Source organism: Streptomyces sp. KL116D (assembly GCF_030766975.1).
GTDB lineage: Bacteria > Actinomycetota > Actinomycetes > Streptomycetales > Streptomycetaceae > Streptomyces > Streptomyces longispororuber_A.
The window spans coordinates 386,205-443,875 of the sequence record NZ_JASERH010000084.1; the positions used below are offsets into that span (position 1 = coordinate 386,205).

Sequence of the window (57,671 nt, forward strand, 5' to 3'; positions counted from 1 at the left end):
CCGGGAGTGCGATCTGCTCGGTGGCAATCCGGTGCGCGTCGAGCTGGTCGGCGACGACTTCCTGCAGATCGACACGCTCCCGGGACACGATCTCGGCTCCGATCTGCACATCCGGTTCACCTTCTCGCGCAGCCTCGGTCTGCACTTCCTGAACGTCCGCGCCTGGCAGAACAGCCCGGAGGAGTACCGGGAACACCGGCTGCGCAGTGAGGCGGGGCGACTGTTCGCCTGGCCGTTGTGGGCGGTGCTCGCGGAGACGCTCACGGTGGCTGCCTATGGGGCGTGAGCGACTTTTCGCAGGGGGCGGAGACGCATGTCATGTGAGCCGGGCCCGGCCGACGAGATGACATGGATGGCTCAGGGGGCGGACGGCTCGATCTCCCCCGCGAAGACGATGATCTGGTCGATGAGGCTTCGTCGCAGATGGACGACGTCCGTACCCGTCAGGCGTGGCCCTCCGTCAGGCGTGGTGAAGACCCACTGGTACCGGGCCCATTCGTCAGGCATGTCCACAGCTGAGCAGCGCACCATCGTGCCGGTTCCCGCCGGGTGGCGCCGGATGTCCAGCACGAACCGCTCGACCGCGGCGATTCCCTCGCTGCGACCCAACGGTCCCCAGAAGACCACGTCTGACGTGAGGGCCTGGGAGAGTAGGGAAGTCACATAGTTGTCGTCCGAGGCGTTGAACGCGGAGATGAACGTGTCGATCGCGGAGCGTGCGGCGTCTTCCTGCATACCCCAGTAATACCAGCCGTTTCGCGTGCGCTGCTCTCAGCAGCCACCTTCCAACATGACTGCGACGCCTATGGGGTTGGGAGAAGGCTGAGACCGCGTTCGGGACCTGACGTGCTTCGTTGCGGATTTTGCGGAGCCCGTCGATGTACGACAGGTATGCGGCCCGCCCGTCAGTTCGGGATGGCGCCTTCGACGAGGGCGACGGTGGCTCGCGGATCGTCGGTCTCCACGACGAGGCGGCGGAACGGGGCGCCGTCGGTGAGTTCGACGACGACGGCGTTGGCCGGCTTGCGGACGGCCCAGAAGATCATGTCGCCGTGCCGGCGGAATCGTCCGGCTGTGATGACACCGGGCATGTTGGTGCCACCGACCTTGGCTCCTTTGTGCTCGTGCGCGATGCCGGGGTCGTGGGTGGCGCCGCGGACCTGGGTGAGTGGCACTTCCACCCGGCTCTTGAGTGCCCACAGCCGGTCGAGACCCGTCAGCTGGACCGTCAGCATGCCTCGTGTGCGGTCGACATCAACGTTTGCCATGTCAGTCCTCCTGTGAAGTGGTCGGGCGGGCGCGCAGGCGCAGGCGGTTACCGAGTACGGTGGAGGCCTCGTGCGGCGGGTCGGCGGCGTGGGCGCTGCGCAGGGCGTCCTCCAGGGCGGTGAACGCCTCTGCCACCAGGTCCGCGACGTCGGGGTCCTTCGGTGCGCGTTCGACTGCGGCAAGGAGAAGGAACCCGGCGGCCGGACCGTTGTCGAACGCGGCGACCGCCGCTGAGCGCGCCTGTTCGGCATCGGGGAGAGAACCGATCGCGGCCGTGCTGGGCAGGATCTCGTGGTCCAGGTGGGCGCGGAGCGCTCTCAAGTACAGGCTTCGCTTGGAACCGAAGACGTTGTAGAGGCTGCCTCGGTGCATACCCGTGGCGACGGTCAGGTCGTCGATGGAGGTTCCCTCGTACCCGCTGGCAGCAAAGAGAACGGCCGCGGCCCTCACCGCCTTGTCCGTGTCGAATGATCGAGGTCGTCCCATGTCTTGACCGTACCTAGTTTAGGAACGAGTAGTCAAGAACGACCGTTCTTAAACTGTGGAACCCACGCGACGCGCCTGGCGATCGCGGTCTGTCTGTCTGTCTGCCTGCCTGCCCGCCTGTCTGTCCATCTGTCCGTCTGCCTGTCTACCCGCCTGGCCGCACGCACCACGGCAACCGCCTCCGAGCCGGGGCGCGCAACTCCTGTGATCTCCTCGAGTGCAGGAGCGTCCGCTCGTCGAGTGGTTGCTCATGCGCAACTCGAGTGAACCCTCACCCCTGCCTTGAGGGTCTGAACAGGCCCGGCCCGGTGCCATGGCAGGGCCGGGTCCATGCCAGGAGTCCGTGCTCGCCGGCCCGCTGGAAGGGAGTCACCGGCACGAGGGGCGGAGGAAGATCAGCGGCGTTCCTGCCGGATGCCCTTGCCTGCCTGATCCGTGAGGACCGCGCTCGCGATCACCTCGAAGAGGTGATCGGCGCGCGGTGCGAACGAGGGTTGGTCGCCGAGCCATGCGAGGGCTGCGATCAGGGCGAACAACTCTGTGCCATCGATGTCGGTTTGCGCCGCGCCCTCGGCCTGGGCGCGAGTGAGGAGCCGCGTGCCTGCCGCGCGCATGGTGACGCATGAGGCGTGGAGTGCGGATTCGGTGTCCTCGATGGCGGCAGCCATCAGCTCGGTGACACCCCGGTACTCACGTGCGACCGCGACGCATTCGCGCAGCCACGTGACGAGAGCGTCCTTGGGCGAGCTCGCTCCTTCCAGCTCGGACGCCTGTTGGGCCAGGTCGTCGAAGCTCGAGCGGAGCAAGGCGTCGAGCAACGCCTCTCGCGTCGGGAAGTGGCGGTACAGCGTGGGGAGTCCGACCTCGGCCCTGCGGGCGATGTCGCGCAGGGATGCGTCGGCGCCCTGCTCGGTGACGACGACGCGTGCGACGGCGAGCAGGTGGTCGTGATTCTTCCGGGCGTCGGCTCTCATATGCCTTCCTTTGACAAGCGTAGCGGTGCTACGTATATTCGTAGCGCTGCTACGGAAAGCCTATCCCATCTGCGGGAACGAGGAAGAGACGATGTCGGCCAACACGATGAAGGCCATCAGGCTGCATGAGTTCGGTGGTCCTGAGGTGCTGCGTTACGAAGACGTGCCGGTTCCGGAACTGAAGCCGGGCCACGTGCTCGTCCGGGTTCACGCGGTCGGCCTCAATCCCCCCGACTGGTACCTGCGTGACGGGATGCCCGGCATACCTCCGGAGCTGAGGCCGCCCGTCAGCTTCCCTGTCATTCCGGGGTCGGACGTGTCCGGCGTCGTCGTGGGCGTCGCCGCGGACGTGGACCGCTTCTCCGTCGGCGACGAAGTCTTCGGCATGCTCCGCTTCCCCAGCTTCGACGGCCGCGCATACGCCGAGTACGTGGCCGCGCCCGCCTCCGACCTCGCCCGCAAGCCGGCCGGCGTCGACCACGTGCACGCCGCAGGGGCGGCCATGTCAGGACTCACCGCGTGGCAGCACCTGGTCGAGCTCGGGCACGATCACCCGAACCCGCTTCAAGAGGCGCAGCACCGCCCGGTGCCGCTCGACGCGGGGATGACGGTGCTCGTGAACGGCGCCGCCGGCGGCGTGGGACACCTGGGGCTGCAGATCGCCAAGTGGAAGGGCGCACGTGTCATCGCGGTCGCCTCGGGCGCGCACGAGCAGTTCCTGCGCGACCTCGGCGCGGACGAGTTCGTCGACTACACCAGGACTCCTCCCGAGGAAGCCGTTCGTGACGTCGACCTGGTCTTCGACACTGTCGGCGGTCCCGGCAGCAGCCGCTTCCTGCGCACACTCAAGCGTGGTGGGGCGTTGTGCTACGTGTTCGTCGCCGCCTACGACTCCGCGGAGGTCGCGCGGCTGGGTGTCACGACCTCGGGCACTCAGGTGCGCTCGAACGGCCCTCAGCTCGAAGAGTTCGGAGACCTGCTCGGCAAGGGTGTGCTCCGCGTCGCCATCGACAGCACGTTCCCGCTCGCGGACGCCCGGAAGGCACACGAACGCGCTGCTCGCGGACACATCGAAGGCAAGATCGTCCTCACGGCGGTGTGAAGGCGAGCCGTTCGACGAGCCGTTCGCCGACTTCGCGACGAGAACGAATCGCTCACACCGACAGAAGGACCTACTTCTGATGACAACTCTCAAGGACGCCATCGACGACCTGTTCAACAACCGGCAGCTGCCGGCGGACGAGGCGGTCGACCGGCATTTCGCTCCTGCCTTCCGGCAGCGTGTGAACGGAACGTGGGACGACCGCTCGGGGTTCCTCGCGCGCGTGGTCCAGCTCCGGGAAACCGTCGAGCACCTCACGGTCACCGTTCTGGACGAGCTCACCGATGGCAACAGCTACGCCGAGCGGCACATCGTCGAGCTGGTTCAACGTGACGGGGAACGGGCCGGCCAGGAGGTGTACGTGTTCGCGGAGCGAGACCCCGACGGTCGCTTCGTCCGGATCGAGGAGACCGCTCTGGCCCTCGGCAGCGGTCAGGTCGGCCAAGGCCCCACTCACGTCCAGTAGGGGCGTCCATCCCGCTCCCCGACGTGACCGAAGAACTCTTCGACGAGTCGGTCGACGTCAACTTCAAGGGCCAGTACTTCACGTTGCAGAAGGCGCTGCCCCTGCTCGTCGACGGCGGCGCGATCGTCCTGACGGTCGGAATGGTCGGGGCTGACCGAGGAGTTCCCGGTGCCACCTTGGCCGCGGCGACGCGCGGGGCGCTGCTGGCGCTGTTGCCGACGCTCGCGCTTGAGGTGGCTCCGCGACGGATCCGTGTGAACGCCGTGAGCCCTGGATCGACCGCGACCCCGCTGTACGACAAGCTCGGCGTTCCGGCGGAGGCACGAGAGGCCATGGGCGCGGGCATCCCGTTCCAGCGGTTCGCGACCAGCGAGGAGGTGGCCGAGGCCGTCGCCTTCCTCGCATCGGACGCTGCGGGCTACGTCACCGGCCAGGAGATCGCGGTCGCCGGCGGGCTCGGACTCAGTCTCGGCATCTGAACCTGCAGGCGCGCAGCGGTGCGGCCGCCATGCCGACCTCCGACCTTCCGGCATGGCGGCCACGCCGCTGCGGCAGACAGGGGCCGGGCACAACCGTTCCGTTGTCCTGGGCACCCGGCCACGCCCCCGCGAGCAGTCGCGTCGGCGCGGTACGACGTCCGACGAGATCGGCCCCTCACCGGGGCGGAGCCTTGCGTGCCATTCCCGTTCCCCATTCCTTCATAGACTCAAAAGCAGAGGCCCCCACGGTCGGGAAGTCGGCAGTACCCGCGAACCGTGGAGATCTTCTAAGCGGATGGCCCCAGAAGGGAGTTGGCCCGCCCTGCCTCCCCATACGCCCTAATCCCGGCGTCGCGGCAGTGCCTGTTCATCAGGTGTCTTTCGGTGCGGGCCGTCCACCGGTCCGTCGTGCGCCGTGTCGGCGGGCTCGGGGTGTGAGAGTGCGGCGAGCAGCTGCAGCTTCTCGTCGCTGTCGCTGTCCTTGTCGGGGTAGTAGACGACGAGGATGACGTCTTCGACGGCGAGTTTGTCGCGGTGCAGGTGGAGTTCACCGACGACAGGGTGATGGACCGTCGTCGTGCCGCCATCGAGACTTCTGACGTCGTGGCGGGCCCACAGAGTACGGAACCGCTGACTGGACAGCGCGAGTTCGCCGACCAGCTCGACGAACCGGGGGTTCTGCGTGTCGTTTCCGATGGTGGTGCGCAGGGCGGCGACGAACTCCGCGGTGGCTTTCGTCCAGTCCTGGTGGAAGGACCGTTCCTCGGGATCGAGGAGGAGGGACCGGAGCCGGTTCTGGCCAGGTCGCAGGCGGGGGGAGAGCGCGACGGCCATGGGGTTGGAGGCCAGCACATCGAACGCGCGCCCTTCGACGAACGCGGGGATCTGGAGGTGGGCGAGCAACTCGTGCACCCGTGCCGGTACGTGCTCGGGGCGCTTGCGGCGCGGCGCCCTGGGGCGTGCCGCCGCGAGGCCGAGGAGATACGTCTGTTCGACGTCGTCGAGGTGCAGGACACGCGCGAGTGATTCGAGGACCTGTGGTGAGGGGTTCTTGTCGCGGCCCCGCTCCAGGCGCAGGTAGTAGTCGGGACTGATCCCGGCGAGCAGTGCGACTTCCTCACGGCGCAGGCCGGGGACGCGCCGGTTGCCGCCGGGCGGGAGTCCTGCCTGGGCTGGGGAGACCAGCTCGCGTCGGGCGCGAAGGTAACTGCCGAGCCGGTTGCCGGATTCCTCATCCTTCATGCCGACACCGTAATGCGGTACGCGTGTCTCAGAGGGGGCCCTGTCAGGACCAGGGAAGACGAGGGCTCTGCCGCATCCGGGCGGATGCCGTCAAGACTGCGACAGCACCGTTTCCACCTTCCAACGAGACGGCGAGCATCACTGTCTGCGCCGCGGGCCTCAACGCCGCCGGCGCCCTGGACCGAACTGAAGGGACAGATCCCGTGGATCTCTCCAACCGCACCGTCTTCATCGTCGGCGGGACCTCCGGCATCGGACGAGAACTGGCCCGGCGGTTCGCCGCGGCAGGTAGCACCGTGGCCGTTGGCGGCCGCAGCCCGGAAGCACTTGCCGAGCTTGCCGGGGAGGGCTTCGGCACGATCAGCGTGGACGTCAGCAGCAGTGCCTCCGTCGCGTCTGCCCGGGACGCCGTGCTCGCCCGACACCCCGAGCTGGACACCGTGGTGACGATGTCGGGCGTCATGCTCCTGGAGGACCTGCGCGACCCTGCGCACTTCGAGGACGCGGCAACGACGATCGGCACCAACCTGCTCGGCACCATCCGCGTCATCGACGCCTTCACCCCGCACCTGATCCGGCAGGGTGCCGGCACCTTCGTCACCGTCACCTCCGGCATCGCCTTCCTGCCGTTCCCGCCCATGCCCAGCTACGCCGCGTCGAAGGCCGCGGTGCATGCCTACTCAGAGGCGCTGCGCGCGCAGCTCGACGGCACTGGTGTCGACGTCGTCGAACTCGTCCCCCCTGCCGTTGCCACGGCAGGACAGGAAGAGGTGAACCCGCACGCGCTGCCGCTCGACGACTTCGCCACCGAGGTCATGGACCTGCTCTCGCAGGACCCCACCCCTCACGAGATCCTCGTGAAGAAGGTCCTCGTGCACCGTTGGGCTGAGCGTGACGGCACCTACGACGACCTCGTCGCCCAGCGCTCAGCAGGTGGCCCTGACCATGCTCCGAGCCGTCGAGCCTGACGGTGGCCTTCCGCCCGATGGCTGCTCTGAGGGCACAGGCGGTGCTCTGGTCGTGGGCGATCCGGCCCTGGCCCGAACGACGTGGCGGGCCGGATGCCCATCTCCAGGAGCTTCGTCCTGCTAGTGGCTGATCTTGTCCAACTCGGCGAGGTCCTCGTCGGAGAGGGAAAGTCCCGCCCTGCGATGTTCTCGCGCAGGTGGCCAACACCTGATCGCAGGTAGCCGGGGATGAGCAGGATGTTCGGCGACCGCCGCAGCAGCCAGGCCAGGATGCAGACCGACATCGATGCGTGGCACCAAGCCGGTCGGCCACGGCGGAGAGCCAGCCATGACCGCAGCGGCGAGCCGCCGAGCGAAGATCGGCACGTACGCGATGCCTAGATCGGCGAGATCGTCAGATCACGCGTTTTCGTCTGTCCCATGGCGAATGGGCGAGGTTGCACATAGCTGCACGCACATCGATCGGCTGCAGACTCGCTAGTGCCTCGGCACCGTGCGCACCGTCGAAAACGTATATCTTACTCCCAGGTAGCCGGATCTAGCCTGCATCGCCGAGATGTTCGACGAGGCCTCGAAGGCTCGGCGAGCGAGCCGGGCCGGCCCTCTGCGCGTACCGCCTTCGAGCCGGAGACTTGCACAGCCTCGAGCGAATCGAGGCCGAGATCCTCGAGGTTCTCGTGGATTCCGCGCGGCGCAACTCCTCGCGCTCCCGGCCGGAGGCCAGCCTCCTGTTGATCGCGTGACCGCACCGACCTTGGTCACGATGTGCAGCGATGCAGAGTAGGGTGCAGCGCCTCACGGATCAGCTGGTCGTGACGCGTGGTCCGTATGCGCCGCGGCGTCGATGCGGGTGATCCCGTGGGCGGCGGCTTCGCGCAGGACGGCGAGTGCGTGCCGTCGCGGTCTGCCGGCGGGCCCATGACGCCGGGGCCTGCCAGCTGCATGGCGCCGTAGCCGAAGCGTGACGGTCAGATCGCCAGGGTCCAGGCGCCGGCCGGTGATGCGAAGCGTGCGCTCGTGGTTTACGCTCATGTCGTCGATGCTCGCCCCGCGGTCCGGTGCTGCTTCCAATACCGATACGGCGCCCTGTCATACCTGGCGGGTATCACCGCGCTACGCTGTGGTCAGCGGGACACCTGGAGCACCCGCGAGCCGAGGTACGTCATGCCGCTGTCGCGGAGTGAACTGCACTTCGGCCGTGCCGCCGAGCGCCTCGGCATGGCCCAGCCACCGCTGTCCCGGGCGATCCAGCAGCTGGAGCGACGCCTCGGGGTCTCTGTTGGAACGCAACCGCCGCGGCGTCTCTCTGACCGACGCCGAGGTGCTGTTGCACGCGCCGCGCAGCCTCGACATGCGACCGCGCCGCCGTTCGCCGCTGCACCCGCTCGCGCCGGTGGCGCCGAGACGTCGGGCGGCCCCCGAAAGCGTCTCTGCCTGGCGGTGAAGGCCGGCGCGTCCCACGAACTGCTGCACAAGCTCCTCGACGCCTACGCGGCCGAGCCCGACGCCGTTGACGTCGAGGTATGCCGCCGAGCGGCACTGCGTGATCAAGAAGGAATGCTGCGCGACGGCCGTGCTGACGTGGCGCTCATGCACGCGCCGTTCAACTCCCTCGCCGGGTTCGACAGCGAAGAACTGATGACTGAGGGGCAGATCGCCGTCCTGCTCGCCGGGCACCGCCTCGCTGCGCAGACGCCTTGTCCTGAGCGACGATCATTGTCGACATCGATCTCTCTCGTCTCGCCCGTCTGGTCTCCAGCAGAGAGCACGTCATCTCACCCGGCCCGGGCGAGATCCACGAGCTAGACGCGCTGGCGACGGATCGCCCTCGGACGCACCGTGGCACGTGCTTCCCGGACTCGGCCCGCGCCTGGCTGCTGTGGGCCGAGCTATCACCGCAGTCCCTGACCGACGCACCTCCCGTCGTCACCCATATCGCCTGGCCCGCGCTACAGCCGTCTCCTCTCGCTCTCGCCGGGCTGATCCAGCACTGCGCAGCAACACGGCTTTGACCGCCGTCACCTGCCATCGCGGCGCGCCGACCGCCGTCCCCATCGACGCCACCAGGTGACGCCGCTGTCCGCGGCTGGCCGCATGAGCTCAGTCGGACCCCAACTCGCCCTGCATAGCGGGATACTGGGTCTGTCTGACGATTAAGAGGCTTGAGAGGCTGAGCGGAGCAGTGGAATTCACGCGGAGGTCAGGTCGTCCGGGTCCGGTCGGGGGACGGGGACGCGGCACGCTGCGCTGTCGTGGGTGGGAGCTCGCGGGGCTGCTCGCTGCGCACAGTCCTGGCCGAGCATGCCGACCGGGTGACGGTCGTGGAGCGGGACCGGTTCCACGGATGGTGCAGGACATCGGCCCGGCGTGCCGCAGCCCGGCATCCACATGTCCTGCTGGAGGGCGGGGCAGTTGGCGCTGGAGTCGCTGCTGCCGGGGTTCCTGGCCGAGCTGCGGCGGCTCGGGCGCCGCCAGCGTCGGGATGCCCTCGGACATGGTGCTGTGGCAGGACGGGCAAGTTGGTTCAGACGACCGCCGACGATGTCGCACATCTATACCGGCTCCGGGCGCAGCTGGGAGGAGCTGGTACGGCGGCGCGTCACTTGCCCATCCGGTGATCGACGTGGTGGAGGGACCGACGCTCGCCGGGTTCCTCGGTGACGCCTCGCGCTTGACGCGTGCTGGTGCGGGATCGCTCCGGCGCTTCCCGAGGAAGGAACGGGCCAGTGAGGCGGACCTGCCAGTCGTGGATGCGTCCGGCAGGGGCACGAAGGCCCGCCAGTGGCTGGAGGCGATCGGGGCCGAAGCGCCGCAGCACGAGGTGAGACCATCGACACGGGACTCGCCTACTCCTCCCGTGTCTGCCAGAGGGAAAGAGTGGTGTCCTCGACGCGTGACACCCTGGCGGGCCACTACTGCGTCTCATCAGTCCCGCGCAGACCCACGCCGGTGGAGCGCTGCCGTTGGAGGACGGCACCCATCTGGTGTCATCGTGTCGGGGCTGCGCGATGACGAACCGCCCTACGGACGACGAGCAGTTCTGAGGCGTACGTCAGAGAAGAGCTTGCCGCATCCGCTGCTGCATCAGTGGATGGACGAGGCCGAACCCGCTCCGTCGGCGTTCGGCTATCGGCGTGACGGCGAACATTCGCCGCCGTTACGACCTGCCCGGCCGCCGCCCGGCAGGCTTCGCTTGCCACCGGCGACGCCCTGTGTCATCGTTCAGCGGTCTACGGGCAAGCGATGAGCCGCCGCGGCGATGAGTGCGCCGATCGCCCTGCGCGACGCCCTGGCTAGCCGATCCACGGCGGACTCCCACCACGCGGCGCGTGCAGCAGCGGTCCTCGATGCGTCTCGGCAGGCATGGGACATCTCCGCCGGGGCGGACCGCTTCATGCCGGGCGCGGTGGGGACGGCCGCGGCCGCCGGGTCGGCGGACCGGGTCGCCAACTGGTACCTGCAGCGTGCGATGGAGCGCTACCTCGCCGATCCTCTGGTGGGATCGGCTCTCCGCTCCGTGCTGGACCTCTGCGCGCGCCGTCACCAGCCTGTTCGCTCCATCGGTAGCCCGGGCCGTCCTCTTCCGGCCCCTGACGCCGACGCCCACCGAACCGCCGACGACACCGGAGGAACCCGCAGCCTGAGCCAGGGCGATCCCCGGGCCGACGCCCGAAGAGCATGGCCGCGCGCGACCCTCACCATGCTCAGTGTTGAACTCGCGCTGTTCGGCGCAGGGCTGGGCGGCTCGGATGCTGTCACTGATCCGCTCGATGAGGCCGAGGGCGTGGGCCAGGGCGCGGCGCTCGTCCTCGTCCAGCGTCTCCTCCATCGCGTCGGCGAGTGCACCGACTCGCTGACGGCAGGTCCGCGCGTCGAGCGCCTCCTTCCCCGCCTTCGTCAGGGTGAGAACCTTCCGGCGGGCGTCGCCCGGGTCCGGCCGCGCGGCCAGGAAGCCCGCCTCGGTCAGTTCCCTGACGGTCGTGGCGGTTGTCTGGTGTCGCACGCCGCGCGCGCCGCCAGGTCGGCCGTGGTCATCGGCCCCCGTGTGTCGAGGAGGCCGAGCACCGCGGCCGGGACGGACGCGAGCCGGTCGACGGTACGGGTGCTGCGGACCAGGGTGCCGACAACTTCCCGGAGTTGGGCGGCCAACTGGTGGGGAGGGGGCTGGTGGCTTCGAGGGCGCATCCTTCACGTCTGCCAGCTTAGCAGTGGAGTACAGGGAGCCCTGTATTACAGGGTTCCCTGTAGTGCAGGGTGCACTGTATATATTGTGCAGTGAAACCTGTGCATCAGAGTCTTCACATCAGGGGCCGGGCCGCAGGGGCCCGTGCAGCCATCGATGGGAGTACAGCAGTGCAGCTGGTCAAGCACGCCCACGCATGTGTGTCGTTGGTCAAGGACGGTGGACGGATCGCCATCGACCCCGGGACGTTCACCCCGACGCGAAAGAGGTGGTGGCGGCCGCCGACGCCGTCCTGATCACGCACGACCACTTCGATCACTTCGACGAAGAGCTGATCGCCCACGCCCTGGACGCCCGTCCCGGCCTGCGGGTCTACGGGCCGGCCTCAGTGGTGGGACGTTGGGCGGCCCGGCGCGGCCAGGTCACCGCAGTCACGGCGAGCGACCGCTTCGAAGTCGCTGGTTTCGACATCGTGGTCTCCGGCGAACTGCATGCCCCGATCCACCGTGACATCCCCCGCGTCGCCAACGTCGGCTGTCTCGTCGACGCGCCTCTACCACCCCGGCGACGCCTACGACGTACCTCCGCGCCTGTCGACACGCTGCTGCTGCCCACCAGCGGGCCGTGGACCCAACTCGGCCGAGCGGCCGACTACGTTCATGCGAGGTCGTGCGCCCAGCCGCCTGGTCCAGATCCGACGAGATCGCGCTCAGCCGCGCGCGACAGTGAGTCCGTGGCTCGTTTCCTGAGCGCGGCGCTGACCGACGTGCCCCTGACCATCTCCTCCCGGAGGGCGACACCATCACTGTATGAGCCGCGCGGAGCGGCCGGCCGCGCACCGCTGCTGTTCAGGTGCGCGGCCGAACGCTGCCGACCCGGATCCTAGGCCGCGTTCGGCCGCCGACAGCTGCGCTGCAGGCCTGACGGCCGGGTTCAGCAAGCGACCGGTGGAGGGTGGGGGCCCGTGACGCCTAGCACTGGATCTGCTTCGGATCGATCGGAATCTCGCGCGCCGTGTTCTCGGCATCGCTCCTCGGCGCTAAGCTGCCGCGCCACTGGTCCCACTGCGCAGCGGCTGTACTGGTTCTGCCAGTCGTCGCCATGAACTTGCGTCGTAGCTGGACTGGCCGGTGCAGCTTCAGGTCCGACTCGTCGTTGTGCCAGATGCCGTTGCTCGTCCAGTTCGAGGAGCCGACGAACACGATCCTGGCGTTGGTCGCGCCCGCATATCCGCCGCTCGACCATCATGTACTTGTTGTGCGTGTAGTGCAGGGCATTGCCATTCGCGTCGGTGCCGCGGGTGGTGTCGTGCACGTCGATGTTCGGCCGGTCCTCGAGATAGTTCTGCACGCTGGCATCAACCTGGCCGGCGGTGAAGAGTATGTTGATCTTGACGCCGGTTTGCGCCAGGCTCACCAGCTTCTTGGGCAGTTCCAGATAGTTCCGGTCGCCCGGCTCCCCGTGGGAGGTCCACTGGAACATGGCGATGCTGATCGTGGCCGGCGCCTTGATGTTGTCTGCCAGGAAGTCAGACTCCAGGTGTCGCTCCTGCCGCGCGCCTTGCAGGCCACTGGTAGGAGGGCGCGGGACAGCGTCGTCCTGGCGTCCGTGCCGCTGGTGGTGTGTGGTAGTCGGGCACCAGCGGGCGGACCGTTGAGTGCTCCCTGGACATGGCTGTGAAGTACCGACGTAGGAGTTGTACAGGTCGACGCTGCCTTGACGGTGAAGCCGCTGTTCCACGCGGTCCTGGCCTGGGCGGAGTGGGGTTGGCGCTGCTGACGGTCACCGTCCTGCTCGCGTCGCTCCCGCCGCTGAGCATGTAGTACTTCGCGTGCAGGGCGGAGCCGGAGTAGTGGGTCAGACAGCCGCCCGGACACAGCGCGGCGAAGCTGGAGGCCTGCGGGTCGTTGCCCAGCTCGGTGACCATCGACTGCCAGATCGCATTGTCGCTGTGGGAGTCCATCAGCGCCTTGACGATGACGCCGCGCTGGTGCGCGGCTATCAGGGCGTTGGCGAAGTCCGGGCCCGGCCGCGTGTTGCCTATCGAGTACATGGCGACGCGTATGGTCTGCCCGCAACCGGCGCTGTTGATCGATTCGATGATCGGGCCCATGACGTTCATCTCGCGTCGGGGTCCTCCGGGTCGTTGAAGCTCGGGCCCGGTCTCGAGGTGAACGTCCGAGACTCGCAACTGAGGAGTCTTGGCCTTCTTGACCGCCGCGTGCGCCGCTGTCGGCGACAGCGCGGTGACGCGCCAGCGCGGTGATCAACGTGAGCGTTCGCTTCATGGACGGGCCTTTCGCTGGGCTGTTTGACGATGACGAGTCGGGGTGGTGCTGTGGTGATCGGCCCATGAGTGGTCGCCGAGGTGGGCCTGGCATCCTGCGTCGCGGCACAGGCCTCGTCCGGCAGTTCGGTGACGGACTCGCACGTCAACGGCCTGGTGAACCGCCCATGGATTGCGATCAGTTGGCTGCGCTCGTCTCGAGCATCGCAGCCGTCGCCGTTGATGTCGCTCGCAGGTGAGGGCGGCGCGCCGGCGGTCGTACGAGGAGGCCGCGGGGTCGGCGATGGCGGTGCCGCCGGGCAGGCCGCACGTGTCCTCTGCCCGGACGCAGCAGCGTTGCCGGCGGAGGACGCGACGCCTCCGTAGCCCTCCCCGCTGAAATCCGCCTGGTGGTGCGTCACGGAGTCGGCCGCTCCGCCGTGCCACCGCCGACGCGGCGAAGAGCGCACGCCGGCCACAGGCGTCGCCACGGCGCCCGCTGTGGCGACGCGGATGCGCATCGGAGGCGGGGCGGGAAGACGTCCGTGCTTGGCCATGCGCTGAGCTCCTGCTGGGGACAGGGACATCGGCGGACATCCCGCGTCAATGCGGTGCCGTTCCGTAGGCGTTTGCCCGGATTTGCTCCAAGCGTGACCCACCGTTCGGCAAACAGGAGACTCGCAAAGGCGCCAAGGCTGCACGAGAAAGCAGGGAAGTACGGCGTGAACGCCCGAGTCGCCCTCCCGCTGCACACATCTTGGCCACCGCCCGGCCCATCACTGTTCATGACGGAAAGCGCAACTCCACTCATGGGGTCTCGGTCTAACGCCATGAGCACAGCAAGAACCACCAAACCAGGCATACCAGAAAGGACTCTTCACGCATGCGTGTCTACAGCACTCTCGCCGCCACTGCCGTCCTCGCCCTCGGCGCCGTCGGCTTAGCTGCACCGGCCGTCCAAGCGGCCGCCGCGGCCCCCGCCACCGTCGTCCACGACGGCGGCGAGCTCTGGTACGAAAGGCCGCACCCGGCCAGCAGAACAGTCTGACCGTCGCCGAAGAGATCGAGGAGCGTGGCGAGTTCGAGGCCTACTACGTTCCTCACCTTCCACGACCGCTACGACATCGATGTCGACGCGAGCGCGGCGGACACGGATCGAGATGCATCGTACCCGCGTGCAGAGCGACCGCAGCGTCGTGCGGTGCGCCGTCCTGATCCCACAGAATCTCGGATGATTCCGACAGCTATGACATCGACCTCGGAGACCAGGACGACACGGCTGCGCTTGAGCCGGACAGTCGTGCGTGGGCCGGGGTACATGGCGGCGAGGGCAATGACGTGATCACGGCGTCCGCGTCCGCGATGCTGTACGGCGATGACGGAGACGACGAACTGGACGGCGGGGGCGGCCCGTTCGGCTTCGGCTCCTCACGGCGGTCCGGGCAGACGACACGCTCACTCACTGTGGGCAGGACTGCTTCGGCGAGGGCGGGAACGAGTCCTGACCGGCACCGCCGAAGGGAACACCCTGCACGGTGACGGCGGCAACGACGTCCTCGCACGGCAAGGTGGCGCCGACACCTCTACGGTGTGCGCAGGGACAGGCTCTATGGCGACAGCCGGCGATGACGTCCGTGGGGAGGCGCGGCGCAGACCTTCTCTCGGGCGGTGCCGGCAAGAACGAGCTGCACCAGGACTGACGGGGCGCCCCGCGGTTGATGATCCGCCAAGCGCGGGGGACACGTCGAGGACCAGAGAGCCGTGCGGATGCGCGGGATCCGTCAGGCACGTGCGCCCATGCCGCACGCGCGTTCTGCGGTATCCCCGCGGATCCGATGGTGCCGGCACGGAGACTGTCGCGCCGCCTGGCCTTGACCGGGCGGCGTCTCGGCGCCTTCGGCGGCCCGGCTCAATGGTGCGATCCGGATCCGTCGCGACAACCCCTCCGGTGCCGCGCTGCCAGTGTGACGCCCAGGTCCTGGGTTCCTGCGACGGACAGCAGTTCCAACTGCTCGGCTCCCCTGGCTTCCGGGCGGCGCGGTGAACCACAGCAGGCGTTGGCGTCCGTCCTCGCAGTCAGGCTTGTAGCGGGTGTAGGAGGTGAGGCGATCGGCGAGCGCGATGACGAGGCTCGCGAGTTCATCGGGGCGCTCGATGACGAACGGCCGGTCGAGCGAGGCGAGTGTCCGCGGCAACCAGTCGAGCTGCTGCGCGCGCAGCCGACGCGCAGCCAGCGCTCGGCTGCCGGGTCCGCGGCTGAGGCCTGCGTGCTCCTCCAGGCCGGCAACACTGGCGGGAAGGTGGGCGCGGATCTGCTCCACTGTCCCGTGGATCCGCGAGCGTCACCTCATGCGTAATCGGCCGTGGCGAACCCTGACAACACGCGCTGCATGCCGACCGGGACCACGGGCGCTTCGAATGAACCGGGCAGGGCCCGCGCGTCTCGCGATGCGATCGAGCCGGAAGCGTCCGGTCCTCGCCGATCTGGGCGTCCCTCCCGTGACGTACCACCGGCCCCGTGGCGACGATCCCGTACGCGTGCAGCGTGCGTTCGTCTGCGCCGTCCGTCGCACGGTCGGTGTAACGGATCGAGACCGGCCGGCGGTGGCGCACCGCATCGGCGACGGTGAGCAGGAGCCCGGCGTCCGGGTGGTCCAACTCGCCGGGCTGATCCGTGAAGCGCGAGCCTCCAGGAGTGAGTCGAGTCGGCGGGCGATGTGCTGGGGCAGCACCCGGCGGATCTTCGCCGACGCTGTCTCGTTCGCCGTGAGCCCGCCGCCGTCAGCCTGCCCGGCGGCCGGCGACCAGGCCGAGCAGCACGGCTGCGCCTCGTCGTCGCTCAGCATGAGCGGAGGCAAGCGGTACCCGGGGCTGAGCCGGTACCGCCGTAACGGCCGCGCACCGATTCCACGGGCACGTCCAGGTCGATCAGCTGGCCCACGTACCGCCGCACAGTGCGCCCTTCGACGCCGAGCCGGTCGGCGAGTTCGGCCACCGTGCGGTGCCGCCCGACTGAAGCAGCTCCAGGAGTGTCAGCACGCGGCCAGTGGGTCGGGACATGTGTACCCAAACCTAGCGCGATTACAGGACCGATTCTGTCCTCTATACCTCCTAGCCTGCGACGTGTACGCCTCCAGCACAGCCAGATGGGAGATTCCTATGGACTTCGTCTCGATCCGCATCATCACCAGCGACGTAGCGCGCCTGCGTCGCCTTCTACGAGCGCGTCACTGGCGCGCGGGCGACGTGGGCCACCGAGGACTTCGCCGAGCTCAGGACCGGGCGCCACCTCGCGATCGCCGGCACCCGCACTGGTCCGCTGTCGCCCGGGCTCTGCCCGCCCGGCGGACAACCACAGCGTGATCACCTGAGTTCCTCGTCGACGACGTGGACCGCGTGCACCAGAACCTGACCGGCTTCGTCACCGACTTCGCTCAACGGGCCCTCCACGATGCCCTGGGGCACCGGTCTCTGCTGTTCCGTGACCCCGACGGCAATCTCGTCAACTTCTTCACCCCGTCACCCCGGCCGCCATCGAAAAGTTCGCACGCTGATGCCCCGCACGACCGCGTGATCTCGCGACCGCGCGATCGCGGAGACTCGTGCCTTCGTGGCCGAGGCAGCCGTGTGGTCTCCTGGCGTCGACCCGCCGGCACGCGGCACCACGGTCCCGCCGCCATGGCACGACTCGCTGGATCCGACGTAAGCGTGCTCGGGGTCCGGGATCTCGCCGGGATCAGCAGCGGTCCGCCGAACCTCTCCGCGACCGGCCCGTCCCCGCCGTGCCTCAGGACCGCGCAGGGCCGGGCGTGACCGATCCATCGGTCCACTTCGTCGGCAGGTATCGGGTCCACGTAGCTGAACGGATCACCCTCCTCAACGGCCGTGTGGCGAAAGGGAGTCAGCGCCTCTCGAACTCATCTGTCGCGCCGGCAACCGGAGTCCCTCGCCACTGACGACCCCGCGTCCTCCGACATAGCGGGGTCTCGGGAGCCGGCGGCTGTCCGAGCGGTGCCGTCTGGCGCAGCTGGCCTCGGGGTGATCCGAGGCTGAACTGACGCGCCAAGCCTCGAAGTTGCGGATGTTTCCGGCCATCTGCGGAGGGTTGAGCTCTCAGTCGGAATCTTGCATTCCAATGAGATTGGGGCGGAGGACCTGGGAAAACGTCATCGCCTCACGGGTTCGGCGCGCGTGAACAGAGCCGATTTTACCTGCCCGAAACCTTTCCTGTCGGGAGTGGATTCCAGACAACTATCGTTTCGGCCTCCTGACATGTACGCGCCCGCGGTGTCACCCTCTCTCCACCGCAGCTGCGGTCACCTGTGCTTTGATCAAGGCCGGGCGGGCCGATCGTCTGCCCTGTCTGGATTCACACCGAGGAGTTCGAGTGAGCCACATCTCCGCGCGTCGCCGCGGCAAGAGTTCTGGCGATCGCCACCGCCAGATCGCCGCCACAGGAGCCCTGCTCGCCACAGGGGCAACCACCAGCGCCACAGCCGCGAGCGGGGCTTCGCGAGCCGCCCGACCGTGCTGTCCGCGGCGGCCGCGCGTCCCTGGTCAACGAGGCGCAGGCGGACGCCGCGCAGACCGCCTCGGAGACAGCCTCGGCGCCAAGGAGGAGCTGGTCGTCAAGGACGTCGTCAGGACGTCGACGGCACCGTCCACACGCGCTACGAAGCGCGCACCTGTGCGTGGGCCTTCCCGTGCTGGGTGGCGACCTTGTCGTCCACACCGCCAAGTCGGGTAGGCGCAGTCAGCCTAAGGCGAACAAGGCCACGATCAAGGTGGCGTCCCTCACGCCGAGCGTCGCCGGCGGGCAGGCCGAGAAGCAGGCGGTCTCCGCCGCCAAGGCGCTCGCCGGCCGGGTCCGAGGCGGACGGCGCACGCAAGGTGATCTGGGCCGGCTTTCGGGCACGCCCGTCCTCGCCTACGAGACGGTCGTCGGTGGCTTCCAGGACTGACGGCACCCCGAACCAGCTGCACGTCATCACCGACGCGACGACGGGCGAGAAGCTCTTCGAGTACCAGGGCATCGAGAACGCCACGCACCGGCAAGACCCTCTACTCCGGCAGCGGCGATGCGCTCGGTGTCACCCTGTCCGGCTCGACCTACTTTGCAGCTGTACGACACCTCACCAGCGCGCGGCGGCCACAGACGACGGGCCCGAACCTGGCCCGCAAGACCTCCGGCACCGGCACCCTGGTCACCAACTCGACCAGCACCTGTCGGAACCGGCACCGCGTCCAGCTCCTCGTCCGACCAGACCGCGGCGCCGACGCCGCCTACGGCGCCCAGGAGACCTGGGACTTCTACAAGAGCACCTTCGCCCGCAACGGCATCACAGAACAACGGTACGGCGGCCTACTCGCCGCGTCCACTACGGCAACGCGTACGTGAACGCGTTCTGGGACGACAGCTGCTTCTGCATGACCTACGGCGACGGCAGCGGCAACACCGACCCGCTGACCTCCCTGGACGTGGCAGGCCACGAGATGACGCCACGGCGTCACCTCCAACACCGCCGGCCTGAACTACTCGGGTGAGTCGGGCGGTCTGAACGAGGCCACCTCCGACATCTTCGGCACGGGAGTCGAGTTCTACGCGAACAACGCCTCCGACGCCGGTGACTACCTCATCGGCGAGAAGATCGACATCAACGGCGACGGCACCCCGCTGCGCTACATGGACAAGCCCAGCAAGGACGGCGCCTCCGCCGACTCCTGGTCCTCCTCGGTCGGCACCAAGGACGTGCACTACTCGTCCGGTGTCGCGAACCACTTCTTCTACCTGCTCTCCGAGGGCAGCGGCTCGAAGACCATCAACGGCGTGACCTACAACTCGCCGACGTCCAGCGGCTCCACTGTCACCGGCATCGGCCGGGCCACAAGGCGCCGCAGATCTGGTACAAGGCTCTGACGACGTACTTCACGTCACCACGAACTACAAGTCGGCCGCACGGGTCACCCTGAGCGCGGCATCCGCGCTCTACGGCTCCGAAGCGACCGAGTACGCCGCGGTCGCGGCGCCTGGGCTGCGGTCAGCGTCAGCTGAATCCCTCGGAGTTGACTTGACGGCGGTGTCCGGCGCGGCGGCGCCGGGCACCGCTGCCGCGCGAGCGCCCGCCGAACGGCGAACGATCAGCTCTTCATGCGAGCGAAGGCGTGCTCGACACGGGCCGTGCTCAGCCGGCCGAACCCCGAGGAGAACCGTGCGTTCCGATCGGAGCCAAGATCGCTCGGCTACCATCTCGGACGCATCGCCGCGGGCAAGGAACGTTGCCCATGGCTCGTGGCCCTGACGGCCGAGTCGTTCGATGCGCTCGGCCTCGCGGGACTGGACGGCATCCAAGGCGTCGAGTGCGGCTGCCGGTCGTGCCCCGTAGGCGGCGCAAAGGGCGTCGAGGCGGTCCCGAATGCTGCGCTCACCGGAGATCGATGCTCTTCGCTGCTGCTCGACGGGCGCGCACGGCACGGCGTACCAGGCTTGGATTGCGCTAGGTCGTCGAGGGCGTGGCCGGGCCGCTGCGCAGATCCCAGTCGATGAACCCGCCAAGCGGTCACCGTTCCAGATGGAGTTCCATGGACCGAGGTCTCCATGCCTGATGATCATGCCGGGCCGCCATAGTCGTCCTCCTGGCCCACTGCCATCGTGCGCGTCGGCCGGCGGCTGGAAGTCCCGGACGGCGTCGTGGTACTCGCGCAGCCAGCACCAATTCGCTGATTCCAGTGGTCGATCGCGAGAGCCGACGGCCAAGGTGGTGGAACGCGGGCTCGACGTGCACCAGCGACGGCGCACTCATCGGTGCCGTCCGTGCCGCGAGACCGCGGAGCCCGAGTGCGAGCTCGCCTCCGCGCTCCAAGTGGTCAACAAGGCGTGTACCGCGGACGTCCCGCTCGCCGACGGGCCGGCGGATCGTCTCGCGATCCGCCGCACCGTGGTCACGCTGCCCTTGTCCGTAGCGCCATCCGCGATCATTGGGACAGCGCAGCCCTGCTGCCCGTATCAGCGTCATGGATATCGGCGCCCACAACAGCCAGCGCGATACGCCCAAAGCAATCACCAGCCAGACCTCAGCAGCCTCGGACGGAGGTCGCCCACAGGTCTGATGAACTTTCACGTGAGGAGCAGCGGAGCCGCCTGAGCTCCCGAGCTCCGCAGTGTCGGTCGTGTCACCGACCATGCACAAGCTTGCCGAGCCGCGAAGGGTTCCCTCACGGAACGCAGAGCGCCAGCTTCCTCTGCGCCACCTGAAGAAGCCTCAAAGCGATCCGACGCCATCCATTCTGGCATTTCGACCACGTCGGCATCACCGTCGCCGACCTGGACGCCGCGACGGCATTCTTCGTCAGCCTTGGACCGGACTGCCGGGCCGACGGGAAGATGGCGGTCGAGGGCGAGTTCCTGGACACGGTGATCGGCATGGTCGGCGCCCGCACGGAGATCGTCATGCTGCGGCCGCCCGTGGAGGCACGACACTGGAGCTCTCGAGCTTCACGCGGCCGGATCACCTCCCGGGACTCGCCTGCTGCGCCGGCCAACGAGCTGGGCGCGCGCGTAACGTCGCCTTTGGCAGTGCACGACCTCCAAGCCGCGGTCGACCGGGCCGCAGCTGACGGCTACGGCCTGGTCGGAGGTGTCGGCACGTACGAGGGCGTGTGGCGCATGGCCTACGTCCGAGGCGAAGGCATCGTCGTCTCGTTGGCCGAGCGCACTGGAGAAATGAGCAACATCATGAATGGAACTGTCGCTGACGAACAGATCCGAGATCTCGCAGCGACCGCCAAACCGTACAGTCTCGCGATTCTTCAGTGGGAGCCGGCGCGAACCATGGACGGCGCGGACGCGATCGAACTCGAACACCAGCGACGCATGGTGTCGCTACGCGCCGAGGAGTGATCGCGGTCCTGTGCCCGGTGGCCTCCGATGACCTGGCTGGAATCGCGATCATGACCGTGTCGACCGAGGAGGCTGCGGACATCATGGCCGGGGACCCATGTGTGCGAGCCGGGATGATGCGCTGCGATGTTCACCTCGTGCCACGGCGTCCCCGACACCCTCCCGCATGAGCGATGGGCCTGCGGGCAGTGACTGCCCCTCGACTCGGGCGACGCAGCCGGATGACCCGTGGCGCCGGTACGCGGGAGCCCTTTGAGATACGGTGGCAAACCGTCACGCGCGAGTCCGGCATCGTTTGTACGTCTCCATCGCGCCACACGCGGCACCATCGCGCATGTCCCAGCGTCCGCGCACGCCTCATGGAGAGCAGCCCGCTCATGCTTGACATCGCCGATCCGTGACACGCACGCGCCAGCCTCTCGGTCCGACGCGGTCCCTCGAGGGACTTGCCGACCTCGCCGTGGGAGCCCTCACCCGAGCGATCTTCCTGACGCCCAGCCGGGGCTGCCCGACTGCCGGACCGGGCGGCAGCCTGCAAGCGGCGCGTTCGCTGCTCCTCGGCGACGCGGGCATCAGTCTCCACTGTAGCTCATTCCACGCCGCTGCTGCTTCTTCGCCGCAGACCGACCGGCTTTCCGAGGTCTGCGAAGACGTGCAGAAGCAGCTGCCCGCCGCGGCACGATCCTCAGCCGGCCTGCGACATGTCCACCCGGTCGCTGTGCCTGCTGTCGGCTGCTTGGGCTCAGCGGCCCGTGGATGCCCGCAAGCATCGCCGCCACCTCGCCACTCCGGCTGAGTGCGCGAGGTCGAGTACACAGGAGAGTTCCGCGATGCCGCCATCGGGCGTGCAACCTGGGCAAGGGCAGCACTGTCTCGCCTCACCGTTCTGCGTGCTCTGTCAGCCCTGCGTTCGGCGCGCAGGAGGGTGCGCGAGGTAGCGAGCAGACCGCACAGCTCTCGACGCGCTCCTGGTGCCGATGACGGCGATCGACCATGTGCACATCCTCCGGGACGAGGCCCTCGCATCGCCTGCGTTTGATCCAGCAGTCTCCGCCTCTCCGTCCTGGCGGCCGGCGGGGTCGGCACCCTGCCGGCGGTCGCCTGCCGTCAGATCTGGACGAAGAAGCGCAGCGGTGCGGCATCTCGCCCTGCTGCCAGTGGCGCCTGCGCTACGACTGCGCTGCTGTTCCTGGACTCGGTTGAGGTTGCAGGTGAATGCGCCCGCAGCGGATGTGCTGTCACCGGCCAGGGTTACGCAGGGGCGGCAGGGATGCGTAGCGTCATCGCAGCCATGTCGTCCTGTCCATCACTGGGGTACTGCTCGGCCAAAAGCGGCGCACAGTTCATCGATCGGCGCGCCTGCATGGTGACGGGCTGTCCGGGCGATCGCGTCGAGGCCTTGGTCCAGCGAAGCATCGCGGCGTTCGACGAGTCCATCCGTGTGGAGGAGGGGCTGCCCGTCTTTGCGGTCCGACAGGTAGACGTTTCCGTAGACGCGACCGCGGTGGGTGATGGCGGGCCGACCACATTCCGCAAGGTGTTCACCTTCTTCGTCGAGCACGCCCAAGACTCCGTACCGGGCTCCGACGAGGTTCATGGCCGTCCGCACGATACGTCGCAGGACCGTGGGCAGTTCGAGCTCGCTGTTGATCCCGTGAACGACCTGGAGGTGTCCTTGCAGGTCGCGCTGTGCACGCGCCAGGGAGTGCAACCGCTCGCCTATACGATCCAGGTCAGCGCTGAGCGGCAGGTTGAACAGTGACATGTGGGGCGGGGCCACGTCTACGGACCCGTTGTCCGATGGACCTTGTTGCTCTTGCGTCACCACACTGAGGGGCTGCTGTCGCCTCGCACTACGAGCACTGGGCATGTGGCGTGCTGGACACAGTGCATGGCCACCGAGCCGAGCAGTAGTCCTGCGAAGCCGCCGCGCCCTCGGCTGCCGACCACGAGCAGACGTGCATCGCGGGAGGCGTCCAACAGCGCGCCGGCTGCGGGGCCGAGCCGTACGTCGGTGTGTACCTCCACCTGCGATCCGTCGCTCAAGGCTTCCTGGACAGTCGCTTCGAGATCTTCGCGTGCCCGGCTCTCCAGCGCTTTCGCGTCGCTGCTCGACGGTGGGAGCCAGCCGAGCGCACCCTGGAACGAGGGATGTCCCAGGCGGTCACCGCCTCGACCACCGCCCCGGTCATCTCTGCCTGGCGCAAGGCCCAGCGAAGGGACAGCACCGACGCTGGTGAACCGTCCACGCCTGCCACGATACGACCGACGTTCTCCTGCTGGCCTTTCATATGTGTGTCTCCGTCTGCGCGACAAACCTGGCTTCTCTTGCTTCGGCTCAAGATCCCAGTACATACAACCGTGGGACTCTCCCTGTGCATCCGCAGGAGCGCGCCGGACCCTTTGGCCGTCGGAGGCGTCGCTCAGCTTCGGGAAGGCCCGTTGTCCCTCGCCAGGGCAGGGACCCCCGAGTCACTCCGTGACATCGCGGGAAGCGCTACTGAACTGTGTCGCTCGGGCGGCACGGCCCGGACGGCACGGCTGTGCACTCTGAGCTCTTGTGCGGTGCGCGGAGAGAAAAACATTGCATTTTGCGCTCAATAGTCTGGTTCGGTCCGATGGTCGAGCTAGGTGTGGAGTGAAGTGACCAAGCAAAGTGTTGCTGAGCAGTACGTCGATCTCTTGGCCCGTGCGGGTGTGCACCGCATGTACGGAGTGGTGGGCGACAGCCTGAACCCTGTGGTCGACGCCGTCCGACGACACCGCTCCCTGGAGTGGGTCCAGGTGCGCCATGAGGAAGTCGCGGCGTTCGCGGCCGGTGCCGAAGCGCAGCTCACCGGGAAGCTCGCCGCCTGCGCGGGATCGTGCGGGCCGGGCAACCTGCATCTGATCAACGGCCTTTACGACGCCCACCGGTCGATGGCGCCGGTCCTCGCCCTCGCGGCGCAGATCCCCAGCGGCGAGATCGGCACCGGGTACTTCCAGGAGACCCACCCGGACAGGCTGTTCGCGGAGTGCAGCCACTATTCGGAACTGATCTCCTCGCCACGGCAGATGCCCCGGGTGGTCCAGACGGCCATCCAGCACGCGGTGGGCCGACGCGGAGTATCGGTGATCGCAATGTCGGGCGACGTCGCCGACGAGGACGCTCCCAGCGGCGGAGCTGAACTGACCGTACCGCTGGACAGGCCCTCCGTTCGGCCGCCCGACCATGAACTCGCGCGGCTCGTCGAGATGGTGGACGCCGCTGGGAGGGTCATGTTGTTCTGCGGCCGGGGCGTGGCCGACGCCCATGCGGAGGTGATGGCCTTCGCCGAGAAGGTCAAGTCCCCGGTAGGACACGCGCTACGCGCGGCAAGGAGCACATCCAGTACAACAACCCGTTCGACGTCGGCGTAGTCGGCCTGCTCGGCTACGGTGCGCCTACGAGGCCATGCACGACTGTGATCTGCTGATCCTGCTCGGCACCGACTTTCCGTACTCGAACTTCCTGCCACGGAACGTCAAGACGGTACAGATCGACATACAGCGAACGGCTGGGCCGACGAACGCAGTTGGAGCTCTTTGCCGTCTGGGGGACGTGGGCGAGACGCTGAAGTGCCTCACGCCCGCGGTGCGGGAGGAAGAAGTCGCGACGGTTCCTCGACCGGATGTTGAACAAGCACGTCCAGAGTCTGGAAAGGGCGGTCGGCGCGTACACGAGGAACGTCGAGTCGTTCACCCCGATCCACCCCGAGTACGTAGGCGTCGGTGCTGGATGAGTAGCGGCCGACGACGCGGTCTTCACCGTCGACACCGGAATGTGCTGTGTCTGGGCGCCCGCTACATCACTCCCAACGGTCGTCGCCGCGTGCTGGGCTCCTTCGTGCACGGCTCGATGGCCAATGTCTCTGTCCCAGGCGATCGGCGCCCAGTTCCTCGACCGCGGTCGGCAGAGTGGTCTCCCTCTCCGGTGACGGGGGATTCTCCATGCTCATGGGCGACTTCCTCACGCTCGTCCAGTACGACCTGCCGGTGAAGGTGGTCGTCTTCAACAACTCCTCTCTGGGGATGGTCGACCTGGAGATGATGGTCGACGGCCTGCCTCCGCACGGGACCACCTACGCGCACGCACCGACTACGCGGCCATCGCCACAGCGGCCGGTGCCCGCGGCATCAGGGTGGAGGATCGGCTGATGTACGGGGCGCCCTGCGTGAGGCGTTCGCCCGCTGACGGGCCGGCCCTGGTGGATGTGGTCACCGACCCGGACGCGCTCGCCATCCCACCCAGGACGACTGCCGAACAGGTCAGTGGTTTCGCCCTGTCTGCGGGCCGCGCCGTTCTCGACGGAGTGCGATGATCCACGTCGCCCGGACGAATCTGCGCAATATTCCGCGACGTGAGCACGTGAGCCGGCCGAGTCGACGCTTGGCAAGCGGAGTCGAGCGAAAGCCGGGCCGAGGCCCGCATGGCCATTTCGGCGATGACTCTTTCATCCGGGCGAGAAGCCAGAGAGAGAAATGTGAAACGAGATATGCACGACCGCTTGTCGGTGTGTGGGAGTGGCGGGCCGAGCAGCATGCCGAGGAATGAAGGCATCCGTCTTCTTCTCGCCTTCGGACGAGAGGAAGCAGGCGGCGACGCAGGAGGAGGGTGCGCGCGCGGTCTGCGGACTTGTTCTGTGCAGCTGGACTGCCAGTCCTTCGCTGAGACTTCCCAACAACGTTACGGCGTGTGGGAGGTATGACGGAGAGCGAGCGCCGACTCCGGGAATAGGGCGCTCGGAGGAAAGAAGGGCGTGCGCTCACGGAAAAGTCGGCACCAAGGCTTCGCGCAGACTCGACCTCAGCAGGCGCGAATGAGGTCGCGAAACTTCGCGGACATGCACCTCGCAGACCGATTCAACCCTCTGTTCTTGAAATCTGGGAAGAGGCAGGACACTTACCATGGAAATCACCCACCACACGGCAGTTCTCAACGGAATCAAGCAGCACTGGGTCAGCGCGGGCAGGGCCCTCCGGTCTATCTGCTGCACGGATTTCGGAGACCTGGCACGGCTGGCGCAAGCAGATTCCCGTGCTGGCGGAAAAGTACACCGTGACAGCACCGGACCTCCGCGGTTACGGAGATACGGAGAAGCCCGCGTCCCGCTACGACAAGCGCACGATGGCCAAGCGACGTGGCCGCGCTGATGGACCACCTGGGGCACGAGAAGGTCGCGCTGGTCGGTCACGACCGCGGCGCGCGGGTGGGGACGCGGTTCGCGAAGGACTTCCGTGTCCGCGTCGACCGGTTCGTCGCGATGGACGAAACATCCCGACCAGGGTCATTGCGGACACCTACGATGCGGCTCTCGCGCGGCAGGGGTACTGGTTCTTCACCTTCCTCCAGGTTCCCGACCTGCCTGAATCACTGATCGCCGGCAACGAGGAAGCTTGGCTGACGCACTTCTACCGCAGCTGGTCGTACAACCCGGACATGCTGACGGCCGAGGAGATCGACGTCTATGTCCGCGCCTACCGGCAGCCGGGGCGGTCCGTGGCTCGTGCATGGACTATCGGGCCGCTGCCGAGGACGTCGCCCAGGACCGTGAGGACGCGGACCAGCTCATCGACTGCCCTGTGCTGACCATGCGGGGCGAGAACTTCAGCGCGGTCGGTGAGGCGTACGACGTTCTCGACGTGTGGAAGGGCATGGCCCGCGACGTTCGCGGAGTCGCCATTCCCCAGTGCGGCCACCTCTGCCAGGAAGAGCAGCCCGAGGTCGTCAACGCCGAGCTCCTGGCCTTCCTGGACGGCTGGAGCGGATGAAAGCCGAGCTGACCGCGCCCCACAGTCCCGGGCGATGACACCTATCCACGACATGGAAAGAAGGGAGCAACCCGCTATGCCGCTGCTCGATCCGAAACCGGGGACGCTGCGTCCTCGCACCACGCAGGGGCCGTCGGTCGACAGCTGCCGACAGCCGGGCGCCCGGCACCCCGGCCTCTCTGCGGACGCCCTCGTCGCTCGACTGGGCGAGCACAAAGTGCTGCACAAGATCTCGGACCTGGTGAGATACGCGTCGGACGCCAGCCCGTACCGGCTGGTTCCCCGTGTGGTCGTCATCGCCGAAACCGTCGGCGACGTGGCAGCCGTCCTGCGATTCGCCCGCGAGAACCGTCGTCACGTCGTCTTCCCTGTGCCGCTGGAACCTCCCTCAACGGCCAGGCCCAGGGGGACGACATCCTGGTGGACGTACGCCGCCACTGGACCGGTGTGGAGGTCCTGGACGGCGGCGACCGGGCGCGAGTACAGCCGGGTACGACGGTGGGACGGGCCAACATCACGCTCTCCCGGCACGGCCGGCTCATGGGTCCCGACCCGGCCAGTTCCAGTGCGTGCACCGTCGGCGGTGTCGTGGCCAATAATGCTTCCGGGATGACCGCCGGCACCACCCGCAACTCCTACCGGTTGCTGTCCTCCTGACCGTGGTACTGCCCTCGGGACTGGTCGTGGACACCGCGGCCCCGGACGCAGAGGCGCGTCTTCAGGCGCGGCGGAGCCAGGGAACTGTGCGCGACCCTGCTCGCGCTCAAGAGGCGAGATCGAGCGGGACAGCGCTCTCGTGGCGCGCATCCGCGCCAGGTACGAACTGAAGAACACCAGCGGCTACCGGCTGGATGCGTTCCTCGACGGCTCCGACGCGGTGGGAATCCTCAGGGCCTCATGGTCGGCTCGCGGGGCACCCTGGGCTTCATCGCCGAAACCGTCTTCCGCACCGTCCCGCTGGACAGGAAGACCTGCACGGCACTCCTGTTCTTCCCCTCGATCTGCCCGCCGCGGCTGCCGCGGTGCCGCTCTTCAACCACGCTGGAGCCGTGCCGTGGAACTGATGGACGGCAACACACTGCGTGCCTGTGCCGAGGTGCACGGAGTGCCCGACGACTGGCGGAACCTGCCGCAGGACACCGCCGCACTGCTGGTCGAGTTCCGTGCCGCCTCGAGGAGGATCACCTCGCCGACCAGCGTGCCGCCGCAAGCGTCCTCGCCGGGCTGGAGTTGGTGGCGGTGCCCTCGGTGACCAACAGCTTCGTGACCGACCCCCGCCTAACGCAGACCTACTGGCACGCCCGCGAGGCGTTCATGACAGCCGTGGGCAAGGCCAGGCCCACGGGCACGACGCGCTGATCACCGAGGACTTCGCCGTCCCGCCCTCGCGCCTGGCCGAGGCGTGCGAGGCTCTGTCGCAGATGCAGCAACGCTACGGCTACACCGCCGCGGTGGCCGGCCACGCGCCCACGGCAACCTGCACTTCCTGCTCGCCTTCGACGCTGCGCGCCCCGACGACGTCGACCGCTACGCGGCGTTCATGGACGAGTTCTGCGCCATGGTGATCGACCGATTCGACGGCTCCCTCAAGGCGGAACACGCCACGGGCCGAATATGACGCCGTTCCTGGAGGCGGAGTGGGGCGCACAGGCAGCGGAGATCATGTGGCGGATCAAGCAGGCGTTCGACGCGCACGGAGTGCTCGCTCCGGGAGGTCGTGCTGAACCGGGACCCCGGGGCCCACCTCCAGCACGCGAAGACCATCCCGACCATCGGGTGCCGTCGCCGACCCCTGCATCGAATGCGGCTTCTGCGAGCCGGTGTGCCCCAGCCGTGATCTGACGACGACTCCCCGGCAACGGATCGTGCTCCGGCGCGAGATGCTGCGCCAGCCCGCCGAATCGCCCGTGACCGAGGGCCTGTTGGAGTCCTACGGCTACGACGCCGTAGAGCACCTGCGCGAGGCGACTCGACCTGCAAGATCGCCTGCCCGGTCGGTATCGACACCGGAGCCATGATGGAAGCAGTTCCGGCACCAGCGACACGGCGGTCTCGCGGAACGCAGCGCCGAGCGGGTCGCCGAGGCACTTCGGTGCAGTGGAGTCGTCCGTGCGCATCGCCCTCGGCGTCGCGGATCACGTCGACGACCGGCTTCTGCACGGTGCCACGTCCCTCGCCCGCACGGTGGTGACAGCTGATCTGGTGCCGCGAGTGGATCACCGCGATTCCCGGGCCGGCCCCCGGGCACTTGCCCGAGACCCGACGGGAGGGTGCCGCAGCCGTCTACTTCGTCGCCTGCGTCAACCGCATCTTCGCGGGACCTGAGGCAGGGGAGGACCTCCCTCTGCCGGAGGCCGTGGTCAGGCTCTCCGGACGGGCGGGCCGCCCGCTCTGGGTTCCACCGGACCTCGTCGGCTCCTGCTGCGCGACCATCTGGCACTCCAAGGGATACGACGACGGCAACGCCTTCATGGCCAACCAGACCGTTGAGAAGGCCTGGGAGTGGACGGACGGCGGCACGCTGCCCCTCGTCGTCGACGCCTCTTCCTGTGCCCTGGGCGTCGGGCACGAGATCGTCCCCTACCTGACGCCGGAGAACAAGCGCAAGCACGAGCAACTGGACGTGGTCGACTCCCTGGTGTGGACCGCCGGCGAACTGCTGCCCCACCTCACGGCGTCGCGGAAGGTCGACAGCGCGGTCATCCACCCGACGTGTTCGATGAGGCACCTCGGCGACGTGGAACAGCTGGAAGAGCTCGCGAAGTTCGTCGCCCACGAGGTGAGCGTCCCCGTGTACGCGGAGTGCTGCGGCTTCGCCGGGGACCGCGGCATGCTCCACAAGGAGCTGACCGAGTCGGCCACTGCCCACGAGGCGGAAGAGGTTCTGGCGGGCGATTACGACGCCTACCTCTCGGCGAACCGCACCTGCGAGATCGGCATGGAGCACGCCACGGGCCGCCCGTACCAGTCGGTGCTGCTGCTCCTCGAGCGCGTCACCCGGCCCGTCTGACCCCCATCGCCCGATCGGGCACCCTTCGAAGAGCCAGTACAGGAGAGTTCATGCGCATCGCCAACCTGTCCGGACGGCTGGTACTCGTCTCGCACGACCGGGCCGTGGACGTGCACGAGGCCAGTGGCCACCGGTTCTCGCCCAACCCCCAGGCTGTCTACGAACGCTGGGAGGAATTCCGGACCTGGGCCGCGGGTGCGGACCTCGGTACGGGAACCCCCTTCGACGCCGCCGATCTCGGCGCTCCGGCGCCGGCACCACGCCAGCTCCTCGCCATCGGCCTCAACTACCGCGAACACGTCGCCGAGGCCGGGTACGGCACGCCCGAAGGCATGCCACCCGTCTTCACCAAATTCACCAGCAGCATCACCGGCCCCGTCACCGACGTGGTGCTGCCGGAGGGAGGCAACACGGACTGGGAGGTGGAACTGGTCGTCGTCATTGGCCGCCATGCCCGAGACGTACGGGAAGCGGACGCGTGGGACCACGTGGCCGGCCTGACGATCGGCCAGGACCTGTCTGAACGCGTCCTGCAAATGAGCGGGCCGGCGCCGCAGTTCAGCCTGGCGAAGTCCTACCCGGGCTTCTCGCCCATGGGCCCCTGCCTCGTCACCCCCGACGAGTTCGACGACCCCGACAACCTCTACCTCATGTGCAGCATCAACGGTGAGCGCGTGCAGCACGCCTCCACCCAGCAGCTCATCTTCCCCGTGTCGGCTCTCATCGCGAAGTTGTCGGCGGTACTGCCGCTGTCGCCCGGGGACGTCATCTACACCGGTACACCGTCGGGCGTCGGACTCGGCCGTACGCCCCAGCGGTGGCTGAAGGCAGGCGACGAACTCGTCAGTTCGATCCACGGAATCGGCGAGCTGCGGCGGCGGTTGCTGGCCGCCTGACCTCACCTGCCGGGGATGCCCCACCGCGCCAAGAGGCGCGCCCACGCTGATGTTCACCCACGTTCGAAAGAGGTTCGCAGGCTCGTGTTCCATCGCATTCTCGTTGCCGTCGATTCCAGTCCGGCACGCCACTCCACGGTACGTACGGTCGGTGAGCTGGCCCGGCTCACTGGGGCCACGGTCAGCGTTCTGCACGTCGTTGCCACCGCAGCCGAGCTCGCTGCCGTGGTCCCGTTGGAGTCCGACGCGGAAGCCAAGGCGGTCCTCGACGAGGCGGTCTCCGCGCTGCGGGACATGGGTGTCTCCGCCGAAGGCACCCTCGTCAGCGCCCTGACGACCGAGGTGTCCGCCGTCATCTCGTCCGCGGCTGCCGGTTATCAGGCCGATCTGCTGGTCCTGAGTCCCCATCGGCACGGGCTGTTCGCAGCCCTGCTCAACCTCGCGTCAGCGACGCCGTCGTCCACGGCAGCCGCATCCCCGTACTCCTGGCTCCCGGGAACGACAGGCGCTGAGAGGCGCGGCGGGGGCGCGGACACGGTGCGTCAGCCGCCCAGCGAGGGCTGCCCTGCCGCTGTGGCGTACGCGCTCCACGGGCGCGCGCTCCCATCGCTCCGCTGTGCCCTCCGGCCGCATCGCCGTGCGCTCACCCGGCCGGCCCCCACCGCCAACTGCCGCCATTCGAAGCCATGTTCATCCACTATCTCGGTCGCCCCGCACTCTCGGGGCGCGTCCACCCGACTCGACCTGTGAAGAAGGAGAGCTCGCTGACCACGCTCCTCAGGAGACTGCGCACCGGCCTTCTGGCCTCAGCGGTGATGACAGCCATCGCCGTGACCTCGGACGGCTCCGTGACCACGGCCGCGGCCGCCCAGCCGCAGAGCACGCGCTTCGTGGCGCACCTCGACATGGCCAAGGGGCAGCGTCCGGAGAACATCACCCTGGAGCCCGACGGCAGCGCCGTGGTGACCTTCGCCTACAGCCGACAGATCGCCCGGATCACCACAGATGGCAAGGTGCGGATCCTTGCCACACTGCCTGCCCCGGCGGCCGGATCCACCACTCCGGCCCTCTCGCAGCCGTTCCTCGGCGGCATCGTCCGCGCCGACGACGGCACCCTGTACTTCCTCTACGCCACCGGCAGCAGCGATCTGACCGGCGTGTGGCGGCTGCGCGCCGACGGCACTCCGCAGCGCATTGCCGCGCTTCCCGCCGGAGGGCCTCCCCAACGGCCTGGCCCTCGACCGGAGTGCACACCGTCTCTACGTGGCCGACTCGGTTCTCGGCACCATCTGGAGCGTCTTACCGGAGGCGGCCCCACCCGTGTGGAGTACCGGCCCCGAACTGGCCGCGGCCGGATTCCTCGGAGCGAACGGCATCAAGGTACTCAAGGGCTCTGTGTGGGTCTCAACTTGGACCAGGGCACCATGCTGCGCATCCGGTCACCCGGCAGAGCGGCGCCGGGCCCATCGAGACCCGCGCGACGGGACTGGCCAATATTGACGACTTCGTGTTCACCGGCTCCGGCGACACTCTGCTGGCCGCGATCAACGCGGACAACACGATCGCGCTGGTCAGGCCGAACGGCAGCCACACCGTCGATGCTGACCGGAGCCGACGGACTCCAGAACCACGTCGCTCGCGTTGCGTGGCCACGATCGACCTACATCGCCAGCGGCGCCTACTTCACCAACATCGATCCGAACCTGCTCACCGTGCGGACTGCGGCGCGTCCGTAGGACGGGCGCACGGGGGATGCTCTGGATCCGGCGCTCACCATCACCCGGTTGTGGCCACCGGATACAGGAGCCGCCTCGGATGTATCAGCGCCCGGCTGACCGGATCTGAGGGACTGGATCCAGGCCGGCACCGGTGGTCGGCCGGGACGGCGCGCGTCGTTGGTTGGTTCAGCGATGGGGACTTCAGCGCCCATCTCATTCCGGAATTCAGTGAATGAACTCACTCGTATATGTGCCGCGCCACCGTGGCCTGGAGGGCACAGACAGCTCATGAACGGCACTGATGCCGGCACCAGGGAAAGGCCGGACGACAGCTGCCCTGCCGGGAACGCCCTGCGCCGTCGAGCAGGGCCCGCCGGCCGCCCCGACGCGCTCCAGCGCCCGGGCCTCGCCCTCGCCGTGGCGGTGCCGCCACCGCGGTCGCCCTGATGACCTACACCGCGCCGATGGTGACCCTCTCGAGGCGGCTTCCGACCTGCACACCCCGCTCTCCGCCCAGGCGTGGCCGCTGAGACGGGGCCCACTGGGCCTGGCCGCCCTGCTGCTGGTCGGAGGCAGCCTCGCCGACGACTTCGGCCGCCGCCGGATCTTCGTTTCCGGCACGTTCGCACTCGGGTTGGCGACAGCTCTGGGTGCGCTCGCACCGTCGACCACACTGTTCACCCTCGCGCGCATCGCCCAGGGCGCCGCCGGCGCCGCGCTCTTGCGAGCAGCCTGGGACTGATCGTCCACGCCTACTCCACCCCCAGGGCAGGATCCGAGCGACCGGAGTTTGGGAGCATTCGTGAGCGGCGGGATCGCGGTGGGGCCGCTTCTTGCCGGTTCGATGCCGTCTTGGCGTCGTCGCGTATGTGGTGCTGGGTGTTGCCGCGCTGATCGTGGCGGGGTGCGGTCTGTGCGGGCTCTCGAGTCACGCTCTCCGCGCCGCGGGCGGACGGATGTCGTCGGCGCCCTGGCCTTCGCGGCTGCGCTGGTGGCGTTGGTGGCGGCGCTGACCCTGGGCCGGGACGGCTGGCTGCGAGTGCCGTTGCTCTTCTGCTCGTCGCCGCAATTCTCCTGACGGCCGTGTTCGCCCTGATGGAACGGCTTGGGTGGCACGCGCCGATGATCGACTTGGCGCTGCTGCGCGACCGCTCTTCCTGGCTTCGTCCGTCGAGGGGACTGTTCACCGGCCTCGCGGTGATAGGCCTGTTCAGCTTCCTGCCCACGATGCTCCAGCAGGTCTCTGGGGCTGTCGGCGATCAGCACGGCCTGGCTGTTTCTCGCTCTGGTCGGGCACGTCCTTCGTGGTCGCCCATCCTGGCGCGCCACCTCGGCGGCCGCCTGTCCCACCGCGCCAGATGGTCATCGAGCTTTGTTCTGCACGCGGCCGGGACCTTGGGGATGCTGGGCGCGGTCGGCGCCGGTTCCTGGATGCGCCTGCTGCCGGGACTCGTGGTGGCAGGAGTGGGCAGCGGCCTCGCTGAATGCAGCGCTGCCGCTGCTGGCCGTCGACTCGGTGTCGGCAGTCCGCGCGGCCATGGGGTCGGGGGCGCAGCAGTCCTTCCGCTACCTCGGTTCTTGTGCCGGCGTAGCACTGACGATCGCGCTCACCACGTCGGCCCACGACATGGCCGGGAGCGAACGAGGCGATGGTGGTGTCGGCAGGCCTGACGCTGGTGGCCGCGCTGGGCATGGGCCGCTCCGGGAGCGGGGACGGGCAGTGCCGAACTGAGGCCACGGGATCGTCCCTTGGCCGATGTGGTGGCGCGCCGCTGACGCGGGACGGGTGTGACCAGACTCAGGACAAGAAGTCGAGGACGGCTACTACGGTCTGGGCTAGCCGGCCCCGACGGCGGTGCTTTCGCGAGCAGTAGTAGCGCGCGTGAACCAGCGGCCCGTCTGTTCGACCGACGCGCCGCAGTGGCAGGTCTGCGGCTCGCGGATGCGTTCGATCGAGATCCACAGCATGAGCTTGACGGTACCCGGGTGGCGAGGCTCCCGGGAGGCACCGCGCGAGTTCCGGACCCGCCGCGTGTCCGGCTCCTGTCGGGCCACGGACCCGCCGGCGGGACCTCTGCTCGGCCTGGCCGGTCGGACGCCGCTGGCGACCAGGGCATGTCTTCGTTCGACAGAAGGCTTGTTGAAGTGCGCGGTCCCACGTCAAGGCTCACGGCCACCGCATGACTTCCAGGGGCAAAGCCCTGGTCGCAGGCGGTGGCCGTGGCGCTCTATACCGGGCCGGACGCCGGTTACGACCGTTGAGGGAAAGCCTCAGAAGGTCAGGCTCCAGCGCTGGAGATGCGCCCGGGTCCAGATCGAAGATGCCGGGGTGCCGTCGGTGACGCGCAGCTTCCAGGTGCCTACCGCGGGCACCGCTGAGGCGTCGACCGTGTAGGTCTCGTGCAGGCTGGGCGTGAGCACCCAGGGTCCCCAGGGCTTGACGTGGATGGCGGTGCCGTCGGGGGCGATCAGGTCGATCACCATGGCATTGCTGAACTCGTGGTCGAGATCGATCGAGACCTATGAGGTCATTAGGGTGCGTTGCCCGGCTTTCTCCGGACGACCAGTGGGGACTCGACCACGCCCCGCTTGGGGATCACATACGTGGTGGGGTTGACGAAGAAGTGTCCGCCGGATTCAAGAGCGGTCCAGGTGAACGGGAACTTCCGGATGTTCCTCGCCGCGTCCGTGATGATGATGACCGAGTCGTAGTCACCGGCCTTGCCGGGCGTGCCGGTGATCAGACCGGTGGTGTGGTTGATCGACAGCCCCTGGGGCAGCGACTTGGCGGAGTAGGTCAGCGGGCCGGGACGACTGCTGGATGCCGTGATCTGACGGCTGACCGGCTGGCCGACCGCCACCGGCTCGGTCGGCAGTGGTTCCGCGGCGATGTGGTTGACGTAGCGGATCCCGACGTTGACGGCCGCCCAGGCGTTGGCGACGGACTCGTAGGCGTCGCTCTTGGCGCCGTAGAGGTCGGCGGCGGCCTGGAGCGTCGCGGTCCGGGCGCCGGCGTAGTCGGTGGTGCTGGTCATGTAGACGGTGAGCGCGCGGCACACCACGGCCGAGGCGTCGGTCAGTCCGACGCCCGCCACGGGGAGCCCGTCGTACGTGGGGCTGTCGTAGTCCACGCCGCTGATGGTCTTCTGTCCGCTGCCCTCGGCGAGCGGTAGAAGAAGTGGTCGCCCACCCCGGCCACCATGTGCGGCTCCTGCCCCTTCGCCTGCGGCGTCCAGTAGTCCAGGGGCGCGTGGCCGACGGAGCTGATGCCGGCCTTGGAGGGACGGTCCATGTAGCGGATGGGCTTGCCGTCGCCGTGCAGGTCGTCCAACTCGGCCATCGTAGTAGTCGGGTACGTCGTTGGGGTTGTCGGCGTGGAACTCGACGGCGGCGGCCATCATGTCGCTGATCGCTTCGTTGAGGCCCGGCGATTCGCCGTTGTTGCCCAGTCCGGCGGTGGCGGAGGTGACTCCGTGCGCGTCATCTCGTGCGCGGCGATGTCCAGGGACGTCACCGGGTGCTGTCCGTCCGCGCCGTCGCCGTAGCTCATGCAGAAGCAGCCGTCCTGCCAGTTGGCGTTGGCGAGACGCCTTTCACGGATTCGTAGTGGACCCGGAGGAACTGCTACCGCGGCCGTCGTTGGCTATGCCGTTGCGGCCGAAGTTGTCGTGGTAGAGAGTCCCACGTCGTCTGCGCGCCGTAGGCCGCGTCCACCGCGGCGGTCTCGGGGTTCGCCGCCGTTCCGTCGCCCCACACGTCGTCAGCGTCGGTGAACAGGACCCCGTTGGATTCTGTCGCTGGAGTCGAGGTCGGTGCTGACCGTGCGCGGGGTCGATCAGGGCGTACGTGCCGTCGTCCTGGCGGGTGGAACCGATCGTGACCTGCCACGCTGTAGAGGCTGTTGCCCTGGCGGCGGACTCCACGTGTTCGGCGTTCTCAGAGTGGCGCCGCTCGCGGCGTCGGTCTCGACGTGGCGTTCGCTGGGGGACCCACGTCCCGCTGCAGGCCGGTGACGACTGTCTCCCAGCAGGCCAGCTGGGGCTTGTCGTTCATCATCCAGACGACCTGGCGGGGGCGTTGCGTGCGTTTCCCTTGCGGAGTGCCCTACGCGCGCGGCTTTGCTCAGCCGACTTCTTCGCGGTGCCGGCCGACACCTTGGCCTTGGCGTCGGGAGGGTCAGCTGCGCCTTGGAGGCGTAGGTGACGGTGTGGGACCCGTCGTGCTGATGGACCACAGGTCTCCGCCGATCACGGGCGGTCCGGCATACGTCCGGTCGTAGCGGGTGTGCACCGTTCCGTCGGCGTCCTTGATGACGTCCTTGGGGATCAGCTTCTCCTGATGGCCCAGACCCAGCGAACGGGCGGCGTCCGGCGCCGTGTTGGTCGCCTGGTCGAGCAGCTTCCGGCGCTGCCCGGGCGACAGCTGGACGGTGGCGGCTCCTGGTCTGGCCGTGGCCTTGATCTGTGGAAGAGCTGGTACTTGGCGGGTGTCGGCGGATGCGTCGGAAGTGGAGGCGGCGCCGGCCGAGGCGGGCAGTGCGGACAAGGTGAGTGCTGCGGCCGTGACCACCACGGTCGAGACCAGGCGCCGCCGGGTCCGGTGCGAACCCTGTGTGGACGCAGCCCTGTTACTGGAGGAATTCAATCTGGGGGACCTTCCGTTCGGCTGTCTGCCGATGTCGAGCGGCACACGGGCCGGTCGAGGGGGACCGGCCCGTGCGGTTTCACGGGGAGAGGGGCACGAGCTTCACTTCAGCGTGAAGCCGGTGTTGCCGGCGCGCGGAGGTTCGCCGTGCGCCTCGAAGTGCGCACCGTGTGAACCCCTACTGCCGAGCTGGGGTCGACCCGCGCTGGTTCAAGGTCGACAGCGGACGGTGTAGGTCCGTTGAGAGAAGAAACTAAGTGCCATCACCACGTCTCCGGCAGGTGAGACGGGTGGCGACTACATGCCATGTGGCATAGATCGGCCAGGCTGCGCTCGGTGGCGGGCGTCTCGCACTCGACGTGCCCGCCTGCGCTCTGCGCGTGGGTTTTGCAGCGCACGTCGTTCGACCCCACGTGGAGGCGGCGGCGCACGTCAGACATACGTGCCCTGATCGGGGAACACGTGTCGCCCTGCTTGAAGTCGAGCAGGTACCTCCGTCCGCGGTCCGTACGGTGCAACGGCGTCGGAAGCGCCGGTGTGCCAGCAGTCGGCCGGCCGCCCGGTGACGGATGCGGTGACCGACATGCGGCTCGTCATCCTCCGTCGCTCACGGTCGTGGGCTTCGTGATCGCCGAAGGCTCGTGCAGCCATCCCCGGCGGGCGGCCTGGGCCGCGGCCTGGAAGCGGGTGGTGGCGCCGAGTTCGGTCATCAGCTGGCGGATGCGGCGTTGGGTGGTGCGCGCGCTCCAGCCCTGAGTACGGGCGATCGCCGCATCCGAACAGCCCGCGGCGAGCAGCCTGACGAGGGAGAGGTGATCGGGCCGGCCGGACGTGCCGGGTGAGGCGGTCGGCGGTGCGGGGTCCTGAATGGGGGACGCACGGTCCCACTCCGCTTCGAAGAGGGCTTCCAGCGCGGTCAGCATCGGCGAGCGGTGGATCACGTGCGCGGTGAGGTGTCCACCCGGGGCGAGACTGAAGGGGATGACTGCCTGCGTGTCGTCGGCGATCACGAGTTTGATCGGCAACTGTGCCCGCACACGTGCCTGTTCGCCGGAGCGTATGCTCGGCAGGATGTCGTCCCGGAGGCGGTCCGGCCATGCGACCGCAGCCCGGTCGTAGACCACGCGGTGCGTGACGCCCGAACTCTGTCTGCGGCGTTGGTCGTCCAGGTTGCTGCCGGGGCGGTCGACGTAGGGCGGCCGGTCGAAGGTGCGGATCTGATGGAGGGCGCCGTCGGTGAGCCGGCGGATGGCAGCGCTGATGTCGTCACGACCGCGGAGCAGTTCCACAGCGATGTCCGGGTCGGCGATCCGCAGAGCTTCACGGTGTCTGTCGGCCAGTTGGTGGACCAGCGCGCGGGCCGCACCCAGCTGCCGCTCGCGTTCCTTGATCAGTTCGGTGACCGCGACATCGGGGGCGGCGGCGGTGAAGCGGGGAGGGCGGCCCGCCGATCTGGTCGCGAGGCCGGCCTTCACCAGGGTGGACAGCTGGCGCCCGGCCTGGCTCGTGCTCGCCCTGCAGGCGCTCGCCACCTCGGAGGCAGTGCTGTGGGGCAGGCCGATCAGCGTGGTGTAGACGCGTTGGGTCTCCTCGCCGAGTCCGAGGACGTCGAGTTCCATGTCAGCTCCGGTCATTCGGGCCGCCGACCGCCAGTCGGCGGCATGAGGTCACACGTGTGGAACAGCTGCACGGTGCCTCCGTGCACCGTGCAAGTCCTGTCACCTGCCGGCGCGTCTGCGCACACACAGAACACGGACTCTGCCCAACGCAGGACGGGGCCGGCCTTCCTGTCGGGCTGACAGGCACCGGTCGGTGTCATTCGGCGATGTCGAGAAGCATCGCCGCCAGCTCCTTGCGCGACCCGCAGCCGAGCTTGCGCAGGGTGCTGGAGACGTGGCTCTCGACCGTGCGGCGGGACAGGAACAGCTCGGTGGCGATCTCCTGGTTGGTCTTGCCCGAGGCGGCCAGAGCGGCCACCCGGTGCTCCTTCGGCGACAGCGTCTGACCCAGGGAGCGCCGTCCACCCCGCCAGGGATACGGGATCGGCACGCCGAACTGCCGCATGCTGCGGCAGACGCGCGCGATGTCACGCGAGGCCGTCATCGCACCGTACGAGCGAAGGGCGGCCTCCAGGTCGGGACCGCCCCGCGCCGCCCCGCGCTCGCAGCGGAGCCGGCCGAGCCGTTCGGCAGCCTGTGCCTCGTCGTAGCGCAGCCCCGCGTCCATGAGGACCTGACGCGCCTGCCCGAACAGAGCCTCGGCATCGTCGCCGCGATCGTGGGCGGAGGCGAGCGCGCCCCGGGCGGTCAGGAGGGCAGCCTGCGCGCGCGGCGAGTTAGTCCCGTCGAGCCCGGCCGCGAACTCGTCGACGAGTGCGGCGGCCTCGCTGTCCGGCCCGCGTACGGTCAGTGCCTCCACGAGGCACGCCACCGGCGCGGCGCCCCACACCCAGTTCCCCTTCGCGCGGACGTCGGCGACAGCGGCCCTGGCGTGGTCGACGGCGCCGACCGCGTCGTCCATCGTCAGCAGCAACTGGGCCATGGCGGTCCTCGCCGCGATGAGCGGCCAGACGGCGCCGACCCGTTCGGCGACGGCGATCACCTCGCTGAAGCGGGCGGCGGCCTCCTCGGCCGGGCCGACCGCCGCGAGCAGCGAGCCGTGCAGCAGTCGGGAGTCCAGGGACGCCGCCCCGAACGTCGCGTCGGCCCCGCCCATCCGGCGAACACTGTCGAGCAGGCCGTCCCACCGGCCGGCGGCGTGATCGACCGCGGCGGCGACGAGGTCGACCACCTCGGTCAGGCGCAGGTAGTCCGCCTGCTCGGAGACCCGGCGCCCCTCGGCCAGCAGCGCCTCGGCGCGGTCCGGGCGGCCGATGTGCAGCGCGGCCTGGGCCCAGTTGAGGCACGCGCGCGCACGCTCCCGGTAGGAGGTGCGCAGCTCGTCCCCGCCCAACAGGTCGTCGATCAGCGGCCAGCTCTCCGGCCGGCCCTGCTCGAGCATGAGCCCTGCCCGTGTGATGCGGACGGCGACGTCGACACTGCGGTCGCCGCTGCGCAGCGCGGCCGCCGCCGCTTCGTCACAGCGAGCGACGTGCTCGCGCATGTGCCGGTCCGTGACCGTCTCGGGCGCGGCGAGGACGGCGAGCGCACGGCCGAGGAGCGCGGGCTCGTCGGCAAGGTCCGCGAGGGCGTTGCCGATCTCCAGGTAGCCGGCGCGGGCGTCACCGGACTGGCGGAGAAGGCGTCCATGAGTGAAGCGCAACTCGCCGCGTACGGCGGCCGGCAACTGCTCGGTCACCAGCAGCCCGTGGACGATCGGCAGCGCCTCGGTGTGGGCGAGCCCGTCGACCGCGGCCCTGCCCAGCTTGAGGGCGAGCCGGACCCGGTCCGGCTGCGGGACGCCTTGCGCTTCGAGCGCCTCCAGCAGGAAGCGGGCGGCCGTCGCGTCGTTGCCGTGCGCGAGTGCGGCCTCGGCGGCCGCTTCCGCGTGGACGACGAACTCCTGGTGGCGGCCCGCGAGCCGGTAGTGATGGGCGAGCCTGGCCGCCGTGGGTGCGCCCGCCCCAGCTTCCAGAGCACGGGCGGTCCGCAGATGCAGCCACCGCCGCTCGGCCGCAGGCACCGCCTCGTACACCACCTGCTGGGCCAGCGCATGGCGGAAGCAACTGTGCCCGCCCTTGTCGTGGAGCAGGCCCAAGGCCTGCGCCCGTGCGAGGGATCGGGCGATCTCGCCGGCGTCGTGCTCGGTCACCTCCGCCAGCAGACGGTCGTCGGTGACCAGGCCCAGGACCGCAGCCGCGTTCACGACCTGCCGGGCGTCGTCGTCGAGGGTGAGGAGGCGCTGCACGATCACGTCGCGGAGCACCACCGGAACCGCGAGGTCGTCCAGCGCCTCGGGGCGGGCCGGGATCGTGCGCGCTGCCGGGCCCTCCACGAAGGTGCGCAGGACCTCCTCGACCACGAACGGGATGCCGCCAGTCCTGTCGTAGAGACGGTCGGCGACCTCAGGAGAGAGGTCGGCGTGCAGGATCCGGCCGGCGAGCTGAGCCACTTCCGGCCGGTTCAACGGGCTCAGGCCGACGACGCGGGCCGCGCCGGAAGGTGCCCGGGCCAAGGCCTCCCGGATCGGGAGCCGCCCGGTCTCCGTGCGCGCGACGAGGATCGCGGTCAGGCGAGGAGGAAGGTGTGCGGCGAGGAAGGCCAGGAAGTCGAAGGTCACCGTGTCTGCCCAGTGCACGTCCTCCAGCACGAGCACCAAGGGGCCGAGCCGGTCGAGCAGGGCGACGGCGGCGCGGAAGACCCGGTGTCGCTCCGCTCCTTGGTCGGTGAGTGCCGGCGGGGGCGGCGGCAACTGCGAGGCGATCTCGGGGACCAGCGGTGCCAGGGCGCCGAGCACCGGGTTGAGCACCTCGGCGCCGGCCGGCAGGTTTCCCACCTGACGGAAGGCGTCGAGCAGCGGGGACAGCGGCAGGGGCTCCTGGAGTTGCTCGCACTGCCCGACCAGGATCCTGCGGCCGACGACCGCAGGTGACGCCAGCAGCTCGCGCACCAAGCGGCTCTTGCCGATACCGGCCTCGCCCTCGACGAGGGCGAGGGACGGCTGGGCGGCGATGGCCGCCTGCAGGACTGCGAGTTCCTCCCGCCGTCCGACCAGGCTGTCGGCTGGGTCCTCCGCGTGGCTCACCTGCGACGGCAAGGGCATGTTCCGCCCCTCTCGCCGACCCGATCTCGCAACGTCGTGATCAGATTAACGCCAAAATTCCGTGTGTCCTACGGAGGATATCCGGGTTACACCGTCGCTAGCGTCTGCGTTCGATCCCAGAGCTTCCTGTGGAAGGCGAACGAATGAGACGGACCAACTCCTCCCTGTTCCGGAGGTGGTTGCCAGGTACCGCGGCGCTGACGGCGATCGTGCTGACAGCCGCCGTGCCCGGGTCGGCGGCCCCGGCAGGCCCTGACAAGGAGAAGACCTACATAGTTCAGATGGCCCTGGCTCCCGTCGTCACCTATGGCGGCGACGAATCCGGGCTGGAAGCGACCAAGCCGGCCCGCGGCAAGAAGATCAACCCCCGCTCGGCCAAGGTCAAGCAGTACGTCGACCACCTCCACGACCGGCAGCAGCGCGCCGTGAAGGCCGTGGGCGCGAAGAAGTTCCACAGCTACACCTACTCGTTCGACGGCTTCGCGGCCGACTTGACGGCCCGTCAGGCAGCGCAGCTGCGCGCGATGCCGGACGTCGTCGCCGTGACCAAGGACCGGAAGGTGAAGGCGCAGACGGCATCGACGCCCGCCTTCCTCGGTCTCGACAAGCCGGGCGGTCTCTGGGACCAGCTCGCAGGCCCGGAGGGGGCCGGCGAGGACCTCGTCATCGGCGTGATAGACACCGGAGTCTGGCCGGACAGCAAGAGCTTCGCCAACCCCGACGTCAGCGGGAAGGCGTACAAGCCGCTCACCGACTTCCACGGGACCTGCGACCTCGCCACCGACGGTTCATGGGGCGAGGACGACTGCAACGGCAAGATCGTCGCCGCACGCCACTTCGACGAGGCGTGGGGCGGCGACGCCGGCATCAAGAGCCAGATGCCGTGGGAATTCCTCTCCGCGCGCGACTACAACGGGCACGGCACCCACACCTCTTCGACCTCCGGCGGTGACCACGGGGTCGCCGCCACCGGGCCGGCCTCCGTGTTCGGCGCGGTCACGGGCATGGCGCCGCGCGCCCGCATCGCCTCCTACAAGGCGCTGTGGTCGACCAAGGACGGCTCCACCGCGTCGGGGGCCAACTCCGACATCGTGGCCGCCATCGACCAGGCGGTCGCCGACGGCGTCGACGTCATCAACTTCTCCGTGTCGGGTACGACCGACGACCTGCTCGACCCGTCCGAGGTGTCCTTCCTCGCCGCGGCCCAGGCCGGCATCTTCGTCTCCGCCTCCGCCGGCAACAGCGGCCCCGAGGCCAACACGGTCGCGCACCCGGCGCCCTGGGTGACGACGGTCGCCGCCGACACGCACAACCGGACGACGACCGGCACGGTGACCCTGGGGAACGGGCAGACCCACACCGGAGCTTCGCTCGCGGCCACCTCGGTCGGACCGGCCCCGCTCGTCTACGCGGGCAAGGAGACGACAGGCCTCTCGACCTCGAGCGAGACGCTCGCCGAACAGTGCTACGCGGCCGCCGACAACAACGGCGAGCCCGTGCTCGACCCCGCCAAGGTGAAGGGCAAGATCGTCGTCTGTGAGCGTGGCTCCAACCCGCGCGTCAACAAGAGCCTCGCGGTGAAGCAGGCCGGCGGCATCGGCATGATCATGGTCAACACCAGCAGCGATGCCGACGACACCGACTCCGACTTCCATTCCGTGCCGTCGGTACACCTGCCGCTCGCCGACCGCGCCGCGGTCAAGGAGTACGCCGGCACCGCCGACGCCACCGCGACGATCGCCGGCGCCAAGATCGGCTACGACGCCCCGGCGCCCCACATCGCGTCCTTCTCCTCCCGCGGGCCGACGACGGCCGCCGGCGGCGACCTGCTCAAGCCCGACCTCGCGGCGCCCGGCCAGGACATCCTCGCGGCCGTCGCCCCGCCGGGTCAGGGCGGGCTGGACTTCAACCTGATGAGCGGTACCTCGATGGCGGCCCCGCACGTCGCCGGCCTCGCGGCTCTGCTCAAGCAGCGCCACCCCGACTGGTCGCCGATGGCGATCAAGTCGGCCCTGATGACGACCGGCACCGACCTCCTCGACGGCTCGGCCGACAAGCCGGTGGTCGCCTTCGCGCAGGGTGCCGGACACGTCCAGCCGAACAGTGCCGTGGACCCGGGTCTCGTCTACGACAGCGGCACCGACGACTGGTTCGCGTTCCTGTGCGGCACGACGAAGGGCGTCGAACAGGACGTCTGCGACGCCGAGGCCAAGAAGGGCAAGTCCTTCGACCCCAGCGCCCTCAACACCCCGTCGATCGCGCTCGGACGGCTCGCGCCGGGGGCCCGGACGGTGACACGTGAGGTCACCAACGTCGGGTCCTCCTCGGCGACCTACACCCCCTCGGTCCGCGGCCTCGCCGGCGTGAACGTCCAGGTGACTCCGAAGCGGCTCACGGTGCGTCCCGGCGAGACGCGGTCCTTCCAGGTGAAGTTCACCCGGACCACCGCGGCCGTCAACACCTACGTGTCGGGCTCCCTGACCTGGACCGACGGCAAGCACCGCGTGCGGATCCCGATGGTGGTCCGACCCGTGGCGGAGGCCTGGACCGCCGTCACCGGCGTCGCGGGCGTGCGGGACTCCGGCGAGCAGGTCGTCCTCGACCCGAAGGGCAAGCGGGTCTACGTCACGGCCCTCAACTACGGGGCGGCGCCCGGTCAGGAGAACCTGAGCATCGTCACCATCGCCTACGACCCGAAGACCGGCGCCGAGCTGTGGACGTCGCGCTATGCGGGCCCGACGGGCGACTACGCCGAGCCCCTCGACACCAACATCAGCCCGGACGGCCGCACGCTCTACGTCTCCGGTGAGACCAATGGCGTCGACACCGGCACGGACGCCGTGACGATCGCCTACGACACCGCGACGGGTGCGCAGAAGTGGGACGCGCGCTACCCCGGTCCCGGCAAGCTCAGCTCGTCGGCCTGGGAGAACGTGGTGAGCCCCGACGGCAAACACGTCTACATGACCGGGATGACGACGCTCGCCGAGGGCGGTGTCGACGACTACTTCACGGTGGCGTACGACGCGAAAAGCGGCAAGCAGACCTGGGCGAAGACGTACGACGGTCCTGGCCACAAGACCGACGACTCCCGCATGATCGCGATCACGCCTGACGGCAGGACACTGATCGTCAGCGGCCAGAGCCCGGGCACCGGGACGGGCTTCTCCGACTGGGGCACGGTCGCGTACGACGCCGCAACCGGCGCACAGAAGTGGACGGCCCGCCACGACGGTCCGGCGCACGGCCTGGACGTCCCGTCGGCGATGACGGTCTCCGAGAACGGCAAGTCGGTCATCGTGACGGGCGCCAGCAGTTCGGCGACGACCTCGACCGACCTCGTCACGGAGGCCTACAGCATCGCCACCGGCAAGCGGCTGTGGAGCAACCGCTACGACGGCCCGGGGCACGCGTCCGACAACCCGTACGCCGTCACCGTGGCCGGGGGGAAGGTCTTCGTCACGGGCAACACCGAAGGCGAGGGCACCCGGTTCGACATGACGACGGTGGCCTACGACGAGGCGACCGGGCAGCGGAAGTGGGTCCAGCGCTACGACGGCAAGGCCCACTACGACGACACCTCGTGGGGCATCGCGGTCACGCCGGACGGCAGCAAGGTCGTCATCACCGGCACGAGCAGCGACAGTGACGCCGGCAGCGACTACGTGACGATCGCGTACGACACCACCGGCGGCCGCCAGGTGTGGCTCGGCCGGTACGACGGTCTCGTCGGGTCCCTGGACAGCGGCCACGCGATCGCCATGAGCGCGACCAAGCACGGCGTGCAGATGTTCGTGACCGGCCAGAGCGCGACGGGCGGAAGCTTCGACACCGGCGTCGAGATCGACATCGCAACCATCGCCTACTTCGATCCCTGGACCAAGCGCTAGGAGGCCGACAGACAGCGCGGCCGCCCTGGACGGGGCGGCCGCGCTGTCTGCGTACTCCCACCCGTTCCGCACCGGCCGGGACGGTGTCGTGGAACCGGGACCGCGGTCTGCCGCTCCGCTATCTGAGGCCGAAGGCGTCGGTGACCGTCTGCGTGACGGTGTCACCGGCGTCGTTGGCGCCGCGCAGACGCAGGGAGACCTTGCTGTTCTCGGTGTCCTCCGCCTTGGGCAGGCGCAGGGTCACCGTCCAGGTGCCGTCGGCGCGGTGGGTGACGCTCGCCTTCTTCCATGTGGTGCCGGCGTCGACGGAGTAGGAGAGTTCGGCTGACGTGGGGTGGTTCCCGGTCGCGAGGGTGAACTGCAGTTCCTTGCCGCCGGGCACCTTGCCGTAGTCGTCGGTGGGGATGTCGTAGCGAGGGGCGGGCAGGTCGGGGTCGGTGCTCGCGTCGGCCTTGAACTCCCAGGTGGTGGCCACGTGGGTGGAGTAGCCCCAGGTGGGCTGGTTCTCCCGCCTGGCCTCCGTCTCCAGGCGGTAGGTCGCCGATTCGGCCACGGTGGGCAGTCCGAAGATCTCGAACGCGGGCCCGCCGCCGACGAGTTCGTCGTTGCGGTACCACTTGGTGTTCACGATGTCGGCGCCGTTGTTGGGTCCCGCGAAGTGGGAACCGGAGCTGTCCCCCCAGGTGCGCGCGTTGATGCGGAGCATGGTGGGGCTGAGCCGGGCGAGAACGCCGTTGCCGACGAAGGGGGCGATGCCGGGCCGGAGCCAGTCCTCGTGCGAGCGGGCGCCCGGCTTCGGGGAGGTGTCGGCGGGCTGGAACGTGTTGTTGACCTTCGTGCCGCCCACGTGGGAGAAGACCATCATGCGGGTCCAGTGGGTGTCCGGCATGAGGAACTCGGTTCGTTTGAGGGGAAGTTGGATCTGCTCGGCGTATCCGCTGGTGCGGATCACCGAGCCGTGGGCGGCGAGCCGGGCGGTGTTGCCCAGCATTGTGCTGCCGTTCGTGGAGTGGTAGTCCGCGTCGTACCGTGCCATCTCCGTGTCCTTGGCCGTGTGCGTCACCTTGTCGGTGCCGCTGTTCTGGCCACCGATGACCAGGTCGTACAGGTACGGGCTGTCCGGCGCGTAGTCGATGCTCACCCGGGTGCGGGCGCGGCCCAGCCGGTCGGCTTCCGCCTTGGTGACCGTGTAGGCGGGCAGCGCCGAGGTGAACTGCATGTCCTGGTAGAGGGTGTTGTCGGGGCCCGAGATCAGTACGGCTGCGGCGCCCGCAGCCTTCAGCGCGGATGTCTGGGCGGCGTACGTGGTGTCCGGGATGGTGTCGAGCAGGGCGATGGCACCCTTGAGGTCCTTGCCCGCGAGGTCGGTGGCCGTCGCCTTGCCGACGGGAACGACGCGGTAGCGGTGCTCGCCGCGCGCGGCGGGTGCGCCCCAGACCGGCTGCGGGGCGAAGCCGGGGCCGCCGAGGATCCGGGCGGTCACGTCCTGGCGGTACCAGGTGGCCCGCTCCGACCACTGGAAGGAGCCGCGGGACCCTGCCGACAGGGCGCCGAGGTAGACGTTCTCGTTCCACTGGTCGGGGATGATGAAGCGCGAGCTGGCGAAGCGGGCGGAGGAGTCCGGGTCGAAGACCGAGCGGTACCAGCCGAACTCGCGGTAGCGCACCTCGCCCGTCCGCTCGCCGCGCAGGTCGACCTTGCGGGCCTTGGAGGCGTCGAGCGGCACGGTGATGGTGTCGCCGGCCTTGGCCGCGATGTTGGTGTCACCGACCATGGAGCGTTCGACGACGGTGCCCGACGAGTTGTGGCCCAGCAGTTGCGCGATGATGGTGTAGTGACCGGGCGCCAGGCGCAGTTGGGGCTGTCGGCCCGGCGTGATCTCGTAGTCGGAGTTCTTGCCGCCCTTGTCCTCGGCGAACACCTGGATCTTGCCCCCGATGGCGTCGTGGCCGCCGTCGTGCCGGGTGACCGGCAGGTTGATCGTGGCGCGCGGGGTGTCCTTGAACACGGCGGAGGGGGTGCGCACCGTGACGCCGCTGTCGGCGGTGGCGGTGACAGCGCCTGAGTAGGTGCCGGACGGGGCCTTGGCCGCATCCAGGGTCAGCGTGGCTGTGGCGGTGCCCTTCGCGGGGAGTGTGATCCGGCTGTCGGAGAGCGTGAAGGCGCCGTCCGCGGCGGGCTGCCCGCCGACGGTGAAGTCCGCTGCCAGGTTCAGGCCGACCGGGCTTTCCGTGGTGTTGGTGTACGTGATCTCCCGGGACAGTGTGTCCGTCTGTTCGGCGCTGACCACGGGGAAGTTCAGGGTGGCCGGGCTCGCGAGCACCTTCGCGTCGGTGGCTCGCTTGGCGCGTATCTCGCCGCTGCCGTCGGTGAACACGCCCTCCTGGCCGGGTTCGGCGGTTCCGACGAGGGCGGCCTTGATCTGCTGTCCGGTCCAGTCGGGGTGGGCCTGGGCCACGATCGCGGCGGCGCCGGCGACGTGCGGGGTGGCCATCGACGTGCCGTCGGCGGCTGTGTAGCGGTCGTCGACCGGGCGGCCCATGGACGTGCCGGTGGCGCGCGCCGAGACGATGTTCACGCCGGGGGCCGTGACGTCCGGCTTGAAGCGGCCGTCCTTGAGGGGGCCGCGACTGGAGAAGCCGGCGATCCTGCCGTCCGCGTCGACGGCGCCCACGGTGAGGGCGTCGGCGGCGGCTCCCGGAGCGCCGACGGTGTCCGGGCTCGATCCGGAGTTGCCCGCGGCGATCACGAAGAGGGTTCCGGTCTCCGCGGACAGGCTGTTCACGGCCTGGCTCAGGGGGTCGGTTCCGTCGGCTCCGCCCGCGCCGCCGAGCGACATGCTGACGATCTTCGCTCCGGAGTGCGCGGCCCAGTCCATGCCTGCCAGGACCTCGGAGTCGGTGCCCTGTCCCGCGTTGTCGAGCACCTTGCCGATGTAGAGGTCGGAGGCCGGGGCGACGCCCTTGTGCCGGCCGTCGCTCGCGGTTCCGCTGCCCGCGATGGTCGCGGCGACGTGGGTGCCGTGGCCGTGGCCGTCGACGGCGCCGGCCTCGTCGGTGAAGTTCCTGGTCTCCTTGATCCGGCCGGCGAGGTCGGGATGGGTGGAGTCGACTCCGGTGTCCAGGACGGCGACGGGAACACCCTTGCCGTCGAGCCCCGCGGCCCAGGCGTCGGGCGCCTGGATGCGGGAGACGTTCCAGTCGACGTCGGTGGCCTTGACCGGTTTGTCGAGCCACAGCTTGGTCATGCCGTCGGCGAGCCGGTCGCCGGACTGCCGGATGCCGTTCCAGAACGTGTCGGCGTCGGACTTGTCCGTACGGAAGGTGGCCGTGCGCAGCCGGTCGAGCCTGCGGACCTTCCGGGCGCCGTCGGGGGCGGCGAAGGACTTGGAGTTCTTGCCGTAGGTGGCGATGAGCGGGATGTCGGGCGAGGTCTTGTCGTCGAAGCCGAACGTGAGGAGTTGGGTGACGTCGAACAGGCCGGGGTCGAGCCGGCCGGCTGCGATCAGTGGTTCCGCGGTCTCGGGGGTGACGTGCACGTGGCCGTCGTCGCTGGTCACGACGTTCAGGGCCGGTGCCGGACGGCCCGGTCGGGGCAGGGCGACGACGCTCGGCCGTCCCTGCGGGTCCGTGGTCACCTGGAGCTTGTCTCCCGTGACCAGTGTCAGGGTCCTGGCGGGCGTGGCCGCCTTCTTTCCCGCGATGACGGGCAGGGCCGGGATGCCGTCGTGGGCGTGGGCGGCCGGAACGAGGGCAAGGGTGAGGGCGGCGCCCACCATGCCCACGGTCGCCAGGCACGCCGGTCGGCAGCGTGAGCCGTCGACGGGGATCACCCGTCTGACCGCTCTGTTGTCTCGGGACACGAACACTCCTTACACGTCGTGCAGTTGAGTGGCCGTACGGGACGGACGGGCCGAACCGACAGCCGTGACGTCCGGCGCACCCGGCCCGCGGAATTTAGCGTTACGTCAAGAGCGGGCGGTGTGCCGACGTGGACGTGACAGAGCGAAGCGTGTGGTGCCGTGGTGCGGCAACGGTTCGTGGGTGGCGGGGTTCTGCCACGGCACGGAGCCGCCACCGCTGGCATGCCCGGCCGGTGCGGGCCGGCCGGTGCGGGCCGGCCGGTGCGGGCCGGGCGGATCGGGTGGTGCGGATCGGTTGGCGCGGGCCGGGCGGACCGGGTGGACCGTGGATCTCAGCGAGGTGAGTCGTCCTGCGATGCGGGTCCGTGCTGCGGCTGTGCGGTGACCGCCGGACCGTCCAGGCTCGCGCACATGCGCTCCAGCAGGGCGACGAACCGCTCGTCCAGTTCCCGCACGCCGATACCGAACTCCTTGGCGTGTGCCGAACGCGCGAGGATATAGCCGTAGTTGACGGACTTGAGGAAGGTGTGCAGAGCGACGGGGTCCACGTCCGCCGCGACGTATCCGGCGGCGATGTCGCCCTTCAGCCGGTCCTGCGTGGTGTCCCGGTGCGGCATGACCTTGAGCTTCGGGTCGCCGTCGAGCAGAAGGAGAAGCACGAGGCGGATGGAGGTCACGTACCGAAGACAGCCGCGCACCGCCCGTGTCATCCGGTCGCCGAAGCGGTGCGGTCCGTCCTCGACGAGGAGCTGAGTGCGGCGCTCGGCGGCGGTGCGCTGCAGCGCCGCGCGCAGCAGGTCGCGGCGGGAACCGAAGTAGTGGTAGACGAGGCCGCGGTTGACCCCGGCCCGGTCGGCGACCTCGCGCAGGTTGAGGCCCGCGAGTACGCCGTCACGGTCGATGAGGTCCAGGGCGGCCTGCTCCAGCATCCGCCCGGTCGCTTCGCTGTCCATGGTGGCCCTGCCGCGTCGCGTACCGGGTTCCTTGGCCTCTCCGCCCTTCCCGTCTGCCGAAACCGCCACCTTGACCACCTGTTCGCCTCGCCGATCCGGTGGCTCACGGTACGCGACGGCGCGACCGTGTTCCTCCGTGGAGTGGCGTGGCTGAGGGCTGGGGGAGTGGGCGCGTCATGGGATCGGTCCCGGCGGGAAGGGCGCGCTGCTCGACACGGGAGGGTGCGCGGCGTTGTGATGTGCTCGGTGCCGCGGACGCCGGCTGCCGGAGATTCCGGTACGGTCCACCGTCGCAGAACGCCTGCCCGGGCAGGGGTGATGCGGTCCGTCGACTTACCGCCATGGCCGAACCCCGCCACCGGGTCGGCCCGTGAAGCCCAGCGAAGGAAACCCCGTATGTTCCAGGCGATCGGTCTCGACTCCTCCCAAGAGCGCATCTACCGGCACCTGTTGACCCACCGCGTGAGCGACGTGCCCACCCTCGCCGCTCGGCTCGCGCTGCCCGCCGGCCTCGTGGCCCGAGCCCTGCGCCGATTGGAGCGGATGGGGCTTGTCACGGGGGCGGACGCCGGCGTGCCCGGGTGGGAGGTCCTTCCGCCCCGCGATGCCATCCGGGCGCTGACCGCGCGGCACCGGCTGGACCTGACTCGGGCGGAGACGGAAGCCGACCGGCTCGCAGCGGAGTTCCGGTCGGCGAGCGATGCACCCCAGCTCCACAGGACCATGGAGCTCGTCGTGGGCGCGGAGGCGCTGGCCGCGCGCTTCCGGCAGTTGCAGCTCGAGGCGGAGCGGGAGGTGTGTGCGTTCGTCAGCGCGCAGCCCACGGTGGTGTCCGGAGCGGAGAACACCGCGGAGCACGAGGCGGCGGCGCGTGGTGTGCGCTACCGGGTCGTCGTGGAACGCACGGCGCTGGCCCGCCCCGACGTGTTCGGCCAGCTCCGGGCGGCGCTGGAGCGGGGGGAGGAGGTGCGTGTGGTCGACCGGCTGCCGGGCAGGCTCCTGATCGCCGACGGAGCGGTGGCGATGACCCCGGTCGAGCCGGTGGAGCAGCGGCCCGCCGCGTTCCTGGTGCACGGCAGTGCACTGCTCGGCCTGCTGGCCGGCCTCTTCGACACGGTGTGGCGGCAGGCTCCGCCCCTGGTCCTCGGCCGGGACGACGCGGCAGCGGATGCCGACGGGGTGGACCGTGCGGTGCTCTCCTTGATGCTCACCGGACACAGCGACTCCAGCGCCGCCAAGCAACTGGGCATCGGCCTGCGCACCCTGCAGCGGCGGGTGAGCCGCATGATGAAGGTGGTCGGTGCCACGAATCGGCTGCAACTGGGCTGGCACGCGGCGGACCGAGGCTGGCTGACGGAGTCCGGGACGCGAACAACGGTTGCGCTTGATTAGCACAATGCTAATGTTCGCCGATGCCGCGGCGGTGGCGGCGCGCGAGTGCCGCGTCGGCCCGCATCAGCAGGAAGGAGAGGAGGAGCGCGACGGCGAGGACACCGGCAATGTTGATCAGGGCCCGTGGGTAGCCGAGTTCGGTCACGTCCAGGAACGGATAGGGATACCAGTCGGTGGCGGCGCCGTGGGCGAGTGTGTAGCCCAGCCAGGCGGCCGGCCAGAGGAAGGCCCGGCCGACGGTGGGCAGGTCGATGCGGGGCCAGGGGCCGAACAGCAGCCAGCCGACCAGGGTCGCGACGGGTGCGATGCCGTGCAGTCCGATGGTGACGGCCAGGGCCAGACCGTGGAGGTGGACCTTCGGGGCCAGTAGGACGGCGAAGACCAGGCCGGTGATGGCGATCCCCAGCAAGGTGTCGAGGCGGAGGACCCGCCACACGCGGCCGTCGCGGCCCGGGCCCAGCAGGAGGGTGACGCAGCAGACGGCCACCAGCACGTTGCTCTCGATCGTGAAGTAGCTGGCGAGCCGGACCAGTCGGGTGAGCGTGGGGACGCCGGCGTTGGTGGCGCCGGAGTTCGCGTCCCGGCCGCCGGTGAGCGTCAGGACGAGCTGGGTGACCAGGGAGGCGCCGACGACGGCCAGGAGGGCGGCGTTCCACATCTGGGAGATGCGGCCCTCGGAGTTCGTGGATGTCACGGCTTCACGTTAGGCGCGCCAGTGATCCGGAGGGTCCCGCGGCGTGCCGTGGCGTGCGTTTCTGTGCCCGCCACCAGTTGGAACAAATCTTCAGAAGATCCCGAGTGAAACATTATTGACGAGTGTTCCGAACGGGATCTAGCGTCCGTGCCACTTCCTTCAACACCCCATCCGCCACACCGACTTGTGGAAGGCACCTCCATGCGCTCACGGCTGACCGGGCTCGGCGTCATCGCCGCTGCACTCGCACTCGGCATCACTTCCTTCCCGCCGCTCACCCGACCCGTCGAGGCTGCCGAGCGGTCCGGCTCGGCGGACTCGGGCGCAGCAGCGGCCGCCTGCTTCTGGTTCGGCCCCACCAGCCGCATCGTCGACTCGGACGACAACTACGCGTTCCCCGATTCCGGGGCCCGTTACTGGGGCGCCGACTTCACCCTGCCCCACGGCGCGCGCCTGACCTTCGACGGCGCGTTCGCACACGCCCGGTACCAGTCGCTGAACAGCTACAACAGCGAGACGCACGGCCCGACCGACGCCCTCAACGACGTCTCCACCGCGCCGGACCCGGGATCGCGCAATCCGTACCTCCCCAACGCGCTGCGCGCCGGGAACGGCCACCGTTCCTACACGGCGCAACTGGTCGGCGAGCAGCCCCCCGCCGATCCGGCCGACCGCGCACCCAACACCCTCTACGCGGGCGTCCCCGGCCAGCAGCAGGTGGTGCTGGCCTACCGGGTCTACCTGCCCGACCGCGGCAAGGACGCCACCGGCGGCGTCGGGCTGCCCCGGCCGACCCTTCACCTCGCCGACGGAAGAACGGTCACCGGACGCGCGGTGTGCGATGCGGTCCAGGCCCAGCAGCAGACCCAGCCGCCGGTGACCCACCTGCCGCCGAGCACCTATCAGGCGCTGCGGGACCAGCCGGGCAAGCCGGTCGGCTTCCCCGCGGACCCGACCCCGGTCTGGCGCGCCTACTACAACTCCCCGTTCGCCGTCGGCTGCGTGTACCAGGGCAAGTGCTCGGGCACGCCGCCGCGGTCGGGCGGGCAGTACTCCAACAAGGACAACCAGTACGTCTCCGCTTACGCCAGCCGAGCCTTGGGCAAGGTCCTCGTACTGCGGGGCAAGCTGCCGGTCACCCCGGCCACGGTTCGGCGCGACCCCTTCATGCGCGGCAACCCCGACATGCGGTACTGGTCGATCTGCTCCAACGAGAGCTACGCGACCACCCGGGGCGTGGCCTGTCTGTACGACGAGCAGCTGGTCACGGACGTCGAGGGGAACTACACCATCGCCCTGAGCCTGCCCGAGGACCGGCCGGCCAACGCGACCGCCGCGAACGGGGTCAACTGGCTCACGCTGTCCCCGCGCGGAGACGGAGCGGGCCACCTGGACGACACCATGCTGCTCATCCGGAACATGCTGCCGTCGGCCGGCTTCCACCACGCCGCCCAGGACACCGAGGTGCCCGGCGACGAAGCATCCGTCATGGGCCCCTACCTGCCCACCGGTCGCTACACCACCACCGAGGCCTTCGAGGCCATGGGCACCGCCGTCCACTGATGCCCGCGGGGCCGCGCCGGAACCGCGGCACGGCCGCCGCGGCCCGTGGCCGGCCCGTGCCCGCCGCTTTGGACCGCGCTCTTCCCTCTGCCCGCCGCACGACCGACACGATCCCGAGGAAGCCGCATGCGCGCCCTGCTCCGACGTCCCCGCCCGCCGGGCCGACGCCGCCTCGCCGTCACTGCGACGGCCACTGCCCTCGGCCTGATGGCCGCGCCCGCCACCGCGGGCCAGGCCGTCGCCGACAGGCCCCCGACCGCTGCGGAACCCGCGCAGCAGAACTCCTCGTGCTTCTGGGTCGGCCCCTACAGCCACGCCGAGGACCGGTTCAACATCGCCTACCTGGACACCAACGCCGCCTACTGGACCAGCCAGTACACCATCCCCGCCGACGCCCGCCTGACCTTCAAGGGACGGTATCCGCACGCCCGTTACCAGTCGCTCAACACCTACGACGCCGTCGCCGCGACGCCCAGCGCCGCCCTGAACGACGTCCGGATCCAGCCCGACCCCGGCTCCACCAATCCGTTCCTGCCCGGCGCGCCGAGGACGCTGCCGCACCGCGACTGGACGGTTCACGTGTCCGCCGACCGTGCCCCGGACGATCCCTCGCAACAGGCTCCGAACACCCTCTACGGCAGCCGGAACGACCCGGCGAAGCAGGTGCTGTTCTACCGCATCTACGTACCGGACAAGGGGCGCGATGCCACGGGCGGGGTGGGCCTGCCCACCCCCGAACTCACCCTCGCCGACGGCACCGTGCTGACCGGCCGCGCCCTCTGCGACAGCCTGCACGTCTCCACCACCCCGGTCGCGCCGAAGCTCCGCTCCCTCAGCGACTACCTCACGGACCGGGACCAGCCCGGCAAACCCCTCGGATTCCCCGCACGGGACCCGCTGCTGTGGCGAGCCTCGTACAACGCGAGCTGGAACCTCCAATGCACCTACTACGGCAACTGCCCGCCGAATCCCGTGCGCGCACCCGGCCAGTACTCCAATCTCGACAACGCCTACCTCAACGGGTTCGCCAACCGAGCCCTGGGCCCCGTCCTGGTCCTGCGCGGCAGGATGCCCACCACGCCGCGCACCCAGCACCGCGTGCCGTTCATGCGACCGGCCCAGCTGCGCTACTGGTCCCTGTGCGCGTACGAGGCACACACCACACGGGTGGAGGGCGACGACTCCTGCATCGACGACGAGCAGGTGCCGGCCGACGCCGCCGGTGACTACACCCTGGTCGTCAGCCTCCCGCAGGATCGGCCGAGCAACGCGACCGTCGCGTGCGGGGTCGGCTGGATCGCCTGGCCCGAGAGGGGGGACGGGGCGGGCCATCCCGACGACGCACTGCTGTTGCTGCGGAACATGATGCCTGCCCGGCACTTCACGCACGCCGTGCAGAACACCGGTGTCCCCGGCGACGAGAGCGCCGTCATGGGCCGCTACCTCCCCACCGGGACCTACACCACCCCCGACGCCTTCGAGGCCGACGGCTGCTCCGGCCGGCACGGCCGCTGACCGCTCCGCGGCGGCCCGTGCCCTCCGGGAGGCGGACGGGCGCGGTTGAAGGAGCCTCGGCGAAGGTGACAAGCTGACCTTGCCGAGGCTCCGCTCCGCGACGGCAGCCCGCGCACGACGGCATCGGAGGGGTCGGAGGATGGCCGAGAGCACCCACGCCACCCATCCCGCTGCCCCCGCTCACGACACTCCCGTCGCCTTCCGGCGCGCCACCGCCGCAGACGCCCTTGAGGTGGCTCGCCGGATGTTCGACCGTGGCGAGCGCCTCGACATGCGTGTGCTCGCCGAACGCCTCGGCATCGGCCGAACGACCCTCTACCGCTGGGTCGGCGACCGGGAAGAACTCATCGGTTCCGTCCTGGCCGCCATGTCCGACCACACCTTCCGTCACACCCTCGCCCGTGCCCGCGGCGCAGGAGTCCCCAGGGCGCTCGGCACCATCCGGGCCTTCATGCAGCTCACCAGCGACTACCAGCCGCTGTGCGACTTCGCCGTCCGCGAGCCCGGCCCGGCCCTGCGCGTGTTGATGGCCCAGGACGGGGCTGTCGCCCGGTCCCTCCACCAAGGGTTCAAGGCCGCGCTCGACGACGCCGGCATCCAACTCCCCGAAGAATCCGGCACGGAGACCCTCGACATCCTCGTCCAGCTCGCCACCGCGCTGGAATGGACGCCCGTGGTGGTCGGCCAGCCGGCCGCCATCGACCGCGCTGTCCGCCTCATGCAAACCCTGCTCACAGCTGCCGGCCACCACTCCCGCTCTGTTCCGGGACAGCCATGAGGGGCGGATCCACTTGCGACCGCGTCCCCTTACCTCTGGAGTAGTCGTCTCGGCCTGTCTGCGCAGGCAGGGGTGATCTACCCGAACTTCCTCCCTTGTGGTCGCACCTGGTGCGTCGAGCGAGCAACCACCCGGGAGCGGTGGAAGGTCAGGGAGGCGGACGGCATTCGCTTCGAAGGACGCGTGAGCCAGAGGACCGTGGCGCAGATCGCGGGTACGGCTCCCGCCACCAACAGCGCTGTGCGGGGCCCGAATGTCTGGTTGACGGCGCCGAGCAGAGGGCCGCCGACGGCGCCGCTGCCGACGAACACGAGGACATACGCGCCCATGAGCCGGCCGCGGAACGCCTCGGGTGCACCGACCTGCACGGCGGTGTTGGTCGAGGTGTTGAGCAGGGTCGTCATGGCACCCATCGGGGCCAGGAAAGCCGCCAGGGCCCATGGACTGGTGGTCAGCGACGCTCCCATGTAGAGCACGGCGAGTGTTCCGCCGATGCTGAACAGGGCGCGTTGAGTGCTGTGCGGGCGGTGCGCGGCAAGGAGCGCACCCACAAGGGCGCCGGCCGCTGTGGTGGCGCTGAGCAGCCCGTAGCCGCCTGCATCGGTGTGCAGGACGGACTTCGCGTAGGAGGCGAGCGTCACCGGAAGGCTGATGGTGAACAGCCCGAACGCACCCACCAGGAGAATCGGCCACAGCAGGGCGCGGTTCTCGGTGAGGTGGCGGAGCCCTTCTCGCAGGCGGCGGTCGGACGTCGGGGGCGTGCTCGACCGGTGCAACTCGTGGGGGCGGATCAGGAGGAGCGAACCGAGTGGTGCGAGGTAGGTGAGTGCGTTGATGGCGAAGGCGTAGCCCGCGCCGACGCTCGCCATGAGGGCGCCGCTGAGCGCGGGTCCGATGAGGGCACCGATCTGCCAGGCGGAGGCGTTGAGCCCG

49 protein-coding genes and 4 pseudogenes (2 of these 53 cut by a window edge) are annotated in these 57,671 nt (G+C 69.3%); 30 read left to right on the forward strand and 23 right to left on the reverse strand.

Features of this window, described 5'->3' with window-relative positions:
- Positions 1-286, forward strand: the 3' portion of a protein-coding gene (locus RBJ77_RS33985; protein WP_372348494.1) for a hypothetical protein. 152 nt of this gene lie to the left of the window's left edge; the window shows 286 of its 438 coding nt (coding positions 153-438); its start codon lies off the left edge, out of view; its stop codon occupies positions 284-286.
- Between the two features lie 71 nt (positions 287-357).
- Here RBJ77_RS33985 and RBJ77_RS33990 read toward each other — a convergent pair whose 3' ends face one another.
- The 4 genes from RBJ77_RS33990 to RBJ77_RS34005 form a co-directional block, all read right to left on the reverse strand.
- Entirely contained in the window at positions 358-735 is a 378-nt protein-coding gene (locus tag RBJ77_RS33990; RefSeq protein ID WP_372348495.1) for a nuclear transport factor 2 family protein, read from the reverse strand.
- Positions 736-905: 170 nt separating this feature from the next.
- Positions 906-1,268 (reverse strand): hypothetical protein, encoded by a 363-nt coding sequence (locus RBJ77_RS33995; RefSeq protein ID WP_372348496.1) that lies wholly within the window; start codon positions 1,266-1,268, stop codon positions 906-908.
- 1 nt (position 1,269) lies between these two features.
- Positions 1,270-1,755, reverse strand: coding sequence for a TetR/AcrR family transcriptional regulator (locus tag RBJ77_RS34000; protein WP_372348497.1), 486 nt, complete (start codon positions 1,753-1,755; stop codon positions 1,270-1,272).
- A gap of 395 nt (positions 1,756-2,150) precedes the next feature.
- Positions 2,151-2,729 (reverse strand): TetR/AcrR family transcriptional regulator, encoded by a 579-nt coding sequence (locus RBJ77_RS34005; RefSeq protein WP_372348498.1) that lies wholly within the window; start codon positions 2,727-2,729, stop codon positions 2,151-2,153.
- A gap of 91 nt (positions 2,730-2,820) precedes the next feature.
- Here RBJ77_RS34005 and RBJ77_RS34010 point away from each other — a divergent pair, with 91 nt between their 5' ends.
- From RBJ77_RS34010 to RBJ77_RS34020, 3 genes are all read left to right on the forward strand, one after another.
- Positions 2,821-3,831, forward strand: a complete 1,011-nt coding sequence (locus RBJ77_RS34010) for an NADP-dependent oxidoreductase (protein WP_372348623.1) — start codon at positions 2,821-2,823, stop codon at positions 3,829-3,831.
- 79 nt (positions 3,832-3,910) lie between these two features.
- A complete protein-coding gene (locus tag RBJ77_RS34015; RefSeq protein ID WP_372348499.1) occupies positions 3,911-4,297 on the forward strand; it encodes a nuclear transport factor 2 family protein in 387 nt (128 codons plus the stop codon).
- A 23-nt stretch (positions 4,298-4,320) separates the two neighbouring features.
- Positions 4,321-4,776 (forward strand): SDR family oxidoreductase, encoded by a 456-nt coding sequence (locus RBJ77_RS34020; RefSeq protein WP_372348500.1) that lies wholly within the window; start codon positions 4,321-4,323, stop codon positions 4,774-4,776.
- A 339-nt stretch (positions 4,777-5,115) separates the two neighbouring features.
- Here RBJ77_RS34020 and RBJ77_RS34025 read toward each other — a convergent pair whose 3' ends face one another.
- A complete protein-coding gene (locus tag RBJ77_RS34025; protein ID WP_372348501.1) occupies positions 5,116-6,018 on the reverse strand; it encodes a helix-turn-helix transcriptional regulator in 903 nt (300 codons plus the stop codon).
- Between the two features lie 203 nt (positions 6,019-6,221).
- Between RBJ77_RS34025 and RBJ77_RS34030 the strand changes: the two genes are divergently transcribed.
- The 3 genes from RBJ77_RS34030 to RBJ77_RS34040 all read left to right on the forward strand — a co-directional run bounded on the left by RBJ77_RS34030 (position 6,222) and on the right by RBJ77_RS34040 (position 12,055).
- Entirely contained in the window at positions 6,222-6,986 is a 765-nt protein-coding gene (locus tag RBJ77_RS34030) for an SDR family oxidoreductase (protein ID WP_372348502.1), read from the forward strand.
- A gap of 1,218 nt (positions 6,987-8,204) precedes the next feature.
- A complete protein-coding gene (locus RBJ77_RS34035; RefSeq protein WP_372348624.1) occupies positions 8,205-8,792 on the forward strand; it encodes a LysR substrate-binding domain-containing protein in 588 nt (195 codons plus the stop codon).
- A gap of 2,573 nt (positions 8,793-11,365) precedes the next feature.
- Positions 11,366-12,055 carry an MBL fold metallo-hydrolase gene (locus RBJ77_RS34040; RefSeq protein WP_372348503.1) on the forward strand — a complete coding sequence of 230 codons (690 nt, stop codon included), beginning with the start codon at positions 11,366-11,368 and terminating at the stop codon, positions 12,053-12,055.
- A gap of 47 nt (positions 12,056-12,102) precedes the next feature.
- Here the strand turns inward: RBJ77_RS34040 and RBJ77_RS34045 are convergent, their stop codons facing one another.
- Both RBJ77_RS34045 and RBJ77_RS34050 read right to left on the reverse strand, forming a co-directional pair.
- The gene (locus RBJ77_RS34045; protein ID WP_372348504.1) at positions 12,103-12,651 is read right to left on the reverse strand and encodes a hypothetical protein; all 549 of its coding nucleotides are present in this window, start codon (positions 12,649-12,651) and stop codon (positions 12,103-12,105) included.
- 46 nt (positions 12,652-12,697) lie between these two features.
- On the reverse strand, positions 12,698-13,291 hold the full coding sequence (locus RBJ77_RS34050; RefSeq protein ID WP_372348505.1) for a phospholipase D family protein: 594 nt from the start codon (positions 13,289-13,291) through the stop codon (positions 12,698-12,700).
- A 1,027-nt stretch (positions 13,292-14,318) separates the two neighbouring features.
- On the opposite strand from RBJ77_RS34050, the gene RBJ77_RS34055 reads away from it, so the two are divergent.
- Positions 14,319-14,483 carry a hypothetical protein gene (locus tag RBJ77_RS34055; RefSeq protein ID WP_372348506.1) on the forward strand — a complete coding sequence of 55 codons (165 nt, stop codon included), beginning with the start codon at positions 14,319-14,321 and terminating at the stop codon, positions 14,481-14,483.
- Positions 14,484-15,522: 1,039 nt separating this feature from the next.
- Here the strand turns inward: RBJ77_RS34055 and RBJ77_RS34060 are convergent.
- Positions 15,523-16,495 (reverse strand): annotated as a pseudogene (locus RBJ77_RS34060) (helix-turn-helix transcriptional regulator); the annotation flags it as partial.
- A gap of 99 nt (positions 16,496-16,594) precedes the next feature.
- Here RBJ77_RS34060 and RBJ77_RS34065 point away from each other — a divergent pair.
- From RBJ77_RS34065 to RBJ77_RS34095, 7 genes and pseudogenes are all read left to right on the forward strand, one after another.
- A pseudogene (locus RBJ77_RS34065) lies at positions 16,595-16,989 on the forward strand (VOC family protein).
- 1,230 nt (positions 16,990-18,219) lie between these two features.
- Complete coding sequence (locus RBJ77_RS34070; protein ID WP_372348507.1) at positions 18,220-18,396, forward strand: hypothetical protein; 177 nt, start codon at positions 18,220-18,222, stop codon at positions 18,394-18,396.
- A gap of 134 nt (positions 18,397-18,530) precedes the next feature.
- A complete protein-coding gene (locus RBJ77_RS34075) occupies positions 18,531-18,833 on the forward strand; it encodes a hypothetical protein (protein ID WP_372348625.1) in 303 nt (100 codons plus the stop codon).
- Complete coding sequence (locus RBJ77_RS34080; RefSeq protein WP_372348508.1) at positions 18,830-18,979, forward strand: hypothetical protein; 150 nt, start codon at positions 18,830-18,832, stop codon at positions 18,977-18,979. The genes RBJ77_RS34075 and RBJ77_RS34080 overlap by 4 nt, the downstream gene beginning before the upstream one ends.
- Positions 18,980-19,010: 31 nt before the next feature.
- The gene (locus tag RBJ77_RS34085; RefSeq protein WP_372348626.1) at positions 19,011-19,352 is read left to right on the forward strand and encodes a M4 family metallopeptidase; all 342 of its coding nucleotides are present in this window, start codon (positions 19,011-19,013) and stop codon (positions 19,350-19,352) included.
- Between the two features lie 1,464 nt (positions 19,353-20,816).
- Positions 20,817-21,332: a hypothetical protein gene (locus RBJ77_RS34090; protein ID WP_372348509.1), complete on the forward strand. Its 516-nt coding sequence runs from the start codon at positions 20,817-20,819 to the stop codon at positions 21,330-21,332.
- 1,270 nt (positions 21,333-22,602) lie between these two features.
- Entirely contained in the window at positions 22,603-23,094 is a 492-nt protein-coding gene (locus RBJ77_RS34095; protein WP_372348510.1) for a hypothetical protein, read from the forward strand.
- A 59-nt stretch (positions 23,095-23,153) separates the two neighbouring features.
- Here RBJ77_RS34095 and RBJ77_RS34100 read toward each other — a convergent pair whose 3' ends face one another.
- Positions 23,154-23,492: a universal stress protein gene (locus RBJ77_RS34100; RefSeq protein WP_372348627.1), complete on the reverse strand. Its 339-nt coding sequence runs from the start codon at positions 23,490-23,492 to the stop codon at positions 23,154-23,156.
- Positions 23,375-23,713, reverse strand: coding sequence for a universal stress protein (locus RBJ77_RS34105; RefSeq protein WP_372348511.1), 339 nt, complete (start codon positions 23,711-23,713; stop codon positions 23,375-23,377). The genes RBJ77_RS34100 and RBJ77_RS34105 overlap by 118 nt, the downstream gene beginning before the upstream one ends.
- A gap of 250 nt (positions 23,714-23,963) precedes the next feature.
- Between RBJ77_RS34105 and RBJ77_RS34110 the strand changes: the two genes are divergently transcribed.
- From RBJ77_RS34110 to RBJ77_RS34155, 10 genes and pseudogenes are all read left to right on the forward strand, one after another.
- Entirely contained in the window at positions 23,964-24,731 is a 768-nt protein-coding gene (locus tag RBJ77_RS34110) for a thiamine pyrophosphate-binding protein (protein WP_372348512.1), read from the forward strand.
- A 34-nt stretch (positions 24,732-24,765) separates the two neighbouring features.
- The gene (locus RBJ77_RS34115) at positions 24,766-25,350 is read left to right on the forward strand and encodes a hypothetical protein (RefSeq protein ID WP_372348513.1); all 585 of its coding nucleotides are present in this window, start codon (positions 24,766-24,768) and stop codon (positions 25,348-25,350) included.
- The gene (locus RBJ77_RS34120) at positions 25,302-25,508 is read left to right on the forward strand and encodes a thiamine pyrophosphate-dependent enzyme (protein ID WP_372348514.1); all 207 of its coding nucleotides are present in this window, start codon (positions 25,302-25,304) and stop codon (positions 25,506-25,508) included. The genes RBJ77_RS34115 and RBJ77_RS34120 overlap by 49 nt, the downstream gene beginning before the upstream one ends.
- A 995-nt stretch (positions 25,509-26,503) precedes the next feature.
- The gene (locus RBJ77_RS34125; RefSeq protein ID WP_372348628.1) at positions 26,504-26,728 is read left to right on the forward strand and encodes an alpha/beta fold hydrolase; all 225 of its coding nucleotides are present in this window, start codon (positions 26,504-26,506) and stop codon (positions 26,726-26,728) included.
- 133 nt (positions 26,729-26,861) lie between these two features.
- Positions 26,862-27,122: an alpha/beta fold hydrolase gene (locus tag RBJ77_RS34130; RefSeq protein ID WP_372348515.1), complete on the forward strand. Its 261-nt coding sequence runs from the start codon at positions 26,862-26,864 to the stop codon at positions 27,120-27,122.
- Positions 27,123-27,198: 76 nt separating this feature from the next.
- A pseudogene (locus RBJ77_RS34135) lies at positions 27,199-30,132 on the forward strand (FAD-binding and (Fe-S)-binding domain-containing protein).
- 50 nt (positions 30,133-30,182) lie between these two features.
- Positions 30,183-31,028, forward strand: a complete 846-nt coding sequence (locus tag RBJ77_RS34140) for a fumarylacetoacetate hydrolase family protein (RefSeq protein ID WP_372348516.1) — start codon at positions 30,183-30,185, stop codon at positions 31,026-31,028.
- A 15-nt stretch (positions 31,029-31,043) separates the two neighbouring features.
- Entirely contained in the window at positions 31,044-31,778 is a 735-nt protein-coding gene (locus tag RBJ77_RS34145; protein ID WP_372348517.1) for a universal stress protein, read from the forward strand.
- Positions 31,715-32,764 (forward strand): hypothetical protein, encoded by a 1,050-nt coding sequence (locus RBJ77_RS34150; RefSeq protein ID WP_372348638.1) that lies wholly within the window; start codon positions 31,715-31,717, stop codon positions 32,762-32,764. Before RBJ77_RS34145 ends, RBJ77_RS34150 begins: the two co-directional genes overlap by 64 nt.
- 314 nt (positions 32,765-33,078) lie before the next feature.
- Positions 33,079-34,478 (forward strand): annotated as a pseudogene (locus RBJ77_RS34155) (MFS transporter).
- Positions 34,479-34,582: 104 nt separating this feature from the next.
- On the opposite strand, the gene RBJ77_RS34160 reads toward RBJ77_RS34155, so the two are convergent.
- From RBJ77_RS34160 to RBJ77_RS34200, 9 genes are all read right to left on the reverse strand, one after another.
- The gene (locus RBJ77_RS34160) at positions 34,583-34,714 is read right to left on the reverse strand and encodes a hypothetical protein (protein ID WP_372348518.1); all 132 of its coding nucleotides are present in this window, start codon (positions 34,712-34,714) and stop codon (positions 34,583-34,585) included.
- 303 nt (positions 34,715-35,017) lie between these two features.
- The gene (locus RBJ77_RS34165; RefSeq protein ID WP_372348519.1) at positions 35,018-35,230 is read right to left on the reverse strand and encodes a proprotein convertase P-domain-containing protein; all 213 of its coding nucleotides are present in this window, start codon (positions 35,228-35,230) and stop codon (positions 35,018-35,020) included.
- A 47-nt stretch (positions 35,231-35,277) separates the two neighbouring features.
- A complete protein-coding gene (locus RBJ77_RS34170; protein ID WP_372348520.1) occupies positions 35,278-35,877 on the reverse strand; it encodes a M4 family metallopeptidase in 600 nt (199 codons plus the stop codon).
- The gene (locus tag RBJ77_RS34175; protein WP_372348521.1) at positions 35,823-36,077 is read right to left on the reverse strand and encodes a hypothetical protein; all 255 of its coding nucleotides are present in this window, start codon (positions 36,075-36,077) and stop codon (positions 35,823-35,825) included. Before RBJ77_RS34175 ends, RBJ77_RS34170 begins: the two co-directional genes overlap by 55 nt.
- Before the next feature lie 66 nt (positions 36,078-36,143).
- Complete coding sequence (locus RBJ77_RS34180) at positions 36,144-36,296, reverse strand: hypothetical protein (protein ID WP_372348522.1); 153 nt, start codon at positions 36,294-36,296, stop codon at positions 36,144-36,146.
- A gap of 74 nt (positions 36,297-36,370) precedes the next feature.
- The gene (locus RBJ77_RS34185) at positions 36,371-36,634 is read right to left on the reverse strand and encodes a hypothetical protein (protein ID WP_372348523.1); all 264 of its coding nucleotides are present in this window, start codon (positions 36,632-36,634) and stop codon (positions 36,371-36,373) included.
- 288 nt (positions 36,635-36,922) lie between these two features.
- Complete coding sequence (locus RBJ77_RS34190) at positions 36,923-37,318, reverse strand: hypothetical protein (protein WP_372348524.1); 396 nt, start codon at positions 37,316-37,318, stop codon at positions 36,923-36,925.
- Positions 37,319-37,983: 665 nt separating this feature from the next.
- Positions 37,984-39,009: a helix-turn-helix domain-containing protein gene (locus RBJ77_RS34195; RefSeq protein ID WP_372348525.1), complete on the reverse strand. Its 1,026-nt coding sequence runs from the start codon at positions 39,007-39,009 to the stop codon at positions 37,984-37,986.
- 196 nt (positions 39,010-39,205) lie between these two features.
- Entirely contained in the window at positions 39,206-42,091 is a 2,886-nt protein-coding gene (locus RBJ77_RS34200; RefSeq protein WP_372348526.1) for an AAA family ATPase, read from the reverse strand.
- Between the two features lie 209 nt (positions 42,092-42,300).
- On the opposite strand from RBJ77_RS34200, the gene RBJ77_RS34205 reads away from it, so the two are divergent.
- Positions 42,301-45,981, forward strand: a complete 3,681-nt coding sequence (locus RBJ77_RS34205) for a S8 family serine peptidase (RefSeq protein WP_372348527.1) — start codon at positions 42,301-42,303, stop codon at positions 45,979-45,981.
- A gap of 118 nt (positions 45,982-46,099) precedes the next feature.
- Here RBJ77_RS34205 and RBJ77_RS34210 read toward each other — a convergent pair whose 3' ends face one another.
- On the reverse strand, positions 46,100-49,843 hold the full coding sequence (locus tag RBJ77_RS34210) for a S8 family peptidase (protein WP_372348528.1): 3,744 nt from the start codon (positions 49,841-49,843) through the stop codon (positions 46,100-46,102).
- 332 nt (positions 49,844-50,175) lie between these two features.
- Positions 50,176-50,865, reverse strand: a complete 690-nt coding sequence (locus tag RBJ77_RS34215; protein ID WP_372348529.1) for a TetR/AcrR family transcriptional regulator — start codon at positions 50,863-50,865, stop codon at positions 50,176-50,178.
- 249 nt (positions 50,866-51,114) lie between these two features.
- On the opposite strand from RBJ77_RS34215, the gene RBJ77_RS34220 reads away from it, so the two are divergent.
- Positions 51,115-52,188, forward strand: coding sequence for a helix-turn-helix transcriptional regulator (locus tag RBJ77_RS34220; RefSeq protein WP_372348530.1), 1,074 nt, complete (start codon positions 51,115-51,117; stop codon positions 52,186-52,188).
- A gap of 7 nt (positions 52,189-52,195) precedes the next feature.
- On the opposite strand, the gene RBJ77_RS34225 is transcribed toward RBJ77_RS34220, so the two are convergent.
- Positions 52,196-52,882 (reverse strand): Pr6Pr family membrane protein, encoded by a 687-nt coding sequence (locus RBJ77_RS34225; RefSeq protein WP_372348531.1) that lies wholly within the window; start codon positions 52,880-52,882, stop codon positions 52,196-52,198.
- A gap of 201 nt (positions 52,883-53,083) precedes the next feature.
- On the opposite strand from RBJ77_RS34225, the gene RBJ77_RS34230 reads away from it, so the two are divergent.
- The 3 genes from RBJ77_RS34230 to RBJ77_RS34240 all read left to right on the forward strand — a co-directional run bounded on the left by RBJ77_RS34230 (position 53,084) and on the right by RBJ77_RS34240 (position 56,738).
- A complete protein-coding gene (locus tag RBJ77_RS34230) occupies positions 53,084-54,445 on the forward strand; it encodes a hypothetical protein (RefSeq protein ID WP_372348532.1) in 1,362 nt (453 codons plus the stop codon).
- A gap of 126 nt (positions 54,446-54,571) precedes the next feature.
- Positions 54,572-55,960, forward strand: coding sequence for a hypothetical protein (locus RBJ77_RS34235; RefSeq protein WP_372348533.1), 1,389 nt, complete (start codon positions 54,572-54,574; stop codon positions 55,958-55,960).
- A 139-nt stretch (positions 55,961-56,099) separates the two neighbouring features.
- A complete protein-coding gene (locus tag RBJ77_RS34240) occupies positions 56,100-56,738 on the forward strand; it encodes a QsdR family transcriptional regulator (RefSeq protein ID WP_372348534.1) in 639 nt (212 codons plus the stop codon).
- 77 nt (positions 56,739-56,815) lie between these two features.
- On the opposite strand, the gene RBJ77_RS34245 is transcribed toward RBJ77_RS34240, so the two are convergent.
- A protein-coding gene (locus tag RBJ77_RS34245) for an MFS transporter (protein ID WP_372348535.1) crosses the window boundary here: on the reverse strand, positions 56,816-57,671 show its 3' portion. 500 nt of this gene lie beyond the right edge of the window; the window shows 856 of its 1,356 coding nt (coding positions 501-1,356); the start codon falls outside the window, past its right edge; it ends in the stop codon at positions 56,816-56,818.

Bases quoted from the DNA above. Each gene is read 5' to 3' on its own strand.
- RBJ77_RS34130 (WP_372348515.1), top strand. From the start codon at position 26,862: ATGGACTATCGGGCCGCTGCCGAGGACGTCGCCCAGGACCGTGAGGAC.
- RBJ77_RS34180 (WP_372348522.1), bottom strand. From the start codon at position 36,296: ATGAGCTACGGCGACGGCGCGGACGGACAGCACCCGGTGACGTCCCTG.
- RBJ77_RS34200 (WP_372348526.1), bottom strand. From the start codon at position 42,091: ATGCCCTTGCCGTCGCAGGTGAGCCACGCGGAGGACCCAGCCGACAGC.
- RBJ77_RS34145 (WP_372348517.1), top strand. From the start codon at position 31,044: ATGCCCCACCGCGCCAAGAGGCGCGCCCACGCTGATGTTCACCCACGT.
- RBJ77_RS34230 (WP_372348532.1), top strand. From the start codon at position 53,084: ATGCGCTCACGGCTGACCGGGCTCGGCGTCATCGCCGCTGCACTCGCA.
- RBJ77_RS34165 (WP_372348519.1), bottom strand. From the start codon at position 35,230: ATGGTGATCGACCTGATCGCCCCCGACGGCACCGCCATCCACGTCAAG.
- RBJ77_RS34055 (WP_372348506.1), top strand. From the start codon at position 14,319: ATGCGTGTCTACAGCACTCTCGCCGCCACTGCCGTCCTCGCCCTCGGC.
- RBJ77_RS34160 (WP_372348518.1), bottom strand. From the start codon at position 34,714: ATGCTGTGGATCTCGATCGAACGCATCCGCGAGCCGCAGACCTGCCAC.
- RBJ77_RS34095 (WP_372348510.1), top strand. From the start codon at position 22,603: ATGCGTAGCGTCATCGCAGCCATGTCGTCCTGTCCATCACTGGGGTAC.
- RBJ77_RS34000 (WP_372348497.1), bottom strand. From the start codon at position 1,755: ATGGGACGACCTCGATCATTCGACACGGACAAGGCGGTGAGGGCCGCG.
- RBJ77_RS34140 (WP_372348516.1), top strand. From the start codon at position 30,183: ATGCGCATCGCCAACCTGTCCGGACGGCTGGTACTCGTCTCGCACGAC.
- RBJ77_RS34115 (WP_372348513.1), top strand. From the start codon at position 24,766: ATGCACGACTGTGATCTGCTGATCCTGCTCGGCACCGACTTTCCGTAC.
- RBJ77_RS34150 (WP_372348638.1), top strand. From the start codon at position 31,715: ATGTTCATCCACTATCTCGGTCGCCCCGCACTCTCGGGGCGCGTCCAC.
- RBJ77_RS34125 (WP_372348628.1), top strand. From the start codon at position 26,504: ATGGACCACCTGGGGCACGAGAAGGTCGCGCTGGTCGGTCACGACCGC.
- RBJ77_RS34090 (WP_372348509.1), top strand. From the start codon at position 20,817: ATGGCGGTCGAGGGCGAGTTCCTGGACACGGTGATCGGCATGGTCGGC.
- RBJ77_RS34105 (WP_372348511.1), bottom strand. From the start codon at position 23,713: ATGCACAGGGAGAGTCCCACGGTTGTATGTACTGGGATCTTGAGCCGA.
- RBJ77_RS34035 (WP_372348624.1), top strand. From the start codon at position 8,205: ATGGCCCAGCCACCGCTGTCCCGGGCGATCCAGCAGCTGGAGCGACGC.
- RBJ77_RS34015 (WP_372348499.1), top strand. From the start codon at position 3,911: ATGACAACTCTCAAGGACGCCATCGACGACCTGTTCAACAACCGGCAG.
- RBJ77_RS34050 (WP_372348505.1), bottom strand. From the start codon at position 13,291: ATGAACGTCATGGGCCCGATCATCGAATCGATCAACAGCGCCGGTTGC.
- RBJ77_RS34120 (WP_372348514.1), top strand. From the start codon at position 25,302: ATGCTCATGGGCGACTTCCTCACGCTCGTCCAGTACGACCTGCCGGTG.
- RBJ77_RS34025 (WP_372348501.1), bottom strand. From the start codon at position 6,018: ATGAAGGATGAGGAATCCGGCAACCGGCTCGGCAGTTACCTTCGCGCC.
- RBJ77_RS34235 (WP_372348533.1), top strand. From the start codon at position 54,572: ATGCGCGCCCTGCTCCGACGTCCCCGCCCGCCGGGCCGACGCCGCCTC.
- RBJ77_RS34010 (WP_372348623.1), top strand. From the start codon at position 2,821: ATGTCGGCCAACACGATGAAGGCCATCAGGCTGCATGAGTTCGGTGGT.
- RBJ77_RS34045 (WP_372348504.1), bottom strand. From the start codon at position 12,651: ATGTTCCAGTGGACCTCCCACGGGGAGCCGGGCGACCGGAACTATCTG.
- RBJ77_RS33995 (WP_372348496.1), bottom strand. From the start codon at position 1,268: ATGGCAAACGTTGATGTCGACCGCACACGAGGCATGCTGACGGTCCAG.
- RBJ77_RS34240 (WP_372348534.1), top strand. From the start codon at position 56,100: ATGGCCGAGAGCACCCACGCCACCCATCCCGCTGCCCCCGCTCACGAC.
- RBJ77_RS34195 (WP_372348525.1), bottom strand. From the start codon at position 39,009: ATGGAACTCGACGTCCTCGGACTCGGCGAGGAGACCCAACGCGTCTAC.
- RBJ77_RS34220 (WP_372348530.1), top strand. From the start codon at position 51,115: ATGCGGTCCGTCGACTTACCGCCATGGCCGAACCCCGCCACCGGGTCG.
- RBJ77_RS34040 (WP_372348503.1), top strand. From the start codon at position 11,366: ATGTGTGTCGTTGGTCAAGGACGGTGGACGGATCGCCATCGACCCCGG.
- RBJ77_RS34005 (WP_372348498.1), bottom strand. From the start codon at position 2,729: ATGAGAGCCGACGCCCGGAAGAATCACGACCACCTGCTCGCCGTCGCA.
- RBJ77_RS33990 (WP_372348495.1), bottom strand. From the start codon at position 735: ATGCAGGAAGACGCCGCACGCTCCGCGATCGACACGTTCATCTCCGCG.